The organism is Sphingoaurantiacus capsulatus, from assembly GCF_042648405.1.
GTDB classification, from domain to species: domain Bacteria; phylum Pseudomonadota; class Alphaproteobacteria; order Sphingomonadales; family Sphingomonadaceae; genus Sphingoaurantiacus; species Sphingoaurantiacus capsulatus.
In genome coordinates this window covers 1-45,000 of record NZ_JBHRXV010000001.1, presented here as the reverse complement: position 1 = coordinate 45,000, position 45,000 = coordinate 1, and the positions used below count along the sequence as shown (strand labels likewise).

The 45,000-nt window shown below is 68.5% G+C and carries 44 protein-coding genes (1 of these 44 only partly in view); 24 read left to right on the top strand and 20 right to left on the bottom strand.

All coding sequences use genetic code 11. The annotated features are described in order from the left end of the window. The 5 genes from ACFOMD_RS00220 to ACFOMD_RS00200 form a co-directional block, all read right to left on the bottom strand. Positions 1-315, bottom strand: the start of a protein-coding gene (locus ACFOMD_RS00220) for a ferredoxin--NADP reductase (protein WP_380855010.1). 498 nt of this gene lie to the left of the window's left edge; the window shows 315 of its 813 coding nt (coding positions 1-315); its start codon is at positions 313-315; the stop codon falls past the left edge of the window. Continuing rightward, positions 312-806 (bottom strand): hypothetical protein, encoded by a 495-nt coding sequence (locus tag ACFOMD_RS00215; protein ID WP_380855007.1) that lies wholly within the window; start codon positions 804-806, stop codon positions 312-314. The genes ACFOMD_RS00220 and ACFOMD_RS00215 overlap by 4 nt, the downstream gene beginning before the upstream one ends. A 135-nt stretch (positions 807-941) precedes the next feature. Beyond that, positions 942-1,934, bottom strand: a complete 993-nt coding sequence (locus tag ACFOMD_RS00210; protein WP_380855004.1) for a tetratricopeptide repeat protein — start codon at positions 1,932-1,934, stop codon at positions 942-944. Further along, on the bottom strand, positions 1,934-3,523 hold the full coding sequence (gene amaB / locus ACFOMD_RS00205) for an L-piperidine-6-carboxylate dehydrogenase (RefSeq protein ID WP_380855001.1): 1,590 nt from the start codon (positions 3,521-3,523) through the stop codon (positions 1,934-1,936). Before amaB ends, ACFOMD_RS00210 begins: the two co-directional genes overlap by 1 nt. Continuing rightward, positions 3,520-3,738: a hypothetical protein gene (locus tag ACFOMD_RS00200; RefSeq protein ID WP_380854998.1), complete on the bottom strand. Its 219-nt coding sequence runs from the start codon at positions 3,736-3,738 to the stop codon at positions 3,520-3,522. The genes amaB and ACFOMD_RS00200 overlap by 4 nt, the downstream gene beginning before the upstream one ends. Positions 3,739-3,836: 98 nt before the next feature. Between ACFOMD_RS00200 and ACFOMD_RS00195 the strand changes: the two genes are divergently transcribed. From ACFOMD_RS00195 to ACFOMD_RS00180, 4 genes are all read left to right on the top strand, one after another. Then, the gene (locus ACFOMD_RS00195) at positions 3,837-6,302 is read left to right on the top strand and encodes a TonB-dependent receptor plug domain-containing protein (protein WP_380854995.1); all 2,466 of its coding nucleotides are present in this window, start codon (positions 3,837-3,839) and stop codon (positions 6,300-6,302) included. 168 nt (positions 6,303-6,470) lie between these two features. After that, complete coding sequence (locus tag ACFOMD_RS00190; RefSeq protein ID WP_380854992.1) at positions 6,471-7,100, top strand: helix-turn-helix domain-containing protein; 630 nt, start codon at positions 6,471-6,473, stop codon at positions 7,098-7,100. A 79-nt stretch (positions 7,101-7,179) separates the two neighbouring features. Next, complete coding sequence (locus tag ACFOMD_RS00185; protein WP_380854989.1) at positions 7,180-8,235, top strand: dipeptidase; 1,056 nt, start codon at positions 7,180-7,182, stop codon at positions 8,233-8,235. Continuing rightward, positions 8,232-9,194: a tetratricopeptide repeat protein gene (locus ACFOMD_RS00180; RefSeq protein ID WP_380854986.1), complete on the top strand. Its 963-nt coding sequence runs from the start codon at positions 8,232-8,234 to the stop codon at positions 9,192-9,194. The genes ACFOMD_RS00185 and ACFOMD_RS00180 overlap by 4 nt, the downstream gene beginning before the upstream one ends. Here the strand turns inward: ACFOMD_RS00180 and ACFOMD_RS00175 are convergent. From ACFOMD_RS00175 to ACFOMD_RS00165, 3 genes are all read right to left on the bottom strand, one after another. Continuing rightward, positions 9,191-9,589: a MerC domain-containing protein gene (locus ACFOMD_RS00175; protein ID WP_380854983.1), complete on the bottom strand. Its 399-nt coding sequence runs from the start codon at positions 9,587-9,589 to the stop codon at positions 9,191-9,193. The two genes, ACFOMD_RS00180 and ACFOMD_RS00175, sit on opposite strands and share 4 nt — an antisense overlap. Positions 9,590-9,665: 76 nt before the next feature. Then, a complete protein-coding gene (locus tag ACFOMD_RS00170) occupies positions 9,666-10,184 on the bottom strand; it encodes a DUF1254 domain-containing protein (RefSeq protein WP_380854980.1) in 519 nt (172 codons plus the stop codon). Next, entirely contained in the window at positions 10,181-10,756 is a 576-nt protein-coding gene (locus tag ACFOMD_RS00165) for a DUF1214 domain-containing protein (RefSeq protein ID WP_380854977.1), read from the bottom strand. Before ACFOMD_RS00165 ends, ACFOMD_RS00170 begins: the two co-directional genes overlap by 4 nt. A 118-nt stretch (positions 10,757-10,874) precedes the next feature. Here ACFOMD_RS00165 and ACFOMD_RS00160 point away from each other — a divergent pair, with 118 nt between their 5' ends. Together ACFOMD_RS00160 and ACFOMD_RS00155 are read left to right on the top strand one after the other, a co-directional pair. After that, on the top strand, positions 10,875-11,327 hold the full coding sequence (locus ACFOMD_RS00160) for a MarR family winged helix-turn-helix transcriptional regulator (protein ID WP_380854974.1): 453 nt from the start codon (positions 10,875-10,877) through the stop codon (positions 11,325-11,327). A 7-nt stretch (positions 11,328-11,334) separates the two neighbouring features. Beyond that, the gene (locus ACFOMD_RS00155; RefSeq protein ID WP_380854971.1) at positions 11,335-11,736 is read left to right on the top strand and encodes a DUF1398 domain-containing protein; all 402 of its coding nucleotides are present in this window, start codon (positions 11,335-11,337) and stop codon (positions 11,734-11,736) included. On the opposite strand, the gene ACFOMD_RS00150 is transcribed toward ACFOMD_RS00155, so the two are convergent. Further along, positions 11,733-12,620: a LysR family transcriptional regulator gene (locus ACFOMD_RS00150; protein WP_380854968.1), complete on the bottom strand. Its 888-nt coding sequence runs from the start codon at positions 12,618-12,620 to the stop codon at positions 11,733-11,735. The two genes, ACFOMD_RS00155 and ACFOMD_RS00150, sit on opposite strands and share 4 nt — an antisense overlap. A gap of 110 nt (positions 12,621-12,730) precedes the next feature. On the opposite strand from ACFOMD_RS00150, the gene ACFOMD_RS00145 reads away from it, so the two are divergent. Both ACFOMD_RS00145 and mmsB read left to right on the top strand, forming a co-directional pair. Next, the gene (locus tag ACFOMD_RS00145; RefSeq protein ID WP_380854965.1) at positions 12,731-14,233 is read left to right on the top strand and encodes a CoA-acylating methylmalonate-semialdehyde dehydrogenase; all 1,503 of its coding nucleotides are present in this window, start codon (positions 12,731-12,733) and stop codon (positions 14,231-14,233) included. Between the two features lie 111 nt (positions 14,234-14,344). After that, entirely contained in the window at positions 14,345-15,238 is an 894-nt protein-coding gene (gene mmsB, locus ACFOMD_RS00140; RefSeq protein WP_380854962.1) for a 3-hydroxyisobutyrate dehydrogenase, read from the top strand. A 101-nt stretch (positions 15,239-15,339) separates the two neighbouring features. On the opposite strand, the gene ACFOMD_RS00135 is transcribed toward mmsB, so the two are convergent. The 6 genes from ACFOMD_RS00135 to ACFOMD_RS00110 are packed head-to-tail and all read right to left on the bottom strand — an operon-like array spanning position 15,340 to position 22,632. Continuing rightward, positions 15,340-16,521 carry a lytic murein transglycosylase gene (locus tag ACFOMD_RS00135; RefSeq protein ID WP_380854959.1) on the bottom strand — a complete coding sequence of 394 codons (1,182 nt, stop codon included), beginning with the start codon at positions 16,519-16,521 and terminating at the stop codon, positions 15,340-15,342. 58 nt (positions 16,522-16,579) lie between these two features. After that, positions 16,580-17,302, bottom strand: coding sequence for a histidine utilization repressor (gene hutC / locus ACFOMD_RS00130; protein WP_380854956.1), 723 nt, complete (start codon positions 17,300-17,302; stop codon positions 16,580-16,582). After that, positions 17,299-18,087 carry an N-formylglutamate deformylase gene (gene hutG, locus ACFOMD_RS00125; protein ID WP_380854953.1) on the bottom strand — a complete coding sequence of 263 codons (789 nt, stop codon included), beginning with the start codon at positions 18,085-18,087 and terminating at the stop codon, positions 17,299-17,301. Before hutG ends, hutC begins: the two co-directional genes overlap by 4 nt. Continuing rightward, positions 18,084-19,622, bottom strand: coding sequence for a histidine ammonia-lyase (hutH, locus tag ACFOMD_RS00120; protein ID WP_380854951.1), 1,539 nt, complete (start codon positions 19,620-19,622; stop codon positions 18,084-18,086). Before hutH ends, hutG begins: the two co-directional genes overlap by 4 nt. Further along, a complete protein-coding gene (gene hutU, locus ACFOMD_RS00115) occupies positions 19,619-21,283 on the bottom strand; it encodes a urocanate hydratase (protein WP_380854948.1) in 1,665 nt (554 codons plus the stop codon). The genes hutH and hutU overlap by 4 nt, the downstream gene beginning before the upstream one ends. 11 nt (positions 21,284-21,294) lie before the next feature. Next, positions 21,295-22,632, bottom strand: coding sequence for a formimidoylglutamate deiminase (locus tag ACFOMD_RS00110; protein ID WP_380854945.1), 1,338 nt, complete (start codon positions 22,630-22,632; stop codon positions 21,295-21,297). Between the two features lie 57 nt (positions 22,633-22,689). On the opposite strand from ACFOMD_RS00110, the gene hutI reads away from it, so the two are divergent. Next, complete coding sequence (hutI, locus tag ACFOMD_RS00105; RefSeq protein ID WP_380854942.1) at positions 22,690-23,898, top strand: imidazolonepropionase; 1,209 nt, start codon at positions 22,690-22,692, stop codon at positions 23,896-23,898. A gap of 104 nt (positions 23,899-24,002) precedes the next feature. Here hutI and ACFOMD_RS00100 read toward each other — a convergent pair whose 3' ends face one another. From ACFOMD_RS00100 to ACFOMD_RS00085, 4 genes are read right to left on the bottom strand one after another with little or no spacing between them, the layout of a single operon-like run. Further along, positions 24,003-25,346 (bottom strand): amidohydrolase, encoded by a 1,344-nt coding sequence (locus tag ACFOMD_RS00100; protein WP_380854939.1) that lies wholly within the window; start codon positions 25,344-25,346, stop codon positions 24,003-24,005. 55 nt (positions 25,347-25,401) lie between these two features. Further along, positions 25,402-26,865, bottom strand: a complete 1,464-nt coding sequence (locus ACFOMD_RS00095) for an efflux transporter outer membrane subunit (protein WP_380854936.1) — start codon at positions 26,863-26,865, stop codon at positions 25,402-25,404. After that, positions 26,858-29,992 (bottom strand): multidrug efflux RND transporter permease subunit, encoded by a 3,135-nt coding sequence (locus tag ACFOMD_RS00090; protein ID WP_380854933.1) that lies wholly within the window; start codon positions 29,990-29,992, stop codon positions 26,858-26,860. Before ACFOMD_RS00090 ends, ACFOMD_RS00095 begins: the two co-directional genes overlap by 8 nt. Before the next feature lie 3 nt (positions 29,993-29,995). After that, positions 29,996-31,153, bottom strand: coding sequence for an efflux RND transporter periplasmic adaptor subunit (locus tag ACFOMD_RS00085; RefSeq protein ID WP_380854930.1), 1,158 nt, complete (start codon positions 31,151-31,153; stop codon positions 29,996-29,998). Positions 31,154-31,325: 172 nt separating this feature from the next. Here ACFOMD_RS00085 and ACFOMD_RS00080 point away from each other — a divergent pair, with 172 nt between their 5' ends. After that, on the top strand, positions 31,326-31,922 hold the full coding sequence (locus tag ACFOMD_RS00080; protein ID WP_380854927.1) for a TetR/AcrR family transcriptional regulator: 597 nt from the start codon (positions 31,326-31,328) through the stop codon (positions 31,920-31,922). Positions 31,923-32,148: 226 nt separating this feature from the next. Then, complete coding sequence (gene dinB, locus ACFOMD_RS00075; protein WP_380854924.1) at positions 32,149-33,240, top strand: DNA polymerase IV; 1,092 nt, start codon at positions 32,149-32,151, stop codon at positions 33,238-33,240. Here dinB and ACFOMD_RS00070 read toward each other — a convergent pair. Beyond that, positions 33,233-33,358: an entericidin A/B family lipoprotein gene (locus tag ACFOMD_RS00070; protein WP_380854921.1), complete on the bottom strand. Its 126-nt coding sequence runs from the start codon at positions 33,356-33,358 to the stop codon at positions 33,233-33,235. The genes dinB and ACFOMD_RS00070 overlap by 8 nt on opposite strands. Positions 33,359-33,438: 80 nt before the next feature. On the opposite strand from ACFOMD_RS00070, the gene ACFOMD_RS00065 reads away from it, so the two are divergent. The 13 genes from ACFOMD_RS00065 to gspN all read left to right on the top strand — a co-directional run bounded on the left by ACFOMD_RS00065 (position 33,439) and on the right by gspN (position 44,943). Beyond that, positions 33,439-34,197: a prepilin peptidase gene (locus tag ACFOMD_RS00065; protein ID WP_380854918.1), complete on the top strand. Its 759-nt coding sequence runs from the start codon at positions 33,439-33,441 to the stop codon at positions 34,195-34,197. A gap of 69 nt (positions 34,198-34,266) precedes the next feature. Next, the gene (locus tag ACFOMD_RS00060; RefSeq protein ID WP_380854915.1) at positions 34,267-34,878 is read left to right on the top strand and encodes a type II secretion system protein N; all 612 of its coding nucleotides are present in this window, start codon (positions 34,267-34,269) and stop codon (positions 34,876-34,878) included. Further along, a complete protein-coding gene (gspD, locus tag ACFOMD_RS00055; protein WP_380854912.1) occupies positions 34,875-37,079 on the top strand; it encodes a type II secretion system secretin GspD in 2,205 nt (734 codons plus the stop codon). Before ACFOMD_RS00060 ends, gspD begins: the two co-directional genes overlap by 4 nt. Then, positions 37,076-38,551 carry a GspE/PulE family protein gene (locus tag ACFOMD_RS00050; protein ID WP_380854909.1) on the top strand — a complete coding sequence of 492 codons (1,476 nt, stop codon included), beginning with the start codon at positions 37,076-37,078 and terminating at the stop codon, positions 38,549-38,551. Before gspD ends, ACFOMD_RS00050 begins: the two co-directional genes overlap by 4 nt. Continuing rightward, complete coding sequence (gene gspF / locus ACFOMD_RS00045; protein WP_380854906.1) at positions 38,544-39,764, top strand: type II secretion system inner membrane protein GspF; 1,221 nt, start codon at positions 38,544-38,546, stop codon at positions 39,762-39,764. Before ACFOMD_RS00050 ends, gspF begins: the two co-directional genes overlap by 8 nt. Positions 39,765-39,772: 8 nt before the next feature. After that, positions 39,773-40,201, top strand: coding sequence for a type II secretion system major pseudopilin GspG (gene gspG, locus ACFOMD_RS00040; RefSeq protein WP_380854903.1), 429 nt, complete (start codon positions 39,773-39,775; stop codon positions 40,199-40,201). Next, positions 40,202-40,777, top strand: a complete 576-nt coding sequence (locus ACFOMD_RS00035) for a GspH/FimT family pseudopilin (protein WP_380854900.1) — start codon at positions 40,202-40,204, stop codon at positions 40,775-40,777. It abuts the gene before it with no gap. Then, a complete protein-coding gene (gene gspI / locus ACFOMD_RS00030) occupies positions 40,767-41,129 on the top strand; it encodes a type II secretion system minor pseudopilin GspI (RefSeq protein WP_380854897.1) in 363 nt (120 codons plus the stop codon). The genes ACFOMD_RS00035 and gspI overlap by 11 nt, the downstream gene beginning before the upstream one ends. Further along, positions 41,126-41,707, top strand: coding sequence for a type II secretion system minor pseudopilin GspJ (gene gspJ / locus ACFOMD_RS00025; protein WP_380854894.1), 582 nt, complete (start codon positions 41,126-41,128; stop codon positions 41,705-41,707). Before gspI ends, gspJ begins: the two co-directional genes overlap by 4 nt. Next, a complete protein-coding gene (gene gspK / locus ACFOMD_RS00020; protein ID WP_380854891.1) occupies positions 41,704-42,681 on the top strand; it encodes a type II secretion system minor pseudopilin GspK in 978 nt (325 codons plus the stop codon). The genes gspJ and gspK overlap by 4 nt, the downstream gene beginning before the upstream one ends. Continuing rightward, on the top strand, positions 42,678-43,760 hold the full coding sequence (gene gspL / locus ACFOMD_RS00015) for a type II secretion system protein GspL (protein ID WP_380854888.1): 1,083 nt from the start codon (positions 42,678-42,680) through the stop codon (positions 43,758-43,760). The genes gspK and gspL overlap by 4 nt, the downstream gene beginning before the upstream one ends. Beyond that, entirely contained in the window at positions 43,757-44,239 is a 483-nt protein-coding gene (locus tag ACFOMD_RS00010; protein WP_380854885.1) for a type II secretion system protein M, read from the top strand. Before gspL ends, ACFOMD_RS00010 begins: the two co-directional genes overlap by 4 nt. Next, positions 44,239-44,943 carry a type II secretion system protein N gene (gene gspN / locus ACFOMD_RS00005; RefSeq protein WP_380854882.1) on the top strand — a complete coding sequence of 235 codons (705 nt, stop codon included), beginning with the start codon at positions 44,239-44,241 and terminating at the stop codon, positions 44,941-44,943. Before ACFOMD_RS00010 ends, gspN begins: the two co-directional genes overlap by 1 nt. Positions 44,944-45,000 lie beyond the last annotated feature (57 nt).

Here is a 45,000-nt window from a genome sequence, read left to right as displayed (position 1 = left end):
GCCGAGGAACAGCTGGTCGCCCGGCTTGATCCGCTGGAGCCGCGAGGTGAGGGGGCCGTCGGCGATCTTGATCGACAGGATCTCGATCTCGTCCGACCAGGCCGGGCTGGCGATCGAATAGGCGCGCAGCAGCGGCCGGCCCTCGCCGGGCAGCCCGAGCATGATGAACTCGCCCGAGCGGAAGCGCAGGCTCGGCGGGCGGGTCAGGGTGAAGCTGAACAGATGCGCGTTCCAATGCCTCACCGACCGCACCGTCTCGACGGTGAGCGCGGCGGAAGGGGCAAGGGTCGTCATCGCGGCAATCCGGTCGCTCACGCACGTTCATCCGTCGTCTGGGTTGCGGAAAGGCCGAGCGGCGCGAAGCCGGCAACCGTCATCTTGGCCGCATGCTCGCCGACGGCCGTCAGCAGCGGCCCGACCGAGCTTTTGTCGACGCAAGCTTCAAGCGTGGCCTTTGCCCGCGCGTCCTCGCCGGCCGCCACATCGCGCCACAGGTTGATCAGCAGCGCCTCGTCCTCCGCCACACGGCAGGCGCGCAACGGCGCGAGCATGAACTTGGTGCGGCCGTTGCTGTTGAGCAGCGCGGCGGCCATGTTGAGGTCGTTCACCGCGGGCAGCATGTCGTGCATCGCATAGGCGGGGGCGAGTGCGGCCGGCGGGCAGGTCTTGCGCGCCAGCGCATCGGCCCAGGCGCGCAGCGACCAGAGCAGCAGCCGGCTGCCGGGGGAAAGCTTCACCACAGGCTGGTCGAGGAAGTCGTAAACGCCGTTCATCCGCCCATCCTTTGCGCCGATATTGATATCCATTATCAATAAAGACCTAGGCGCTGTGGATGGCCGGCGTCAACCGATTCATTGGTTGTGGGGCGGTTCGCGCCGCGACAAAAGAAAGCGGCGGAAGCTGAAGCTCCCGCCGCCCTGTCCGTACCGCTGAGGGGTCGGTTACGGCTTCTCGCCGGGGAACAGCGCCACCCAGTCGGCCTCGGCCTGGATGCGCGCGAAGAAGCTCCACGCGTCGACCGACATCGCGCGCTTCAGCCACTGCTTGGCCTCGTCGCGGTTGCCCATCAGCAGGTGATAATTGGCAAGGCTGTACGACGTCGAAGCCGCGGTGGCGTCGGCGGTCGCAAAGGCGCGGCCGCTGTCGGTGTTGCTGAAGAAGGTGTTTGCCGCGCGGTTGCCCTTGAACAGCTGGATCGCGTCGAAATAGACATCCGATCCGCCGGTCGGGTGCAGGTGGAACAGCCGCACATCGTAGCCGTCGATCAGCTTCTGCGCCTCGATCATGTTGCCGCCGCGCGCCAGCGACAGGTAGCGCCAGTAGGTGCTGGCCGTCTCGTTCGACAGGTCGCGGTCGAACATCGAGGTTTCGCCCGACTTGGTGAAATATTTGGCGGCGTTGGCGTAATCGCGCTTGGCGAAATACGCCTGGCCGAGGTGGTAGTAGAGGTAGAACTGGACGATGTCCGGATCGCCCTTGAAATAGTCGGGGCCGGGCTTTTCGCGCTCGAGCGGCTGGCCCTGATACAGCTTGTCCGCCTTCAGGCCCGCCTCGATCGAGGCGTCGAACTGGCGGAGCGAGAACAGCCGGTGCGCGCGGTGGCGCAGCAGCTTCGCCGAATTGGGGAAGCGCTTCAGCGCGGCGTCGTACACCGCCAGCGATTCCTTGGTGTAGCCCTGGTAGAACAGGATGCGGCCGTACCAGGTGGCATTGTCGGCGGTCATGCCGGCGTCGAACGCCGCCTTGGCGTCACGCGCGGCGCGCGCCAAGGTCTCGACCGGCGCGACGTTGGCGTTGCGGTTGGCATAGGTGATGAGCGGCTGGCCGAGCAGCGAGGTGCCCTGCGGGCTGTCGCCGGTCGGCTGCGCGGCGGCGGGGGCGGCGATGGCGAGCGCGCTCGCCAGCAGCGCCGCGGTCAGGCTGGTCTTCAGCATCAATTCCCTCCCTTGTTATCGTCTTCCACCACATCGAAGCGCACGCCCTGCGCCAGCGTCAATGTGCTCGAATAATTCACCGTGGCGGTCGCCCGGCGCATATAGTTCTTCCAGCTGTCGGAGCCGGAGACGCGGCCGCCGCCGGTCTGCTTCTCGCCGCCGAACGCCCCACCGATCTCGGCGCCGCTGGTGCCGATGTTGACGTTGACGATGCCGCAGTCGCTGCCCAGCGCCGACTGGAAATATTCGGCCTCGCGCATGTCCATGGTGAACACCGCCGAAGACAGGCCCTGCGGCACGCCGTTCTGCAGCGTGATCGCTTGCGTGAACTCGCGATAGATGATGACGTAGAGGATCGGCGCGAAGGTTTCCTCGCAGACGATGGCGCTCTGGCCCGGCATCTCGACGATGGCGGGGCGGACATAATAGCCGGTCGCCGGCACGCCGTCGGTGATCCGCTCGCCGCCGTGGACGGTGCCGCCTTCAGCGCGCGCGCGCTCCAGCGCCGCCTGCATGCGGTCGAACGCGGCGCCGTCGATCAGCGGGCCAACCTGCACGCCCTCGGCGAGCGGGTTGCCCGTCGACAGCTTGCCGATCACCGGCATCAGCCTCGCCAGCAGCTCGGCCTTGCGGTCCTCATGGACGATCAGGCGGCGCAAGGTGGTGCAGCGCTGGCCGGCGGTGCCGGCGGCGGCGAAGGTGATGGCGGGGATGGCGAGGTCGAGATCGGCGCTCGGCGTCACGATCATCGCGTTGTTGCCGCCGAGTTCGAGGATCGAGCGGGCGAAACGCTGCGCGGTGCGCACGGCGACGTCGCGGCCCATGCGCGTGCTGCCGGTCGCGCTCAGCATGTCGATGCCGGGATGGTCGGCCAGGCGCGCGCCGATGTCGGCGCCGCCGATTGCCACCTGGACGAGGTTCGCCGGCGCCGCCTCGAAGTCGCGCATCGCGCGCTGCAGCAGCCCGACGAAGGCGAGCGCGGTGGTCGGCGTCTTTTCGGACGGCTTCCAGATGCCGGCGTTGCCGCAGACCAGCGCCACCGTCGTCCCCCACGCCCAGACGGCGGCGGGGAAGTTGAAGGCGGAGATAAGGCCGAGCACGCCGACCGGGTGCCAATATTCGGTGAGCCGGTGCTGCGGGCGCTCCGACGCGATGGTCAGGCCATAGAGCTGGCGCGACAGGCCGACCGCGAATTCGCAGATGTCGACGACCTCCTGCACCTCGCCGCGCGCTTCCTCGAGGATCTTGCCGTTCTCCGCCGACAGCAGCGCCGACAGCGGGTCGAGATTGTCGCGCACCAAGGTGCCGAAGCGGCGGACCAACTCGCCGCGATGCGGGGCGGGGACCTGCCGCCAGTCAAGAAACGCAGTCCGCGCGCGGGCGACCATCGCGTCGATGTCGGCGGCATCATGCGTGCCCAGAGTGGCGAGCAGCGCACCGTCGATCGGCGAACGGACGGGCAAGTCATCGCCGCGATGCGAATCGAGCGACAGGCCGAGCGCCTTCAGCGCGTCGGCATGGGTACGCGCAGGGTCGGCGTCGGAAGCAACGGCAAACGGCGCGAGGCCGGCGGACGACATCATGTTCATAGGCCGGTGTTCAACACCAAAGCCGTTTTTCGTGCAAGCTGATCGGAAAAATATTTCCAATCGTGGATCATGTGATTTTCGCGATTTAACCAGTTAGGCGGCTGACGTAGCCCGTTCAGCGTGGCATTTTTGCCATAGATAAAGGAGGAATTGGCTGTTTTCAGGCGCGAACCGCGTAGTTTCCCTATGTCGGCCCCGAAATAAAGCATCTTCACGATCGGAAATTTTATGATAGGAAAATGACATTCGCGGTCGGCGCTGTAGGAGGCGGTCTGCCGCGGGCCATGGGTCCTGAGCGACAAGGGGGAGAGACATGAAGAGCTGGATTTCGCGAGTGGTGCTGCCGTCGGTGCTGACGGTCGTCGGCGTCGCCGAGGCGCACGCGCAGACGGCGGCCGACGCTGCCGCGCCGACGCAGGTTGCGATGAACGATTCGGACGCGGAGGACATCATCGTCCTCGGTTCGCGCCGCCGCGACCGCACCATCGCCGACAGCCCCGTCGCGATCGACGTCATCCAGCCGGAAGTGGTGACCACCACCGGCTACACCGACGTCAACGACGCGCTGCGCACCCTCGTCCCCGCGTTCAACGCACAGCGCCTGCCCTTGAACGACGGTTCGTCGTTCGTCCGCCCGATCACGCTCCGCGCGTCGCCGTCGGATCACGTGCTGCTGCTGCTCAACAAAAAGCGCCGGCATCGTTCGGCGATTGTGCAGATCGGTACCGGCCACGCGACGACCTCGGGCTCGCAGGGCCAGGACTTCAACGTCATCCCGACGATCGCGCTCTCGCGCATCGAGGTGCTGCGTGACGGCGCCTCGGCGCAGTACGGCTCGGACGCCATCGCCGGCGTCATCAACCTCGAGCTGAAGGAAGACACCGAGGGCGGCTCGATCATCGCCCACATGGGTCAATATTATAAGGGCGACGGCGACACCTACGACGTGCAGGGCAACTTCGGCCTGCCGCTGTGGGACTCGGGCTTCATGAACATCAGCGCCCAGTATACCGACCAGAAGAAGACCTTCCGCGGCGGCCAGCCGAACGGCGCCGCCGCGCTGCGCGCCTCGGGCCAGGCCGGCGTGCCGAAGTTCCCGGCGGAGCTCGGCGAGCCCGACTACACCTCGTTCAAGACCGTGCTCAACGCCGGTCTCGACCTTGGGGGCGACGCGGAGGCCTATTTCTTCGCCAACTACATGACGACCGATTCGACGGTGGGCTTCTCCTACCGCCAGTCGCGCGCCGCCGGCGGCTTCCCGGCGCACGCCACCTTCGGCAACTCGGCGTTCGACGGCACCGCCGCGCACCCCGAGATCTTCGACCTGACGCGCATCTATCCGGGCGGCTTCGTGCCGCAGTTCACCGGCGACCTGACCGATCTCGGCCTCGTCGGCGGCTTCCGCGACACCAACGGCCCGCTGACCTGGGACGTGTCGGCCCGCCTCGGCAAAAGCAAGGTCGACTACACCATCGCGAACACCATCAACCCGTCACTTGGCGTGCGCTCGCCGACGGTATTCAAGCCGGGTTCGCTCGAGCAGAAGGAAGTGCAGCTCGACGGTGAGGTCGGCTACACGAGCGACGTGGGCTTCGCCAGCGACCTGCTGGTCTTCGGCGGCGTCAGCTACCGCAAGGAAACCTACACGATCGGCGCGGGCGACCTCGCGTCCTACACCGCCGGCCCGCTGCGCGACCTGCCGGTCGGCTCGAACGGCTTCCAGGGCTTCAGCCCGAACATCGCCGGCGCGTTCGACAGCAGCAGCTATGCGATCTTCGCCGAGGCCGACACCGATCCGGTCGAAGGCTGGAACATCGCCCTCGCCGCCCGCTACGAGGATTATAAGGAGTTCGGCGACAACCTCAGTGCCAAGGCGGCGACCCGCTTCGAGCTGAGCGACATGTTCGCGATCCGCGGCTCGGTCAGCACCGGCTTCCGAGCCCCGGCCGCCGGCCAGGTGTTCGGCACCAGCCAGACCTCGCAGATCGACCGCATCACCAACAACTTCATCCTCGATGCGGTGCTGATCCCGGGTTCGCCGGCCGCGCAGATCTTCGGGTCGGCGCCGCTGAAGCCGGAGACGTCGTTCAACAAGTCGGCGGGCCTGGTCTTCCAGCCGGGCAACGGCCTCCTCGCCACGCTCGATTTCTACCAGATCGACGTCGACGATCGTCTGCTGCTCACCCCGTCGGTCACCACCACCCCGGCGCAGCGCGCGGCGCTGGCGGCGCTCGGCTTCCCGAACGGCGCGTCGGTGCAGCAGGTCCGCTACTTCCAGAACAAGCTCGACACCCGCGTCCGCGGCTTCGACTTCGTGACGACCTACGGGTTCGAATGGGGCGGCGGCAACAAGACCGACCTCAGCCTCGCGCTGAATTACAATGAGCAGCATCTGAAGAGCAATCCGCAGGGTTTCTACACCGTCGCCCAGGTCATCGAGTTCGAAGAGGGCACGCCGAACTGGCGCGGCAACGCGTCGGTCACCAACAAGATCGGCGACTTCAACCTGATGGTCCGCGGCACCTACTACGGCTCGTGGAAGCGCCTCGACGGCGCGGCGAACTTCCTGCCGCGCAAGGCCGTGGTGATCTGGGATGCCGAGATCGGCTACGATGTCAGCGAGCAGTTCGGCCTCGCGGTCGGCGCCCGCAACGTCTTCGACAAATACCCGCCGGGCCGCGGCCCTGGCCTGGCTGCCAACGGTATCGTCCTCGACAACCACAGCGTCTTCGGTCTCAGCGGCGGCTACTACTACCTCTCCGGTAAGCTCCGCTTCTAGTGTCCCCCTCCGGTGGCGGCGTCCCTTTCGGGGCGCCGCCATCGCTTTTGGCGCAAGGGACTGGCCCGAAGCGCATCAAGCCCGTGGCGTATCGGAAAAGGCGGTTCTATTGTTTCACCCGACCGGGTGGGCGAGGGGCCGCTGCCGGGCACGAGTGGAGACAGCCGAGTGGCACGACCCAAAGCCGGGGCGAAGGCCGAAGCGCCGGAGATATTGAAGGCGATGCGCAGCCGGTCGTCGGGGACGATGATCCGCCCTGGCGAGCGCCTGCGCCAGCTCCGCCACGATCGCGGCCTCACGCTCGAGGAAGCCGGCAAGCTCACCGGCCTCGCGCCCTCGACGCTCTCGAAGATCGAGAACGACCAGATGTCGCCGACCTTCGACGTCGTGCAGAAGCTGGCCTCGGGTTTCGACATCGACATCACCGAATTGTTCGCCAGCAACCGCGGCGAGACGGCGAGCGGCCGCCGCAGCATCACGCTCGCCAACGCCGGGCGGCTGATGGAGACGCCGGTCTATGCGCACCGCCTCCTCGCGGTCGAACTGACCCACAAGAAGATCCTGCCCTTCGTCACGCGCATCAAGGCGCGCGACCTCGAAAGCTTCACCAGCTGGTCGAAGCATGGCGGCGAGGAATTCCTCTACGTGCTCGAGGGCAAGCTCTGCTTCCACACCGAGCATTACGAGCCCGCCGTGCTGGGGCCGGGCGACAGCGTCTACATCGACAGCACGATGCGCCACGCCTGCTACAGCGTGAGCGAGGAGGACGCCGTCGTCCTCTGGATCAACACCGGCTGATACAGCCGGCGCTTTCCCGCTTTACATTCCATGCCGATCCGACAATATTTTCTTATAGGAAAATATTGGGGAGGGCAGGATGCATCGTCGTCAATTCATGATGGGCGCAGCCGCAATGGCAGCACTGATGGCCGGTGGCGCGCGTGGCGCGAAGAGCCGCCCGCTGACCTTCGACGCGATGGGCGAAGTTCGCTTCGAATATTCCGAAGAGGTGATCCGCGCGATGAAAGCGAGCGGGATGGATGCGATTACCATCACGCTCTGCGACCCCAAATCCTACGAGGAAGCCGCCTACAAGGAGGCCGTAACCGCGGTGCGCGAGCATGACGCCTATTTCGCCAAACATCCGCAGCATTATCTGAAAGCGACGACCGTCGCCGATCTCGACAAGGCCCGCGCCGCCGGCCAGATCGCCATCTATTACCTGTTCCAGAACTCGACGCAGTTCGGCCACGACCTCAACCGCGTCGACGAATTCTACGACATGGGCGTCCGCTCGGCGCAGATCACCTACAACCACCAGAATTGGGCGGGGTCGGGCTGCAAGGAGCTCGGCGCCAACGGCCTGACCGAGTTCGGCCAGCAACTCATCGAGCGCATGAACGCCAAGCGCATGCTGATCGACCTGTCGCACGCCAATATGAAGACGATGGCGGACAGCATCGCCGCCTCGAAGGCGCCGGTCGTCATCTCGCACACCGCCTGCGCCGCGCTGTTCAAGAACGTCCGCAACACGACCGACGAGAACCTCAAGGCGCTCGCCGACAAGGGCGGCGTCGTCGGCATGTGTCAGATGCGCCCGTTCATGACGACGCTGCGCAAGGGCGCGCTCCCCGTCTATTTCCAGCATATCGCGCATGCGGTGAAGGTCGCCGGCGCCGACCATGTCGCGATCGGCAGCGACCGCGACCATCGCGTCATCCAGCTGACGCCCGAGTACATGGCCGAGGTGAAGCGCGAGGAGGGGCCGAACTTCAACCCGGACCAGTGGCCGCTGTTCATCGACGAGCTCAATGGCCCGCGCCGCATGGAAGTGGTGTGGGACGGCGTCCGCAAGCTCGGCCTGCCGTCGGCGGATGTCGAGAAGATCATGGGCGGCAACCTGCGCCGCCTCTACACCGAGGTGATCGGATGAAGACGTTCGTCTTCGCGCTGTTGCTCGCGACGGCAGCGCCGGTGGCGGCGGCCGAAATCCCCGCCAGCACCGTCAAGGCCGGCTATTGCGACAAGACGCTGATCGGCACGCCGCTGCGTCTCCCCGAATTCTCGGCGGCGACGCAGAAGCGGCTCGATCAGGATCTGGAGGCGGCGCGCGCCACCCTGCGCATCGCCCCCGACCGGCCGGAGTCGCATTTCTGGGTGGCGCGGCGCCTGTCCTACTTGGGGCGCTTCTGTGAATCGGTTGACGTGCTGACCGCCGCCATCGCGCAATTCCCGCAGGCCTATGAGCTGCGCCGCTACCGCGCCCGCAAGCTCGCGCGTTCGCGGCAGTTCGAGTCGGCGCTGGCCGACTATCGCGAGGGCCTGCGGCTGATGGAGGGCAAGCCCGATTATTTCGAGCCCGACGGCCTGCCCAACCGGATCGGCCTCACCATCGGCACCTATCGCGGCAACATGATCTACTATCATGCGCAGACCAGTTTTGCGGTCGGCGACTATCGCACGATGCTCGCCGGGCTGCAGACCGCGTTCGACATGACCTGGCCGTTCGCGAAGAACGACATGGTGCCGCCGATCGCCTACTGGAAATATCTCGCGCACCGGAAGCTCGGCGAGCATGACAAGGCGCGCGCCGTCATTAACGCGGTGCCCGACAAGATCGATCTCATCGAGAACCACGCCTATCATAAGGCGACGATGGTGATGAACGGCCGCTTCCCCCTTGCGGAAGCCGCCAAGTCCAAGGACCCCAACATCAAGTTCGCTGCCGCGATGGAATATCGCTTCGCCGGCAAGGAGGCCGAGGCGAAGCGGCTGCTGCGCGAGGTCGTCGTCGAAAATGCGCAGGGCCATTGGCCCGCCGAGGTCGAGCTGGTCTCGCCCGACCGCCGCGTGCCCCAGGCCCCGCCGCTGCCGGGAACGTCGAACCCTTAGACTGGGCAGGAAGACCGGCGGTGCCGCAAGGCCCGCCAGTTGAGCCCGTGGCCGGCGCCGAGCAGCAGTGCGCCGGCGAGGCTCAGCAAAGTCTCGGCGGTGCCATCGGACCCCAGCGCGCCCATCCCGAGCAGGGCCAGCCCGACGCCGGCGACCAGCACCGGACGGACGCGCTGGTGGCGGCGCCAGCCGAGCCACAGCGCGACGGCGCTGGTCGGCACCGCGAAGGCGAACGCCATCAGGTGGAATTCGTGCGGCAGCAGCTCAAGCCCGGCGAGCGTCGGCACGGCGACGAGCAGCATCGGCACGGCGAGGCAATGGGCAAGGCACAAGGCCGCGCCGGTGATGGCCGCAACGTCCAGCCAGCGCTGCGTCTGCGTTGCTCCGTCCGCCATGCTCGTCTCCTTAAGCTGAGCGGGCTATGTGATAATGTAACATTGAAAGTCAATGACAGCGGCGGCCGAAAATCGTTCAGCCGAGGCGGCAGCTCGCTTTCTGGCGGGCGGCGTCGATCGCCGGGAAGGTGGCGCGATCCTCGACGAGGATGCGCACCAGCGCGATGCCGCGCGGCGAATTGACGACGACGCGCTCATAACCCGCCGGCGTCGGCACCGCCGGCAGCGCGATGGCCAGCTTTATGGTGCCGCCCCGGCTGTCTGCATTATTCTTCACGAAGGCGACATTGGTCTCGGCGTCGAACACCGACAGCGACCAATAGGCCGATGGCACCGGCGGCACCTCGACCAGCAGCGGCTTGTCGCTCACGTCGAACGGGCAGCTCGCATAGGCGAGGTCGGGGCTCGGCCGCACGATGGCGCGCGACTGGTCGGTCGCGAGCGACGGGAAGGCGAAGGCGTTGGCGCCGTCGGTCGCCACCCGGTTCCAGGCCGAGCGCATCAGCAACTGCGGCGTCAGCGCCAGGGTCGCGTAATAGCCCACGGCCGCGACAAGTACGGCGGCGATCAGCGGCCCCATCCAGCGCCCGATCATGCGCAGTCTCCCTTGGCGATGCGCGGAAGGGCGTCACGCGGGGGACTGCTCCGCCCCTCGTCTGCCGGCCGGTAAGTGCGCAGGGTCAGCTGGAAGCGTTCGGCACCGCCGCTCGGCAGCCAATGACCGTCGGTGCGCGTCGGCGACACCTTGATCGTCCAGCCCTTCCGCTCGGCCGGCGCGAGCGCGGCGCTGGCGACCGAGAAACGGTTGGCGTCGTTCGCCACCAGATAGCCCTCGCCGTCATACAGCGTCAGGCTCCACCAGCGCCCCGGCAGTTCGCCGCCGCTGACCGTGTAGCTGCAGTTGCCGTCGAGCGGCGCGCCCGCGTCATCGGCCACCGCCGTGTAATAGCGCGCCTCGCGGGCGGGGAGGGCGAGCAGGCCCGACAGCGCGACGATGGCGCGGGTCCGCGCGCTCGCCTCGGCGGTGCCATAGTCGGTGCCGGTGCGCCACGGCCCGATCTGCTGTCCCGATCCGAAGGCGCCGCTGCGCACCGCATAGGCGGCGCTGCCGACCCCGACCACAAGGCCGACGACGACGGCCAGTCCATAGCGAAGCCAGCTCTTCATGCGCCCTCCTGCCGCACCGCACTCTAGGCCACCGCCTGCGGCCGGCAACCTGCGCAATCCACGAGCAGTTGACTAGGAAACTTCATATATATAGTTTCCTAGTCAACATGGAGTGTGGATGACCGACCCCGCCGCTCTGACCGCGCATCTCGGCTATTGGCTTCGCGCCGTGTCGAACCAGGTGTCGCACGCCTTCGCGCTGAAGCTGGAGGGCGAGGGGGTGACCGTCGCCGAATGGGTCGTACTGCGCGAGCTTTACGGTCAGCCGCCCGCCAACCCCAGCCGCCTCGCCGAACGCCTCGCCCTGACGCGCGGGGCGATCAGCAAGCTCGCCGAGCGGCTGATCGACAAGGGGCTGCTCGCGCGCACCGAGAGCGACGCCGACCGGCGCGCCCACACCCTGGCGCTGACCCGCGCCGGCGCGGCGAAGGTGCCGGCGCTCGCCGCCCTCGCCGACGCCAATGAAGCGCAGTTCTTCGGCGGGCTCGGCGCCGCCGATCATGCCGCGCTCGACCGTATCCTGAAGACGCTTGCCGACCGCCATGGCCTGCAGTCGCCACCAATGAGCTGAGGGACAAATGAACCAACGACAGCAGGCCGTCGCCCGCCAGTGTCTGGGGGCGGCGGAGGACAACAGCCTGACCTTTCCCGAGATCGTCGGGCGGCTGATCGAGGCCGGCTTCGACAGCTATTGGGTCGATTTCCGGCGCGGCACGGCGACCTATTATCTACCCGACGGCGCGGCGCTCGATCTGCCTGCGCATCGCAGCGAGGTCGCCGTGGCCGCTGCCTTCGACACCCCCGCGCTACAGGCCGCCGTCCGCGATGCACAGGCGCTGGCGCCCGGCTACACCTATCGCGGCTTCTGCGACCGGGCGAAGGCGGCGGGCTGCGCGGGCTATCTGGTGTCGTTCGGCGGCCGGCGGGCGCTCTACCTCGGCCGGGATGGCGCGACGCACACCGAATATTTCCCCGGCTAACCGAGCAGCAGCTCGCGCTGCTCGGTGACCAGCGCGTCGAGCCAGTCGGTGAAGGCGCGCACGCGGGCCAGCCGTGCCACGTCGCGGTGGACAACGCGCCAGAAGCTGCGCGTTACCGCCACCTCGGCATCGAGCACGCGCACCAGTTCGGCATCCTGTTCTCCGATGAAGCAGGGGAGGATGCCGAGCCCGGCGCCGCTGCGCACCAGTTCGTGCTGCACGTTGATGCTGCTGCTGGCCAGCGCGGGCTCGAGCCCGTCGGCGACCTCGTCGAGATAACGCAGCTCCTCGGCATAGATGAAGTCGGGGATGTAGCCGACCAGCGCATGATCGTTCAAGTCGCGGGCGCGGGCCGGCAGGCCGTGGCGCTCGGCATAGGTGCGCGCGGCGTAGAGCTTCAGTCGATAGTCGGCGAGCTTCTTCGCGATCAGCGGGCCCCGCGCGGGCCGCGCCAGCATGATCGCCAGATCGGCCTCGCGCTTCGAGGGATTGAGGAAGCCGTTGGTGGCGACCAGTTCGACGCGGATCGCCGGGTTCGCCGCGTGAAAATCACCGAGGTGGCGCGCGATCAGCCAGGTCCCCAAGCCTTCGGCGATGCTGACGCGGATCGTGCCCGCCAGCAGCCCGCGTTCGCCCGCCAGCTCGCTCTTCGCCTGTGTCGCCGCCTGCTCGGCGCCTTCGGCATAGACCAGCAGCCGTCGCCCCGCCTCGGTGAGCGTCTGCCCGCCCGCGCCGGGCTCGAACAGCGCGGCGTCGAGATTGGCCTCCAGCCGCCGCAGCCGCCGCCCGACGGTGGTCGCGTCGATGCCCAGTTTCACCGCCGCCGTCGCCAGGGTCGGCGCACGGGCGAGCGCGAGGAAGACGCGCAGATCGTCCCAGTTCAAAGGCGCGCCTGAGGCGCTGCATTTTCGCAGTTCATGGCTGCACCGTTAGGCGATTGCCTGCACAAGCGCCAGCCGCCAAGGTCCGCGCCAACACAGCTATGGGACGAACCATGACCCGCACCATCCATCACTTCATTTCCGGCTCTGCCGTCGAGTCCGCGTCGGGCCGCTTCGGCGACGTGTTCGACCCCAACACGGGTCAGGTGCAGGCGCGGGTGGGTCTGGGCACTGTCGAGGAGCTGGACCGCGCCGTTGCCGTGGCCGTGGAAGCTCAGAAGGGCTGGGCGGCGACCAACCCGCAGCGTCGCGCGCGGGTGATGTTCGAGTTCAAGCGGCTGCTTGAGGCCAACATGGACGAGCTGGCGCACCTGCTGTCGAGCGAGCACGGCAAGGTGATCGCGGACTCCAAGGGGGACATCCAGCGCGGGCTCGAGGTCATCGAGTTCGCCTGCGGCATCCCGCATCTGTTGAAGGGCGAGTATACGCAAGGAGCGGGTCCCGGCATCGACGTCTACTCGATGCGCCAGCCGCTCGGCGTGGTCGCCGGCATCACCCCGTTCAACTTCCCGGCGATGATCCCGATGTGGATGTTCGGGGTGGCGATTGCGTGCGGCAACGCCTTCATCCTGAAGCCGAGCGAGCGTGATCCGAGCGTGCCGGTGCGCCTCGCCGAGCTGATGATGGAAGCGGGGCTGCCCGAGGGTGTCCTCAACGTCGTGCAGGGCGACAAGACGGTGGTCGACGCCATCCTCGACCACGCCGACATCAAGGCGGTGAGCTTCGTCGGCAGCAGCGACATCGCCCACTATGTCTACCAGCGCGGCGTTGCCGCCGGAAAGCGCGTGCAGGCGATGGGCGGGGCCAAGAACCATGGCATCGTGCTGCCCGACGCCGACCTCGACCAGACGGTGGCCGACCTCGTCGGCGCTGCCTTCGGCTCGGCGGGCGAGCGCTGCATGGCGTTGCCGGTGGTGGTGCCGGTGGGTGACCAGACCGCGCAGGCGCTGAAGGATCGTCTCCTCCCCGAGATCGAGAAGCTGCGCCTCGGCGTCAGCACCGATGCGGATGCGCACTACGGCCCGGTGATCAACGCGGCGCACAAGGCGAAGGTGGAGAGCTATATCGAGATGGGGGTGCGCGAGGGCGCCGAGCTCGTCGTCGACGGCCGCGGCTTCAAGCTGCAGGGGCATGAGGACGGCTTCTTCGTCGGGCCGACCTTCTTCGACAAGGTCACCCCCGACATGCAGAGCTACAAGGAAGAGATCTTCGGCCCTGTCCTGCAGATGGTGCGCGCGCAGAGCTTCGAGGCGGCGCTGGCGCTGCCGACCAACCACCAGTACGGCAACGGCGTTGCCATCTTCACGCGCAACGGTGCTGCGGCGCGCGAATTTGCCGCCAATGTCGAGGTCGGCATGGTCGGCATCAACGTGCCGATCCCGGTGCCGGTGGCCTACCACACCTTCGGCGGCTGGAAGCGCTCGGCGTTCGGCGACACCAACCAGCATGGCCCCGAAGGCATCCGCTTCTTCACCAAGGTCAAGACCATCACCCAGCGCTGGCCCGCCGGCGGACCCGTCACCGACAGCAGCTTCATCATCCCAACAATGCGCTGATTTACAGCTTCCGGGCATCGACTCCCCAAGGTTAGCCCGGATAACCTCGCTGCCCGGCCCCCACGCCGGGCAGCGAATTTCTTTTGAAGACATGCAGGAAAGGACGGCGCCATGGCCGGTCACATCGCCTTTATCGGACTCGGCAACATGGGCTCCGGCATGGCCGCCAACCTGGTGAAGGCCGGGCACGGCGTTTCGGCGTTCGACCTGTCCGAAGCGGCGCTGGCCGCCGCCGTCGCCTCGGGATCGCAGCGCGCCGCCTCGGTCAGCGAAGCGGTGAAGGGCGCCGCCGTCGTGGTGACGATGCTGCCGGCCGGCAAGCATGTGCGCGGCGTCTATGCCGAGGAGGTATTCGCCGCCGCCGACAGCAACCCGATACTCATCGACTGCTCGACGATCGACGTCGCCTCGGCGCGCGCGGTGGCAGCGCAGGCGGAGGGGCATGGCCTCGCCATGGTCGACGCGCCGGTGTCGGGCGGCATCGCCGCGGCGTCGGGCGGCACGCTGACCTTCATGGTCGGCGGCCCCGCCGAAGCCTTCGCGCGGGCCGAGCCGATCCTCGCCAAGATGGGCAAGGCGGTGATTCACGCCGGCGACGCGGGCGCGGGGCAGGCGGCGAAGATCTGCAACAACATGCTGCTCGGCGCCTCGATGGTCGCGACCTGCGAGGCGTTCGTGATGGCGCAGAAGCTCGGGCTCGACCCGCAGACCTTCTTCGACATCTCCTCGAAGGCGAGCGGCCAGAGCTGGTCGATGACCAGCTATTGCCCGGTCCCCGGCCCGGTCCCGACCGCGCCGTCGAACCGCGACTATGAAGGCGGCTTCGCGGCGGCGCTGATGCTGAAGGACATGAAGCTGGCGATGGAGGCCGCGGCCGCCGTCGACGCCAGCGTGCCGATGGGCGCGGCGGCGGAAAGCCTCTACCAAGCGTTCGCCAACCTGGGCGGCGCCGGCAAGGATTTCTCGGCGATCATCAAGCTGCTGGACGGGAGTTGGCGTTCGTAAAGAACCCAAGGTTCGTCATACCGGCGAAAGCCGGTATCCAGTCGGACGCTCGGTCTGGATACCGGCTTTCGCCGGTATGACGGGGTGAATGTGAGAACGCCCTACTTCCCCACCAGTGTCGTCTTCGGCAACCGCCCGACCCCAATCGCATCGGCCATCTGCCCAACCGTCAGCGCATAATAGTTGCTGCAATTATACCGCATGATCGGCCGGTAGTTGGCGAAGGTCAGGAACGCCGGCCCCTGCGGCCCATCCGGCTCGATCAGGGTCGCCAGCTTGTCGTCCGCCGGCAGCGCGGCGCCGTTGCCGGCGACCCCCATCGCCTTCCATTCGGCGACGCTCAGCCAGCGGCTGTGCCGCCAGCCGAGGCCCGCGCATTCGGTGACTGGCGTCAGCTCGCGGATGCGCTCGCGGTCGAAACCGGCAGGGACGGAAACCGACACCGCCCACGGCTCGCCGGTCTGCCAGCCTTTGCCGACGAAATAGCTGGCGATCGAGGCGAGCACGTCGGCGCGGCTGCCCCAGATGTCGGCGCGGCCGTCGCCGTCGCCGTCGGCGGCATGCGCGAAATAGCTGCTCGGCATGAACTGCGACTGACCGGTGGCGCCCGCCCATGAACCGACGAGCGTGGCGCGATCGGCCTTGCCGTCGTCGATCAGCTTCAAGGCGGCGATCAGCTCGGCGGTGAAGAACTCGCGCCGCCGTCCCTCATAGGCCAAGGTCGCCAGCGAGCGCACCAGATCGAAGTTGCCCGTCACCGCGCCATAGCTGGTCTCGATGCCCCAGATGGCGAGCAGGATTTCGTGCGGCACGCCATATTGCTTCTCGACCGACGACAGCGTCGCCGACAAATCCGAGGCGAGGCGGCGGCCGTTGTTGATGCGGCTGCGGCTGAACTGCTTGGCGTGATATTTGGCGAAGGTCATCGGCGACACCGCCGTGCGATCCGGCTGCTTCTGGTCGAGCGCGATGGCACTGGGGTCTTCGGTCAGCCCGTCCAGCTCGCGGTCGAGCGTCGCCTCGCTGACCCCCGCCTTCTTTGCATCGGCGCGCACGCTCTGCAGCCAGCCGTCGAAAGTGGAGAGATCGTAGACCGGCTCGGGCGGCGGCGGTGGGGCGCGCTTGACCGGCTTGGGCGCCGGCACGGGAACCGCCGCGACGACCGGCGCCGGCTTGTGGATGGTTTTCGCCCGATCGCCGGCATCGACGATGACGGCAACGAGGATGGCCACCGCACTGGTGGCAAGGAATCGATGAACAAGAACCGCGGTACGACGCGTCATGGAATACTCCCCCGACGTGGCCGGCAAACCGGCATCGCCGAGCCTATACCCGAACCCGTTAACCGAGGCTGACCGGCGGCGCGAAACTGTCCGAAAACTCGAAACGCGAGGCGGGATGGGAAAGTGCCGCGTGCGAGACGATCCGCCCGCCGCTCCAGGTTCGCCGGATCAGCAGCAGGCAGGGTTCGCCCGACGGCATGCTGAGCAGCCGGCGGGTGGTGGCATCGGGCAGGGTGGCGCGCACCCGATGCTCGACGCGCTCCAGCGGCGCGGCGCGCATCAGCACTTCGTTTGGCGTCGTCGCGGTGAAGTCGATGGCGTCATAGCCGGGCGCCGCCTCGGCGAGCACCAGCCGGTCCTCCAACTGGATCGCCAACCCGTTCTCGCGGTGGACGATCAGCGAATGGAAGATCGGCGTGCCGACCTCGACATCGAGACAGGCGGCGGCTTCTGCGCCGGCGGCCAGCGCGCGATTGTCGATCACCGTCGCCGCATAGGCATGGCCGCGCCCGCGCACTTCCTCGGCGATGTTGCGCACCTCGATCAGGTGCCCCTCGGGCCGCGGCTCGGCGACGAAGGAGCCGACGCCTGCAACGCCGACCAGCACGCCGCCCTGCTTCAACTCGCGCAGCGCGCGGTTGACGGTCATGCGTGACACGCCAAACTGTGTGACCAGCTCATGCTCCGACGGCAGCCGGTCGCCGGGCTTCAGCCTGCCGGCCGCGATGCCGTCCATCACATGCGCCTTGATCGCCGCATAGCGCGGCTCGGGATTGCTCATCCCCGCGCGGCGTCGAGCGCGGCGGCCAGCACATCCTTCAACGCCTCGCGCAGCGGCTGCGCCCGCGCCGGGTTGAAGGCGCGCGGGTTGGCCTCGTCCATGTATGCGTCCTGCGCCAGCTCGATCTGCAGCGCCTGAACGCCGTCGTCAGGCCGGCCATAGTGGCGCGTGATCCAGCCGCCCTTGAAGCGGCCGTTCACCACTTGCGTGAACGGATGATGCGCCATCGCCGCGCTGGCCGCGTCGATCACTTCGGGCGAGCAGGAAGCGCCCGAATTGGTGCCGAAATTGACGTCGGGCAGGCGGCCGTCGAACAGGCCGGGACATTCGCTGGTGATCGAATGCGCGTCGAGCAGCAGCGCAAAGCCATGGCGGGCCACCGCCGCATCGAGCGCCGCGCGCAACTGCGCATGATAGGGCCGCCAGTAGGCGTCGAGCCGCCGTGCGACCTCGGCATCGTCGGGCGCATGGCCGTCGGCGTAGATCGGCGCCTTGGCAAAGCTCTGCGTCGGGCACAGGCCGGTCTCGAACGACCCCGGATACAGCGCCGCGCCTTCGGGATCGCGGTTGAGGTCGATCACCCAGCGCGACCAGCGCGCCGCGATCACGCTCGCGTCCATCGCCGGCAGGAAGTCGTAGAGCCGGTCGATATGCCAGTCGGTGTCGCACACCGTCTGACCGAGCGCATTGTAGCGCGCCGTCAGCTCGGCCGGCAGTTCGGTGCCGACATGCGGCATGCTCACCACCAGCGGCGAAGCGCCGGCGCGATAGCGGAAATCGCTCATGCGTCGTCCGACGGCAGGATGCCGCCCATCATGCGCCGGAACGGGCCGTCCTTGGCAAAGGCGGCGGCGGCGGCGATGTCGGGCGCGAAGAAGCGGTCTTTGTCATAGGCCGGCACCTTGGCCCGCAGGCCCGACAGCGCCTCTTCCAAGGTCGCCGAGGTCGCGAGCGGGCGATGGAACTCGATGCCCTGCGCGGCGGCCAGCAGCTCGATCGCCAGCGTTCCCATCGTGTTGTCCGCCATGTCGAGCAGGCGGCGCGCGCCATGCGTCGCCATCGACACATGATCCTCCTGATTGGCCGAGGTCGGGATCGAATCGACGCTTGCCGGATGTGCGAGCTGCTTGTTCTCCGACACCAGCGCCGCCGCCGACACCTGCGCGATCATGAAGCCCGAGTTGAGCCCGCTGTCCTTCACCAGGAAGGCGGGCAGTCCGCTCATCTTCGGATCGACGAGCAGCGCGGTGCGCCGCTCGGAGATCGAGCCGATCTCGCACAGCGCCAGCGCGATCTGGTCGGCGGCGAAGGCGACGGGCTCGGCGTGGAAGTTGCCGCCCGACAGAATCTCGCCATCCTCGACGAACACCAAAGGATTGTCGGTGACGGCATTGGCCTCGATCACCAGCGTCTTCGCGGCGGCGCGCAGCACGTCGAGACAGGCGCCCATCACCTGCGGCTGGCAGCGCAGCGAATAGGGGTCCTGCACCTTGGTATCGCCTTCGAGGTGCGAGGCGCGGATCGCGCTGCCGGCGAGCAGGTCGCGCAGCACCGCGGCGGTGGCGATCTGCCCCGGCTGGCCGCGCAGCTCATGGATGCGCGCATCGAACGGCGCGTCGGAGCCCTTCATGGCATCGACCGACAGCGCCCCGGCGACCAGCCCGGCGGCAAAGGCTTCCTCCGCCGCGAACAGCCCGGCGAGCGCCAGCGCGGTCGAGCATTGCGTGCCGTTGAGCAGCGCCAGACCTTCCTTCGGCCCCAGCACCAGCGGCGTCAGCCCGGCTTTCGCCAGCGCTTCGGTCGCGGGCATAATCGCCCCACCGACCCGCACGTCGCCGACGCCGATCAGCGCCGCCGACATATGCGCCAGCGGCGCAAGATCGCCCGATGCGCCAACCGAGCCCTTGGCGGGAATGCACGGGTAAATGCCATGGGCGAGCAGCGCCTGCAGCGCCTCGACCACCTCGCGCCGCACGCCCGAGGCGCCGCGCGACAGGCTGATCACCTTCAGCGCCATCAGCAGCCGCACCACCTCGTCGCCGAGCAGCGCGCCGACGCCGGCGGCGTGCGACAGCACGAGGTTCTCCTGCAGCTGCGCCAGCTGGTCGGGCGGGATGCGGGTGTTGGCGAGCAGGCCGAAGCCGGTGTTGATGCCGTAGGCGGTGGCGCCGCTGTCGAGCACCCGCTGCACCACCGCCGCGCCGCGGTCGAGTTCAGCGAGGCGGTCAGCGTCGAGCGTCAGCCGCACCGGCTCGCGCAGGATGCGGCGCAGGACGGCGAGCGAAACGGGCTCGGTGCCGATGGCGAGATCGAAGCTCATTTACCCTCCAGCGACGGCAGGTTGAGGCCCTGCGTGCGGGCGCAATCGATGGCGATGTCGTAGCCCGCGTCGGCGTGGCGCATCACGCCGGTGCCGGGGTCGTTCCACAGCACGCGCTCCAGCCGGCGCGCGGCATCCGCGCTGCCATCGGCGACGATGACCATGCCCGAATGCTGCGAGAAGCCCATGCCGACGCCGCCGCCATGGTGCAGCGACACCCAGGTCGCGCCGCTGGCGGTGTTGAGGAGGGCGTTCAGCAGCGGCCAGTCGGAGACGGCGTCGCTGCCGTCCCTCATTGCCTCGGTCTCGCGGTTGGGGGAGGCGACCGAGCCGGAATCGAGGTGATCGCGGCCGATCACCACCGGCGCCTTCAGCTCGCCGCTCGCCACCATCTCGTTGAACTTCAGGCCGATACGGTGCCGGTCGCCGAGGCCCACCCAGCAGATGCGTGCCGGCAGCCCCTGAAAGGCGATGCGCTCCCGCGCGCTGTCGAGCCAGCGGTGGAGTGGCGTATTGTCGGGCAGCAGTTCCTTCACCGCCTGATCAGTCTTGTAGATGTCCTCCGGATCGCCCGACAGCGCCACCCAGCGGAACGGGCCAACGCCGCGGCAGAACAGCGGGCGGATATAGGCGGGGACGAAGCCCGGGAAGGCGAAGGCGTCCTCGAGGCCTTCTTCCTTGGCGACCTGGCGGATGTTGTTGCCATAGTCGAGCACCGGCACGCCCGCCTTCCAGAAGTCGAGCATCGCCTGCACATGGGTGACGATCGAGGCGCGCGCGGCTTTCTCGACCGCCTTCGGGTCGCTGACCCTTTTGTCTTCCCATTCGGCGACGGTCCAGCCGGCGGGCAGATAGCCGTTGAACACGTCATGCGCCGAGGTCTGGTCGGTGACGAAGTCGGGGCGGACGCCACGGCGCACCAGCTCGGGCAGGATTTCAGCGGCATTGCCGAGCAGGCCGATCGAGGTGGCGCGCTTCGCCGCCACCGCCTCGTCGATCAGCTTCAGCGCCTCGTCGAGGTCCTCGACCGCAACGTCGAGATAGCGCGTCTGCAGCCGCTTCTCGATGCGCGAGCGCTGGCATTCGATGTTGAGCGAGGCGGCGCCGGCAAGGCTGGCGGCGAGCGGCTGCGCGCCGCCCATGCCGCCGAGGCCCGCGGTCAGCATCCAGCGGCCCCCCAGATCGCCGGCGAAATGCTGGCGGCCGACCTCGACGAAGGTCTCGTAGGTGCCCTGAACGATGCCCTGCGTGCCGATGTAGATCCACGAGCCCGCGGTCATCTGGCCGTACATCATCAGCCCGGCGCGATCGAGGGTGTTGAAATGCTCCCACGTCGCCCAGCGCGGCACGAGATTGGAGTTGGCGAGCAGCACGCGCGGCGCGTCGGCATGGGTGCGGAACACGCCGACCGGCTTGCCCGACTGGACGAGCAGGGTTTCATCGTCGCGCAGCTCCTTCAGGCTGGCGACGATGTGGTCGAACGCCTCCCAGTTGCGCGCCGCCTTGCCGATGCCGCCGTAGACGACGAGGTCCTCGGGCCGTTCCGCCACCTCGGGGTCGAGGTTGTTCATCAGCATGCGCAGCGGCGCCTCGGTCAGCCACGACCTGGCGCTGATCTCGGTGCCGCGCGGGGCGCGGACGATGCGGCTGTTGCTGGTCATGCGGTCCTCTTTCAGATCGCCGCGCGCAGGCGGGCGACGGTTTGCGCGAATTCGCGGGCGGATGTTTCTTCGTGGGGGTGGCGCGCTTCGGCGACGATGCGCTCGCCACCAACCCACAACTCGCGCACCGGCGCGGCGCCGGCGTTGACGAACACCAGCGCGTCGAGGCGGGCGTCGCCGCTCATGGCGGCGATCTGCGGATTGCGCTCGTCGAGCACGATGAAGTCGGCGCGGGCGCCCGGCGCGATGCGGCCGGTGTCGACACCGGTCGGGGCGGTGGCGGACGCGGCCTCGGTCCACAGCCAGGCGCCCACGTTGGGCAGCGCCTCGGTGGCGCTCAGCGCGCGGCGCTGCAGGCGCAAGCGGCGGCCATATTCGAGCAGCCGCAGTTCCTCGCGCGGATCGAGGCTGACATGGCTGTCCGAGCCGATGCCCCAGCGTCCGCCGTGCGCGAAATAGCTCTCGGTGTCGAAGAAGCCGTCACCGAGATTGGCCTCGGTGGTCGGGCAGATCGCCACCGTCGCGCCCGACGCGGCGAGATCGCGCGTCTCGGCATCGGTCAGGTGGGTGGCGTGGACGAGGCACCAGCGTTCGTCGACCGGGAAATGGCGCAACAGCCATTCGACCGGCCGCGCGCCGCTCCACGTCAGGCAGTCGTCCACTTCCTTCACCTGCTCGGCGATGTGGATGTGGACGGGCAGGGCGACATCGATGTCGAGCACCGCGTTCATCGCCTCGGGCGTGACGGCGCGCAGCGAATGGAAGCCGATGCCGAGATCGACGCGTCCGCGTAAGCCTTCGATCAGCGCGGCGTAAGAGTCAGGTATATGCAGAAACCGCCGCTGCGCCGGCTCGGCCGGGCGGTCGCCGAAGCCGCTCGCCATGTAGAGCACCGGCACCAGCGTCAGCCCGATGCCCGCGATGGCCGCCGCCTCGATCAGCGCCTCGGCCATCGCCGCGGGATTGGCGTAGGGGCGGCCGTCGGCGTCGTGGTGCAGATAGTGAAACTCGCAGACCCGCGCGTACCCGGCCTTCGCCATCTCGATGTAGAGCTGCGTCGCGATTACCCGCACGTCATCGGGGGTCAGCCGGTCGAGCGAGCCGTACATCGCCTGCCGCCACGTCCAGAAGTCGCCGCCGCTGGGGGATCGCACCTCGGTGATGCCGGCGATCGCGCGCTGGAAGGCGTGGCTGTGCAGGTTGGGCATCGCCGGGATGACCGCGCCGGGCAGCGGGGAGCCGCCCGCGCCGCCGATCTCGACGAATTTCCCGTTGGTGATTTGCAGGCGCGCGTTTTCGGTCCAGCCTTGCGCTGTCCGGACGGCCGGTGCGAGGAGGTCGACGGTCATGGGGCTCACCTGTATATACAGGTTGTAGGCCGAACGGCCCGATGGAGACAAGCCGCGATGCGTTTCGACCTGCTGCTCACCGACTGCCACGCCGCGACGATGCAAGGCGATGCGCCCTATGGCGTCATCGAGAATGCCGCCATCGGCGTTGCGGGTGGTCGCATCGCGTGGATCGGCGCCGCCGCCGACCTGCCGGCGCACGAAGCGACGGAAACCGAGTCGCTCGGCGGGCGCTGGGTGACGCCGGGCCTGATCGATTGCCATACCCATCTGGTGTTCGGCGGCAACCGCTCCGCCGAGTTCGAGGCGCGGCTGAAGGGCGCGACCTATCAGGAGATCGCGGCGGCAGGCGGTGGCATCCTCTCCAGCGTGCGGATGACGCGCGAGGCGTCAGAGGAAGCGTTGATCGCCGCGACGTCGAAGCGGCTGCGCGCGCTGAAGCGCGACGGCGTCACCACCGTCGAGATCAAGAGCGGCTACGGCCTCGACGCCGATACCGAGACCAAGATGCTGCGCGCCGCGCGGGCGGCGGGGACAAGCGAGGGCGTGGCAGTCGTCACCACCTACCTGGGTCTCCACGCGCTGCCCGCCGCGTACAAGGAGCGGCCGGACGCCTACGTCGATCACGTCATCGACACCATCCTGCCGCGCGTTGCCGCCGAGCGGCTTGCCAACGCTGTCGACGCCTATGTCGAGCCCATCGCCTTCAGCGCCGAACAGGCCGACCGCTTCTTCGCCGCGGCCGAAGCGCTCGGCTTGAAGACCAAGCTCCACGCCGAGCAATTCTCCGATTCCGGCGGCGCGCAACTGGCGGCGCGGCGGCAGTCGCTATCGGCGGATCACCTCGAATATGTTGGCGAGGAGGGACTGGCCGCACTTGCGAAATCCGGCACCGTCGCCGTCCTTCTCCCCGGCGCCTTCCTCGCGCTGCGCGAAACGCAGCTGCCGCCGATCGACCGCCTGCGCGCGCTCGGCATCCCGATGGCGCTCGCCACCGACTGCAACCCCGGCACCTCGCCCGTCACGTCGATGCTGGCGGTACTCAACCTCGCCTGTGTTCTGTTCCGCATGACGCCCGAGGAGGCGCTGGCGGGCGCTACGGTCAACGGCGCCCGTGCGCTCGGCCTCACCGATCGCGGCACCCTCGCGGTCGGCCAGCGCGCTGACCTTGCCGCCTGGGATGTCGAACGCCCCGCCGAACTCACCTACTGGCTCGGCGCGCCGCTGCTGCATCGCAGCTACGCGGGCGGAAAGGCGCTCATCTAATCCTCATCAAAACACGTCATCCCGGCGAAGGCCGGGATCCATACCGATCGCGGCGTGGATCCCGGCCTTCGCCGGGATGACGGATTGGTTTGGGCTAGTGTTGTTTAGTTCGTCGCCGGCCCGCCGTGCAGATAGTCCACCGTCAGGTGCGTCAGCGCGCGGACGCCCTGAATGAGCCCCTTCTCATCGACGAAGAAGAACGGCGAATGGTTCGCCGCCGCGGTCTTTTCCTCGCCCGGCTTCGAGATGCCGAGGAACAGGAACAGCGACGGGGCGACCTTGCCGAGTTCCGAGAAATCCTCGGCGCCGGTCGACTTCTGGACATTGTCGGTCCACGGCCACTCGCCGGCGACGCGCACCAGCGTCGGGCGCATCTTCGCCGTCAGCTCGGGGTCGTTGGCGGTGACGTCGTAAATCTTCGTCACCTTGGTCTCGGCCTTGGCGCCCGAGGCGGCGGCGATCGAGGTGGCGGTGTGCGCGACGCGCTTGTGGATGTCCTCGCGCATCGCCTCGTCGAAGGCGCGCAACGTGCCTTCGAACACCACTTCGTCGGGGATGATGTTGTAGCGGACGCCGCCATGGATCTGGCCGACCGAGACGATCGCCGGTTCCTTGGTGATATCGAGCTGGCGGCTGACGATGGTCTGCAGACCCGTCACCACCTGTGCCGCCGCGACCACCGGGTCGACGCCGCGCCACGGCAGCGCACCGTGCGTCTGCTTGCCGGTGACGGTCACCGAATAGCTGTCCGCCGACGCCATCAGCGGGCCCGATCGCCAGGCGAGCGTGCCCGTCTCCATGCCCGAAAACACGTGCAAGCCGAACACCGCGTCGACCTTCGGGTCGCTCATCGCGCCCTGCTCGACCATCGCCTTGGCGCCCCAGGTCTTGCCGGTGCCGGCTTCGAAGTCCGACGGGCCTTCCTCGGCCGGCTGGAACAGGAACACCACCTTGCCGGGCAGGTCCTTTTTCATGCCGGCGAGGATTTCGGCCGTCGCCATCAGGATCGCCATATGGGTGTCGTGGCCGCAGGCATGCATCACGGGCACTGTCTGGCCACGGTAGGTGCCGGTCGCCTTGCTCTCGAACGGCAGGCCCGAATTCTCCTTCACCGGCAGGCCGTCCATGTCGGCGCGCAGCGCCACCGTCGGCCCGGGCTTGCCGCCTTCGAGCACGGCGACGACGCCGGTCTTGGCGACGCCGGTCTTCACCTTCAGCCCAAGCTTCTTCAGATGGTCGGCGATGATCTTCGAGCTGCGCACCTCGGCATTGCCGAGTTCGGGGTGCTGGTGGAAGTCGCGGCGCCACTCGATCATCTTGGCTTCGATCGCCTTGGCGGCGGTGTCGGCGGCGGCGGTAGTGGCGGCCGGCGTCGCGGCCTGCGCGGCGGTGCTGAGCGCGACAGCCAGCGTGAGCAGACCCGCGCGAGCAAGCTTCTGGTGCATCATAACCCCCGACTCCCTTTGATCTTTCAAACGGATTGGCACGGGGGCGGCGAGCGGGTCAACGTTCGCCGAGGCCCCCGCCCAGTGCGACATAAAGGTCGACGGCGTTCGACAGCTGCTGTCGCCGCGTCTGCACGACCACCTGCTCGGCAGCGAACAGCTCACGCTCGGCATCGAGCACTTCGATGTAGCCGGCCACGCCGTTGCGATAACGCAAGGTCGCCAGTTCGGCCCGGTCGCGCTGCGCTGCCAGCGCGCGCTGCTGCGCGGTGAGCTGGTCGGCGAGATAGCGCCGTGCGGCGAGGCCGTCGGCGACCTCGCGGAACGCGGTCTGTACGGTGCGCTCATAGTTGGCGACCTGGATGTCCTTGCGCACCTTCGCAAGATCGAGGTTGCCGGCGTTGCGCCCGAAGTCGAACAGCGGGACGGAGGCGGTGCCACCGACCGTCCAGGTGAAGCTGTCATTCTCGAACAACCCCGACAGCGCGGTGCTGGCGAAACCGAGCAGCCCGGTCAGGCTGATCCGCGGGAAGAACGCCGCGCGCGCCGCGCCGATGTTGACGCCGGCGGCGCGCAACTGGTCTTCCGCCGCGAGGATGTCGGGGCGGTTGGTCAGCAGCTCGGACGGCAGGCCCGGCGCGATATTCTCGACGATGCCCTGCTCGGTCAGCGGCAGCGCGGCGGGCAGGGGGGCCGCGACGGGTCCGCCGACCAGCACGTCCAAGGCATTGCGCGTCTGCGCCTGCTGCAGATGCAGCGCCGCCAGCTCGGTCTGCGCCTGCGTCAGCAGGGTTTCGGTCTGGCGAAAGTCGAGCGCCGAGGTGACGCCGGCGTCGAGCCGCAGCCGCGCGATCTCCAGCCCGCGCTCGCGCGCGGTGACAGTGCGCTCGGCGAGCGCGATCCGCTCCTCGATCTCGCGAAGCTGCAGATAGGTGTCGGCAACATCGGCGATCAGGCTGATGCGGAAGGCGCGCTGCGCTTCGACCGTCGCGAGATAGGTGTAGCGCGCGGCGTCGGACAGCGATTTTACCCGGCCCCAGAAGTCGACTTCGAACGAGGCGACGCCGAGGTTGGCTTCGTAGCGCTCGATAGTCGTCGATCCGGTGGTGACGATCGGCGTTCCGGTCCCCGTCCCGCCGCCCGTTCCGGGTCCCGTGCCGCCCGAGGTCACACCGCTCGCCCCGATGCGCGTGCGGGTATAGCCGCCGCTCGCATCGATGGTCGGCAGGCGGTCGGCGCGCGTGATGCGATACTGCGCGCGCGCCTCCTCGATGCGCAGCACCGAGGTGCGCAGGTCGCGGTTGTTCTGGAGCGCCGCGCCGATCAGCGCGTCGAGACGCGGGTCGGCGAAGAAGTCCTGCCAGGCGATATCGGTGGCGCGCGGCCCCGCGTCGGCGATGGGTGCGCCATCCGCCGGATAGGCCGGGGCGGTCGGCATCGCCGGGCGCTTGTGGTCGGGCGCCATCGAACAGGCCGACAGCAAGAGCGCGGCGGCCAGGGGGAGAGCGAACGGCTTAACCATGGGTCGCCTCCGTGGCGGCCGCTTCGTCGCGGCGCTGCTTGCGGCGCAGCAGCAGGCTGCGCACCACGATGAAGAACACCGGCACGAAGAACAGGCCGAGCACGGTGGCGGTGATCATCCCGCCCATCACGCCGGTGCCGATCGCGCGCCGGCCCGCCGCACCTGCGCCGGTGCTGATCGCCAGCGGCAGCACGCCGAGGATGAAGGCGAGCGAGGTCATGATAATCGGGCGGAAGCGCAGGCGCACCGCTTCCAGCGTCGCTTCGTAGATATCGCGGCCTTCGGCCTCGATGTCCTTGGCGAACTCGACGATCAGGATGGCGTTCTTTGCCGACAGTCCGATGATGGTGATGATGCCGATGTTGAAGAACACGTCGCTCGGCATGCCGCGCAGGTAGGCGGAGCCCAGCGAGCCGAGCACGCCCAGCGGAACGATCAGCAGCACCGCGACCGGGATCGACCAGCTCTCGTAGAGCGCCGCCAGCAGCAGGAAGACGATGAGCATCGACAGGCTCAGCAGCAGCGGCACCTGACCGCCGGCCTGCTGCTCCTCATAGGAGATGCCGGTCCATTCATAGCCGAAGCCGTCGGGCAGCTGGTCGACCAGCGCCGCCATCGCCGTCATCGCCTCGCCGGTCGAATAGCCCTCGGCCGCCATGCCCGACAGGCTCATCGACGGATAGCCGTTGTAGCGCTGGAGCTGCGGCGGGCCCGCCGTCCATTCCGCGGTGGTGAAGGCGGAGAAGGGCACCATCTGATCGTCGGTATTGCGCACGCGCAGCCGCAATATGTCCTCGGGCGTCATGCGCTGCGCGGCGTCGGCCTGCAGCAGCACGCGCAGTACGCGGCCCTCGCGGTTGAAGTCGTTGGCGTAGGCCGAGCCAAAGGCGATCGACAGCGTGTTGTTGATGTCGGTGATGGACAGGCCGAGCGCCCGCGCCTTGATGCGGTCGATATGGACGCGCACCTGCGGCGCATCCTCCATGCCTTCCGGCCGGACGCCGACCACCGCCTTGTTCTGCGCGGCCATGCCGAGCAGCTGGTTGCGGGCATTGAGCAGCGCGGGATAGCCCTGGCCGCTGCGGTCCTGCAGGCGCAGCGCGAAGCCGCTCGACGTGCCGAGTTCGGGCATCGACGGCGGGCTCAGCGCGAACACCATCGCGTCCTTGAACTGCATGAACGCGCCCATCGCCCGGCCGGCGAGCGAGCTGGCGCTGTTCTCGACGCCCTTGCGATCTTCCCACGGCTTCAGGTTGACGAACATGATCGCCGCGTTCTGGCCGCTGCCGAAGAAGCTGAAGCCGAGCACCGAGACGACGCGCTCGACCTGCGGCTGCTCGAGCCAGAATTTCTCGGCGCGCTCGACCACCTCCTTGGTGCGCGCCTGCGTGGCGCCGGCGGGCGCCTGCACGACGGCCACGGCATAGCCCTGGTCCTCCTCGGGGAGGAAGGCGGTCGGGATCGAGGTGAACATCAGCGCGACGACGCCGACGACGAGGCCGTAGATCACCATCCAGCGTGCCGGCTTGTGGATCATCCGGCCGACCCGGCCCGAATAGCTGTCGGTCGTGCGGCCGAACCAGGTGTTGAACTTGCCGAAGAAGCCGCGGCGAACATGCCCGCTGTGCGGCTTCAGCAGCGCGGCGCACAGCGCCGGCGTCAGGGTCAGCGCCAGCAGCGCCGAGAAGGCGATCGAGAGCGCCAGCGTCACCGAGAACTGACGGTAGATGCCGCCGGTCGAGCCTGGGAAGAACGCCATCGGCACGAACACCGCGATCAGGACGAGGGTGATGCCGATGATCGCATTCACGATCTGGCCCATCGCCTTGTAGGTCGCGTCGCGCGGATTGAGCCCTTCCTCGGTCATCAGCCGCTCGACGTTCTCGATGACGACGATAGCGTCGTCGACGAGGATGCCGATGGCGAGCACCATGCCGAACAGGGTCAGCACATTGATCGAGAAGCCGAACAGCCACAGGCCGACACAGGCGCCGAGCAGCGCCACCGGCACCACGATCGTCGGGATGATCGTCGCGCGGAAGCTCTGCAGGAACAGGAACATCACCACGAACACCAGCACCATCGCCTCGGCGAGGGTGATCATCACTTCCTTGATCGAGATCTCGACGAAGGGCGTGGTGTCGTAGGGGATCGTCCATTCCATGTCGGATGGGAAATCCTTCGACAGCTCGGCGAGCCGCTCGCGGACGCCGTCGCCGGTGGCGAGCGCGTTGGCGCCGGGCGCCAGCTGGATCGCCATGCCCGCCATCGGCTTGCCGTTGAGGCGCGCCTGCGAGTCATAGGTGGCGGCACCCAGTTCGACGCGCGCGACATCGCCCAGCCGCACCGTCGACCCGTCGGGGTTTGCGCGCAGGATGATCGCGGCGAATTGCTCGGGCGTTGTGAAGCGGCTCTGCGTGACGACAGTGGCATTGAGCTGCTGGTCGGGCGTCGTCGGCAGCGCGCCGATCTGGCCGCCGGTGGTCTGGCTGTTCTGCTCGCGCACCGCCGCCAGCGCTTCCGCCGACGACATGTTGAAGCTGGCCAGTCGCTCGGGGTCGAGCCAGATGCGCATGGCATAGTCGGAGCCGAACAGCTGCACGTTGCCGACGCCCGGCACGCGGCGAAGCTGATCGGCGATCCGCGAGTTGGCATAGTTGCCGAGTTCGAGCGGCTCACGCGTGCCGTTGGGCGAGGTCAGGCCGACGATCAGCAGGAAATTCTCGTTCCGCTGGCTGACCATGATGCCTTGGCGGCGCACTTCCTCGGGCAGCCGCGCCTCGATCTGCGACAGCCGGTTCTGCACGTCGACCTGCGCGATATCGATGTCGGTACCGCTCTGGAAAGTGACGCTGATCGCCGCCGCGCCGTTCGAGTCAGACGACGAGGACATGTAGAGGAAGCCCTCGACCCCGTTCATCTCCTGCTCGATGATCGAGGTGACGTTCTGCTCGACCGTCGCCGCGTCGGCGCCGGGGTAGGCGACGTTGATGTTGACCGACGGCGGCGCGACCGACGGGTACTGCTCGATCGGCAGGCCGCGCAGCGCCAGGACGCCGGCGAGCGCGATGCCGATGGCGATCACCCAGGCGAAGACCGGGCGGTCGATGAAGAAACGGGCGAACATGACTTACTGGCCTTGTGCGGGGGCAGCGGCAGGCTTTGCAGCGGCGGGCGGCTTGGCGCCCGCCACGGTGACGGGCGCACCCGGCTGGACCTTCTGAAGGCCCTCGGTGATGACCCGGTCGCCAGCCTTCAGGCCCTCGCGGATCACCCACAGGCCGCCGCGCAGCTCGCCGACCTTCACCGGGCGCGGCGTCGCCATGCCCTTGGCGTCAATCGTCATCACGCTGGCGCCGTTAGTCGAAAGCTGCACCGCCTTCTGCGGGATCAGGATGCCGTCGGGGCGGACGCCCGCCTCGATGCGGGCACGGACGAACTCGCCTGGCAGCAGGATGCGGCGCGGGTTGGGGAATTCGGCGCGGAGCGACACGGTGCCGGTCGACGGATCGACCGACTGGTCGGCGAAATCGAGCACGCCCGAGCGCTCGTAGACGCTGTTGTCCTCGAGGATCAGCGTCACGCGCGTCTGGCCGATCGCGTTCATCTTCAGCCGGCCGGCCTGCATATCGCGGCGCAGGCGCAGCACCTCGGTCGAGGATTGCGAGAAGTTGACGTACATCGGGTCGAGCTGCTCGACCGTCGCCATCAACGTGCCCTGCGACGCGCTGACCAGCGCACCCTCGGTGATCTCGGCGCGGCCGGCGCGGCCGGCGATCGGCGCGGTAACGGTAGCATAGCCGAGGTTGAGGCGCGCCTGCTCGAGCTGCGCGCGCGCCGAGCCGACGTCGGCTTCGGCCTGTGCGGCGCGGGCGACGGCGGCGTCGAACTCCTGCTCCGAAATGGCGTTGCGCTCGACCAGCGGGCGGAAGCGCTCGACGTCGCGGCGGGCGTTGGTCTGCTCGGCCTGCGCGCGGCGCAGCGCCGCCGACGCCGCGTCCTGCGCGGCGCGCAGCGGGCGCGAATCGATGCGAAACAGTGGCGTGCCGGCGCGAACGTCGGTGCCTTCCTCATAGACGCGGCGCTCGACGATGCCGTCGACGCGGGCGCGCACCTCGGCGGTGCGCACCGCCTGCACACGGCCCGGCAGCTCGATGAGGTTGGTGATCGGCTGGATGGAGACGGTGATTGCCTCGACCTCGACCGGCGGCATCGCCGGGGGAGCTTCGGGTTCGCCGCCGCAGGCCGCCAGAAGGGCAGCCGACAGAAGGGGGAGGGCGCGACGCATAGAGAATCAATCCTTGGGAGAGCGAGGGACGACCGTCGTCATCCGGGGGGAGGGCTCGCTCTTGGCGGCGGGCTGTAATGTATGTTACACTACGGGTCAATAACCATTAAGGATGAGCCCTGGGGTGATCTGCGACGCAACCGCTACCCGCCGAGACAAACGCCGACAGGCGATGCTGGATGCAGCCGGCGAGGTTTTTTCCGAGAAGGGTTTCGAGGCCGCTACGCTCGCCGAGGTGGTCGCGCGTTCGGGCGGCTCGCTGTCGACGCTCTACGAGCTGTTCGGCAACAAGTCCGGCCTGCTCGCCGCGACGGTCGGCGAGCGGTGCGAGCGCTTCTCAAATGTCATCGAAGGCGCGACCTTCTCGCGCGACGATCCGCGCACCATCCTCTGCGAGGTCGGCCGCTATTTGCTCGATCAGATGACGCAGCCCGACGGCATCGCGCTGATGCGCATCATCATCGCCGAATCGCCGCGCCACCCCGAACTCGGCCGCCAATTCTATGAAAGCGGGCCCGAAACCGGTCGGCGCACCATGGCGCGCTTCCTCTCTCGCCTGACCGAGCGCGGGCTGCTCGATGTCGATCATCCCGAGACGGCAGCGGTGCATTTCTTCCACATGCTGGTCGGCGAATTGCAGATTCGCCTGCTCTGCGCGCTGGCGATCGACGGCTACGCCACCCAGGAGCATCTCGACCGCACCGTCGATGCTTTCCTGCGCCTCTACGCCCCTCGCGCAAATGATGTTGCGCCCAGCAGCCTTTCGTGATGTAGTTCGTTACAGAACGATTAAGAGATTCCCTGGGGAGGGAGGATCGATGACGAAGCTTGAGGCGCTCGTCGACACGATTTGCGGGACTGGCGTGCTGCTCACGCCGATCTGGCTGATCTATAAAGTGTCGGTGTTTATCTTCAGTTAGGTTCACGTGAGGGCGTGAACGTAACGAGAACATAAGTCTTGGTGCGTCCACCGTGACGCGCTAGTCAGTTCCATTATGGAAGCCGAGTCGCCCCCGCCCGAGGTGCGCAAGATCATCCATGTCGACATGGATGCCTTTTTCGCGTCGGTCGAACAGCGCGACGCGCCCGAGCTTCGCGGCAAGCCGGTCGCGGTCGGCGGATCGTCGATGCGCGGCGTGGTCGCCGCCGCCAGCTATGAAGCGCGAAAGTTCGGGGTGCGATCGGCGATGCCGTCGGTCACCGCCAAGCGGCTCTGCCCCGACCTGATCTTCGTCAAGCATCGCTTCGACGTCTATAAATCGGTCTCCCGCCAGATCCGCGACATCTTCGAAAGCTACACCCCGCTGGTCGAGCCGCTGTCGCTCGACGAGGCCTATCTCGATGTCACCGAGAATCTGAAGGGCATCGCCTCGGCCACCGAGATCGCGCGCGAGATCAAGGACCGGATCAAGGCCGAAACGGGCCTCACCGCTTCGGCGGGCGTCTCCTACAACAAGTTCCTGGCCAAACTGGCGTCGGACTATCGCAAGCCCGACGGGCTTTACGTCATCCGCCCCGAGGCCGGGCCGGGGTTCGTCGAGGAGCTGAAGATCGGCCGCTTCCACGGCATCGGGCCGAAGACGGCGGAGAAGTTCAACAAGCTCGGCATCTTCACCGGCGCCGACCTGAAGCGGCAGGACGCCGCCTTCCTGCAGAAGCATTTCGGCCGCGCCGGCCTCTATTACCACTCGATCGCGCGCGGCATCGACCATCGCAGCGTCAAGCCGCACCGCGAGCGCAAGTCGGTCGGTTCGGAAACCACCTTCTTCGTCGACATCGGTGAGCATGATGCGCTCGCCGAAGCGGTGAAGCCGCAGGCGGAATCGGTGTGGCGGCATTGCGAGCGGGTGGGGCTCACCGGCCGCACCGTCACCCTCAAGATCAAATATGCCGACTTTCAGATCATCACGCGCAGCAAGAGCGGCGGCAACGTCGCCGACTATGCCGAGCTTGAGCGGATCAGCCTGCAGCTGGTCGCCGAGCTGATGCCGCTGCCGAAGTCGGTGCGCCTCGTCGGCGTCACCCTGTCCAACCTCGCCCCAACCGCGGCAGTCGAAGCGGCGCCGCAGCTCAGCCTGGCTATTTAGCGGCGTCGGATACGGTCTTGCCCGCCGATTCGAGGTCTTTGCCGAATCCCTGCATTGTGTTGCAGGCGGCGAGCAGCATCGTGGCAGCGAGGATTAGGATAGCGCGAGTCTTGGTCATGGCTTCCCCCATATTGGTGTTTCGGCGCACATAGCGGCCGCTGGCTGAAGGTGAACTGAACGCATGTCGCAGGCGAAACGATGACGGGAGTGCTGGTGGCGGCCGGCGCGGGGCTCGGCCTGCTGGTCGGCAGCTACCTCGCGACGCTCACCCTGCGCTGGCCGCAGGGGCGGACGACGAGCAGCGGCCGTTCGGCGTGCGACGGATGCGCCCGGCCGCTTGCCTTCTATGAACTGGTGCCGCTGCTCAGCTTCGCGGTGCTGCGCGGTCGCTGCCGCACCTGCGCCGCGGCGATCGACCAGCGCCACCCGCTCATCGAGATCGCCGCCGCGCTGATCGGCGGCGCCGCGCTCTGGGCCAGCCCCGACATGCACGGCTTCCTCGGTGCGATCTTCGGCTGGGCGCTGCTGACGCTCGCCATCCTCGACCTTGAGCATTTCTGGCTACCCGATGCGCTGACCCTGCCGCTGATCCTTGTCGGCCTGGCGCTCGGAGTCGGCTTCGCGCCGTCGCTCACCGACCGGCTGATCGGCGCGGCGGTCGGCTGGTCGCTGCTCGCCGGTATTGCCTTCCTCTATCAGTACTTGAGGGGCCGGCAGGGCCTCGGCGGCGGTGACCCCAAGCTGTTCGCCGCGATCGGCGCCTGGCTTGGCTGGGTGGCCTTGCCGCTCGTGCTCACCACCGCCGCCTTGATCGGCCTGCTGGCGGTAGCGGTGGCGCGCCTGCGCGGTCGCGAGATTACCGGGGCGACGCGCCTGCCGTTCGGGGCGCCGCTCGCTATCGCCGGATGGCTGATTTGGTTGGCCGATTCCGTGGCGCGGCCTGTAATCTTGCAGTAACGTTGCTGTCACAGAAGCGACAGGCCACGCCGGTATCGGCAGGCTCTTCCGGGGAAAGCATCCGACCAGATGTTGTTGCGATTCGACGAGCGTGCGCGCCGCCTGCTGAAGGAGCTGCCGCACCGCTACGCCTATACCGGCGCCGAGCTACTGCTGCTGACCTTCGTGGCGCTGCAGCTGGCGCGCCTTGTCTGGACGGTGGCGACCCCGGTCGAGCCGCTGGGCAACTGGCGCGCGCCCGCGCCGACCGCCGCCCCCGCCGAAGCGCCGGTACTGCGCGAGTTCGACCCCTTCTTCCGCACCGCGTCGGACAGCGGCCCGGTCGCGGTCACCAGCCTCAACCTCAGCCTGCTCGGCACCCGCGTCGACACCGTCTCCGGCCGCGGCTCGGCGATCCTCGATGTCGGCGGCACGCAGCAGAGCTTCCTCGTCAACGAGGAGGTCATGCCCGGCGTGAAGCTTCAGGCCGTCGACTTCGACAGCGTCACCATCGCGCGCGGCGACACGCGCGAGAAACTCTATCTCGACCAGTCGGCCGTCCCCTCGACGCCGCCGGTCACGCCCGGAAACATGATCATGCCCGACATCGCCACCCAAGGCGCCGCCGTTCAGGTGCCGCCGCCCTCCATGAGCGCGCCGCCCCCGGTGTCGCCGACCCCGCAGCCGGTGCCCGCCCAATGAACCGTCGACTGACCCTTTTCACCGCCATGGCGCTGGCGCTCGCCGTTCCCGGCGCGGCGCAGCAGACCGTCAACCTGCGCGACGCCGATGTGCGCGCCTATATCCAGGACGTGTCGCGCGCCACGGGCCGCACCTTCATCATCGACCCGCGCGTCACCGGCAAGGTGACGGTGGTTAGCGAACGCCCGCTGGGGCGCACCGAATATTTCGAGCTGTTCCTCGCCACCCTGCGCGCCAACGGCTTCGTCGTGGTGCCGGCGACCGGTGGCGCCTACCGCGTCCAGCCGGCGTTCACCGCGGCGTCGAGCCCGACGGTGCGCGGCGGCGGCGACGACCGCTTCGTCACCGAGGTGATCCGCCTCGACGCCATCGACGCCGCCTCGGTTATCGAGACGGTGCGGCCGCTGGTCAGCAAGGACGGGCAGGTGACGGCGAACCGCAGCGGCAACGCCATCGTCGTCGCCGACTTCGCCGACAATGTCCGCCGCGTCCGCGCGCTGCTCGGCCAGCTCGACCGCGATCGCGCCTCGACCCGCGTGCTGCCGCTGAAGAATGCCGGCGCGCGCGAGATCGCGCAGTCGCTGACCCAGCTGGTCGGCCCGCGCGGCGAAGGCAATACCGGCGTGTCGATCGTCGCCATCGACAGCTCCAACTCGCTGGCCCTGCGCGGCGACCCGGCGGCGGTGGCGCGCCTCGCGCAGATCGTCGACGACCTCGACAAGCGCGCCGCGGCGGGCACCGACGTGCGCGTGCTGTTCCTCGAACATGCCGACGCCGAAAAGCTGCTGCCGGTGCTGCAGCAGCTGGTCGGGCAGGCAGTGACGATGTCGTCCTCCTCATCGACCCCGGGCGGCGCGACCGCCAGCAGCGCTTCGGCGCCGGCAACCACCACCTCGATGGCGTCGTCGGGCGGCGCTGCCGTTGTCGGCGGGCCGGGCGGCACCGCCCGCGCCGTCGTCGCGCGCTATGAAGGCGCCAACGCGCTGATCATCGCCGCGCCCAGCGACATGCAGCGCACACTCGGCGAAGTGGTGCGGCAGCTCGACACCCGCCGCGAGCAGGTGCTGGTCGAGGCGATCATCGTCGAGATTTCCGATCAGGCGGCGCGCCGCCTCGGCGTGCAGTTCCTGCTCGCGGGCGAGCCGGGCAGCAACATCCCGTTCGCCGCCACCAACTATTCCAACGCCGCGCCCAACATCCTGACGGTTGGTGCAGCGATCGCCGCGCGTGAGCTCAACACTTCCACGACGACGATCGATTCCGGCACGGTGACGACCACCACCAGCGGCGGAGTCAGCGACCAGCTTGCGCAGGCGGCGATCAACTCGATCATCGCGGCGGGCGGCGGCTTCGGCGGCATCGCGACCAACGTCGGCCGCAACGGCGTGTTCGGCGCGATCATCAACGCGGTGCGATCGGATACCGAAAGCAACATTCTGTCGACGCCGTCGGTGATGACGCTCGACAATCAGGAAGCCAAGCTGCTCGTCGGCCAGGAGATCCCGATCACCACGGGGCAGGCGCTCGGCGACAATTTCGACAACGCCTTCCGCACCGTGCAGCGCCAGAATGTCGGCATCCAGCTCGAGGTGAAGCCGCAGATCAACGCCGGCGGCGCGATCAAGCTGTTCCTCCGCCAGGAAGTCAGCTCGATCGCCGGGCCGGTGTCGAACGACAACAGCGAGCTGATCCTCAACAAGCGCGAGATCGAAACGACGGTCACCGTCGACGATGGCGAGATCATCGCACTCGGCGGCCTGCTCGACGACAACGAGCGCAAGACCATCGAGCGCATCCCGATCCTGTCGAGCATCCCGGGCCTCGGCGAGCTGTTCAAGTCGCGGGCGCGCTCGCGAACCAAGACCAATCTCATGGTGTTCATCCGCCCGACCATCCTGCGCTCGAAGGCCGATGCGCAGCGGCTCGCCGCCCAGCGCTATGGCTATGTGCGCGATCAGCAGGTGCAGCAGAACCCGAAGCTGGAGCCGACGCTCGAAGAGCTGGTGCGCGATTACATGGGTACCACCGCCCCCGTCGCGCCGCCGCCCGCTCCGACGCCGACCGCCGCGCCGCCGACCGTGCGTCCGGCGCCGGTGCCCGGCACGACGAGCAGCACCACGACGACCACGCAGCCGGCGATCATCATCCCCGAGGTGAAGACCACCACAACGATCATCCAGACGCCGGTCCCGCCGAAATGACCGAGCTGCTGCCGACGCTGCCCTATGGCTTTGCCAAGCGCTTCGGCGTCGTCGTCATCGACCGCGGCGAGGACAAGGTGCAGGTGGGCCTCCGCGCCGGCGAGGACCCGCGCGTGCTGGCCGAAGTGCGCCGCGTGCTCGGCGCGCCGCTCACCGTCGCCGTCGTCGAGCCGGCGCGGTTCGACCGGCTGCTCTCCGACCGCTACGCGACCAGTGGTCTCGCCGCCGACGCCGCCGCCTCGATCGGCGGTGACGAACTCGGCCTGCTGGTCGACGGCATCCCGTCGGCGGAGGACCTGCTCGACACGCAGGACGACGCGCCGATCATCCGCCTGATCAACGGGCTGATCGCCGAGGCCGCGCGGCAGGGCGTGTCGGACATTCATATCGAACCCTATGAGACGGGCCTCGTCGTGCGCATGCGCGAGGATGGTGCGCTCGCCGAGCGGCACCGGCTGCCGGCGAACGTCGCGTCGATGGTGGTCAGCCGCATCAAGGTGATGGCGCGCCTCGACATCGCCGAGCGGCGCGTGCCGCAGGACGGGCGCATCGGGCTGACGCTCGGCGGCAAGAGCCTCGACGTGCGCGTCTCCACCCTGCCGTCGCGCGCCGGCGAGCGGGTGGTGATGCGCCTGCTCGACAAGGACAATGCCGGCATCGATCTCGACGCGCTCGGCATGCCGGCAACGATCAACCGCCATTTCCGCGCCGCGCTCGCCGAACCCAACGGCATCGTGCTGGTCACCGGCCCGACCGGCTCGGGCAAGACCACCACGCTCTACGCCGGCTTGCGCCTGCTCAACGACGGCTCGCGCAACATCCTCACCGTCGAAGACCCGGTCGAATATGCCGTCGAGGGGGTCGGCCAGACGCAGGTCAATCCGAAGGTGGGGTTGAGCTTCGCCGCCGGCCTGCGCGCCATCCTGCGCCAGGACCCCGACGTCGTCATGGTCGGCGAAATCCGCGACCGCGAGACCGCCGAGATCGCCATCCAGGCGTCGCTCACCGGCCACCTCGTGCTGTCGACCGTCCACACCAACGACGCGCCGGGCGCCATCACCCGGCTGCGCGACATGGGCATCGAGCCCTTCCTGCTCGCCTCGACCCTGCGCGCCGTCGTCGCGCAGCGGCTGGTGCGGCGGCTGTGCCCGTCGTGCCGGGTGGCCGTCCCCGCCGATGCGGCAGTGGCGGCGCTGCTCGGCGTCAAGGAAGGCACCACTGTCTATCGCCCCGGCGGCTGCAGCGAGTGCGGCGGCACCGGATTCAAAGGCCGGATGGGCGTGTTCGAAGTGGTGCGCGTCACCGACGAGATCCGCAAATATGTGCTGGCGGGCGACGAGGCCGGGATGGCTGCCGCCGCCTTCCGCGAGAACCCCGCGCTCGAAGGCGCGGCGCGGCAGCTCGTCCTTGAGGGCCTGACCGTCGCAGAGGAGGCGATCCGCGTGTCGCGCGGGCAGGCCGTCGATGCCTGAGTTCAGCTACGCCGCGATCGACACCGCCGGGCGCGAGCGGCGCGGCCGTGTCGCCGCGCCCGATGTCGAGGCGGCGCGCGCGCAACTGCTCGACCGCAAGCTGTTCCCGGTAAAGATCGAGGATGCGCGCACCGCCGAGGCCGCGCCGCTGCTCCAGCGCAGCATCAGCTTCCGCCGCCGCCTGTCGGCCAAGCAACTCACCCTGTTCACCCGCCAGATCGCGACGCTGTCGCAGGTGACGCCGCTCGAAGAGGCGCTGCGCACGATCACCAAACAGTCGGAGCAGGAGCATGTCCGCCGCGTGCTGGCGCGCGTCCATGCCGGCGTCGTCGAAGGCCGGCGGCTGTCGGAGGCGATGGGGCTGGAGGCGTCGAGCTTCCCGCCGCTCTACCGCGCGATGGTGTCCGCCGGCGAAAGCTCGGGCACCTTGCCCGACATCCTCGAACGCCTCGCCGATCTGCAGGAGCGGCAGGCGGTGGTCCGCGGCAAGGTGCTCGCCGCCATCGCCTATCCCGCCTCGCTCGCGGTGGTGGCGACGCTCGTCGTCATCTCGCTGATGATCTTCGTGGTGCCGAAGGTGGTCGAACAGTTCGACGACATGGGCCAGCAACTGCCGCTGCTCACCCGCATCGTCATCGCCATCTCCGAATTCCTGTCCGGCTATTGGTGGCTGCTGCTCGGCGTCATCGGCCTGTCGGGCTTCCTGCTGTGGCGCGCGCTGAAGAATGAGGAGTTCCGCCTGCGCTTCGACCGTCGGCTTTTGACTCTGCCTTTGCTCGGCCGGCTCATCCGCGACCTCCACGCCGCGCGCATGGCGCGAACCCTCTCGACGATGGTCGCCTCCAAGTTGCCGTTGATCGAGGGCCTCGCGCTCACCACGCGAACCGTCAACAACCGCGCGCTACGCCTCGCCTCCGAAGAGATCGTCGAATCGATCCGCGAAGGCGGCAGCCTCTCGGCGGCGATGCGGCGTAGCGCGGTGTTCCCGCCTTTGCTCGTTTACATGGCGGCGGGCGGCGAGAGCAGCGGCCGGCTCGACCTGATGCTCGAGCGCGCCGCCGACTATCTCGAACGCGAATTCGACAGCTTCACCGCGACGGCGCTCTCGCTGCTCGAACCCGGTGTCATCATCGTGATGGGCGGGGTCGTGGCGATGATCGTGCTGTCGATCCTGCTCCCCATTCTCCAGCTCGACACGCTGGCCGCCACATGAGGAAGAGTATGTCCCAGAACCGTGACGAAGAGGGCTTCACCCTCGTCGAGCTGATGGTGGTGATCGTCATCATCGGGCTTCTCGCCACCGTCGTCATCGTCAACGTCCTGCCCAGCCAGGACCGCGCGATGACCGAGAAGACCAAGGCCGATATCGCGCTGATCGAGCAGAGCCTCGACCGCTACCGGCTCGACCATTTCACCTACCCCAAGACCGAGGAGGGTTTGCAGTCGCTGATGACCGCGCCGGCCTCGGTCGCGCAGACCGGCCGTTACCCGAACGGCGGCTATCTGCGCCGCCTGCCCAACGATCCGTGGGGCCGGCCCTACCAGTATCGCGCGCCGGGCCGGCAGGGGCCGTTCGACGTGTTCTCCTTCGGTGCCGATGGCCAGGAAGGCGGGGATGAAGAGAACGCCGACATCGGCAACTGGGGATAGGTGAGCGCCGCGGCGAGCCCCCTCCACCCTGCTCCGCAGGGTCCCCCTCCCCGTTCCGGGGAGGATGAGCGCGCATGCCCTGCTCATCCTCCCCGGAACGGGGAGGGGGACCGCCGCAGGCGGTGGAGGGGTAACCCCGGCGAACAAGGCTTCACGCTCGTCGAGCTGATGGTGACCATCGTCATCCTCGGCCTCGCGAGCGCGGCGGTCGCCCTGGCGCTTCCCGACGGCAGCAGCGAGCTGCGCGGCGAGGGCGAGCGGCTGGCCGCGCGCCTGTCCGCCGCGCGTGACGCCGCCATCGTCGGCGGCCGCGACATGGCGGTGAAGATCGATGGCGGCGGCTACCGGTTCGAGGTGCGGCGCGGCGGCGTCTGGCTGCCCGCGCAGGGCGGCGCCTTCGGCACGCGCCGCTGGCCCGCCGGCACCATGGTGACCGGCAGCGGGGTCAGCGAAGGGCGCGTGGTGTTCGACGTGACCGGCCTCGCGACCCCCGCCGTGGTGCGGCTGTCGCGCGACGGCGCGGCCTCGCGGGTGACCGTCGAGGCGGCGGGGGCAGTGCGCGTCGATGCGGGATGACGGCTTCACCCTTGTCGAGGTGCTGGTGGCGCTGGCGATCTTCAGCCTTGCTGCGCTCGCGTTGCTGCGCCTGCAGGGCGCGGCGTTCGGTACCGTCGCGCATCTCGACGAGAAAGCGATCGGCGGGATCGTCGCGCGCAACGTCGCGGTCGAGGTGCTGACCGATGTGTCGCCGCCGGCCGTCGGCAAGGAAAGTGGCGTCGAGCGCAACGCGGGCCGCGACTGGGCCTGGGTGCGCGAGGTCAAGAGCACCGCCGACACGCGGCTGCAGCGCATCGACATCGCGGTGATGAACAGCGCCGGCACCAATGTCGCGGCGGTCACCGTCGTGCGGCGGGCGGTGATGCTGTGAAACGCAACGGCTTCACCCTCGTCGAGCTGATGGTCGCGCTGCTGATCTTCGGGCTGCTGTCGGCGAGCGGCGTCGCCTTGCTGGCGTTCAGCGTCGACAGCCGCGAGCAATCGACCGCGCGTGTCGAGGCGCTGTCGGCGGCGCTGCGCACCCGCTCGCTGCTCACCTCCGATCTCGCCCAGGCCGCGGTGCGCCTGTACCGGCGCGAGGACGGCAGCCTGTCGCCGGCTTTCCGCGCCGGCGAGGGCGAGCTGCTGATGGCCTTCGTGCGCCGCGGCTGGGCCAATGAGGATGCCGCCCCGCGCGCCTCGCTGCAGCGCGTCGAATATCGCCTGCGCGAAGGGCGGCTGGAGCGTGTCGCCTTCGCGCACGTCGACGGCGGCAAGCCGGGCCCGACCGCGGTGCTGCTGTCGGGCGTGCGCTCGATCACCGTGCGCTACCGCATCGACGGCGAATGGCGCGATCGCTGGGACGCGGTGCGGCCCGAGCTGCTGCCGCAGGCGATCGAGACGGTGGTGGTGCTGGAGAATGCGCCCGAGCTGCGCCAGCTCTTCCTCGTCGGCGCGGGCCTGTCATGAAGCGAGGGCAGGAAGGCGCGGCGCTTTTGTCGGTGCTGCTGCTGGTCGCCGTGCTTGGCGGCATTGCGGCGGCGTCGTTCGACCGCATGCGCCTTGCCACCAACCTCGAATTCAACGCCGCCGCGCTCGAACAGGCACGCAACTTCGCTGTGGCGGGCGAACTGCTGGCCACCACCCGCATCGACGACCTCATGCAACGTGACCCCGGCCGTACCACACTGGCAGGGGACTGGAACGGCCGCACCACCGTGCTGCCGCTGCCCGTCGGCGAAGCGCGGGTCACGGTGCGCGACGGCGGCAACTGCTTCAATCTGAACTCGGTGGTGATGAACGACCCGCCGTCGCCGCGCGTCATCCGCCCGCGCGGCGTCCAGCAGTTCGAGGCGCTGATGGTCAGCCTCGGCCTGCTCGGCGGTGATGCGCGGCGCGTCGCCATGGCCACCGTCGACTGGATCGACACCGACACTGTGCCGGTGCCCGGCGGCGTCGAGGACGAAGGCTATGATGGCGGCGAGGATCCCTATCGCACCGGCAATACCTTGCTCGCCGAGGTGAGCGAGCTGCGCGCCATTGCCGGCGTCACGCCGGAAATCTACGAGCTGCTGCGTCCCTGGGTCTGCGCGCTGCCGACCACGGCCTTGTCGCCGATCAACATCAACACGCTGGCCCCCGAACAGGCGCGACTGATCGCCATGATGATGCCCAATGACCTCGACCAGAATCGCGCGCAGGGCATGCTGGCGCAGCGGCCCGAAGCCGGCTGGAACGGCAGCTACGATTTCTGGCGCCTGCCGGCGCTGCAGGGGCTGGTGCCGATGGCCGATGTGCTGGAGCAGCCGCAGGTGCGCACGCGCTGGTATCAACTCGACATGCAGCTTCGCGTCGGCGAAGCGGAGCTTCACGAAACGGCGCTGATCGACGCCTCGCGCCCGCCGGCGCGGGTGGTCGCGCGGCGATGGACGGCGGACGAATGAGCCAATTGCTGGTCTTTTTGCGCGGCGAGGATGATCTCGCCTGGGTACGCCTCGACGACGACGGCGCGATCGTCGCGCGCGGCGCGTCGGCGCCGGTCGCCGAGCCCGACGACAAGGTCGTCGCGGTGGCGCCGGGCGAGGCGGTGACGCTGCATTGGGTGGAGATGCCCGATCTCGCGCCCGCACAGGCGATGGCGGCCGGGCGGTTGGCCGCGGTCGACGTGTGCGCCGCGCCGCTGGGCTCGGCGCATGTCGCGGTCGGGTCGCGCGATGACGAGGGCTATTACCCGCTCGCCGTCACCGACGCGGGCGTGGTCGCCGGCTGGCTGGCGCGCTGTGCGCTCGCGGGCCTCGACCCCGACCGGATCGTCGCCGCGCCACTGCTGCTCCTGCCGCCCGAAGACGGCGTCGCCGCCGCCGAGGCGGGTGACCTGCTGCTGGTGCGCGGCGCACGACTGGCCTTCGCCGCCGAGCCCGAACTCGCCGCGATGATGATCGGCGAGGCGGTGCCGGCGAAGGTCGACGCCGATGCGTTCGAAGCCGGATTGGCCGCTGCGCTCGACGCACTGCCGGTCAATCTGCGGCAGGGCGCGTTCGCCAAGACGAAGCCGTGGCAGGTCGACGGCAAGCGCCTGCGCCGCGTCGCCGGCTTCGCCGCGCTGGCGGTGCTGCTCATGCTGCTCGTCAGTCTCGCGCAGCTGTTCCGCTACAACATCGCCGCCGACATCGCCGAGACGACGGTGGCAACCGAGGCGAGGGCGCTGCTGCCGCGCGACGCCGATGTCTACGACCCGGTGACGCAGGTGCGCGCGCACATGGCGGCGCAGGGCGGGGCGGGGGGCTTCTCGGCCACCGCCGCCGCGCTGTTCGCCGTGCTTCGCGATACGCCCGGCGCCGAGGTGACCAGCCTGCGCTACGATCCGGCGGGCGGCCTGTCGGTCGCCGTCGCCACCGCGCAGGGCGGCGATCTCCAGACCCTTCAGGACCGGCTGCGCGCCGCCGGCTACGAACCCACCACCGGCGCCATCCGCAACGAGGCGGAGCGCGCAGTCACCGATATCAGCGTGAGGCCGCGATGATGGCAATGTTCAACAGCTGGTGGCGCGAACGCAGCGACCGCGAGCAGCGCATGCTCGCCGGGCTCGGCGTGCTGCTGGTGATCGTCGTCGGCTGGCTCGGCATCATCCGCCCGCTCGATACCGCCACCTCGGCAGCGCGCGAGCGCCACGCCCGCGCCGTCGTCGCCTTGGCCGATCTGCAGGAACTGCGCGACCGCGCGGCGCGGGCGACCAACCGCCCGCAGCTGCCGCTCGACGAGACGCTCGCGCCGTTCGTGACGCGCAGCGCCGCCGACGCCGGCATGACCGTCGAGCGGCTGGAGGCGGAAGGGTCGCATCAGGTCAAGGTCAACATCGCCGCCGTCCGTCCCGCCGCCTTCTTCGGCTGGGCGCAGCGGCTGGAGGTGCAGCATGGGCTGATCGTCCACCAGATCGCGGCGTTCCGCAACGCCGACACCACGATCGCGGTGCAACTGACGGTGCGGAGGCCGGCCCGCTGATGCGTATCCGTCTCCCCTTGGGCCGCTGGCTGTTCCTGTTCGTCGCCTTCCTGGTGATGCTGCTGCTGACGGTGCCGCTGCGCATCGCGCTCGACAAACTGGGCTTTGACGAGCGCGGCCTTGGCGCGCGCAGCATTACCGGCACCTTGTGGTCGGGCACGCTCACCGAGGCGCGGCTGCGCAGCGTGGCGCTCGGCGATCTCGACGCCGGCCTGTCGATCCTGCCTTTGTTCATCGGGCAGGCGCGCATGTCGCTCGAAACCCCGGCCTGGTCGGGGACGCTGGTCCAGTCGGGCAACAGCGGCGGCGTATCAAATCTCAACGGCAAGCTCGGGCCGGAGGCGCTGGCCTCGGGCCTGCCGGTCAACGCCGTCGAGTTCGAAGGCGTCAACGTCACCTTCCGCGACGGCGTCTGTGCCGAGGCGGCCGGCACCCTGCGCATCGAGCCGCGCGCCACCAATCCGGCGGTCGCCCGCCTCGGTCAGCTCGCCGGGCCGCTGCGCTGCGACGGCGATGCGGTGCTGGCGCCGTTGGTATCGGGGTCGGGGCAGGAGCGGATCGACTTCCGCGTGTTCGGCGACGGCCGCTATCGCCTGTCCTTGATGGTGCCACCGGGGGACCCGGCCACCACCGCCGCGCTCACCGCCGCCGGCTTCGCCGCGACCGCCGACGGCCTGACGATGACCAGCGAAGGGTCCTTCTAGAGCGGGATGACGCTACACGGAAGCATACCCTGAGTTGGCGAGATAGTTGGCGCACTC

Bases quoted from the DNA above. Each gene is read 5' to 3' on its own strand.
- ACFOMD_RS00185 (WP_380854989.1), top strand. From the start codon at position 7,180: ATGCATCGTCGTCAATTCATGATGGGCGCAGCCGCAATGGCAGCACTG.
- hutI (WP_380854942.1), top strand. From the start codon at position 22,690: ATGCGTTTCGACCTGCTGCTCACCGACTGCCACGCCGCGACGATGCAA.
- ACFOMD_RS00170 (WP_380854980.1), bottom strand. From the start codon at position 10,184: ATGATCGGGCGCTGGATGGGGCCGCTGATCGCCGCCGTACTTGTCGCG.
- ACFOMD_RS00060 (WP_380854915.1), top strand. From the start codon at position 34,267: ATGTTGTTGCGATTCGACGAGCGTGCGCGCCGCCTGCTGAAGGAGCTG.
- hutH (WP_380854951.1), bottom strand. From the start codon at position 19,622: ATGAGCTTCGATCTCGCCATCGGCACCGAGCCCGTTTCGCTCGCCGTC.
- gspL (WP_380854888.1), top strand. From the start codon at position 42,678: ATGAGCCAATTGCTGGTCTTTTTGCGCGGCGAGGATGATCTCGCCTGG.
- amaB (WP_380855001.1), bottom strand. From the start codon at position 3,523: ATGAACATGATGTCGTCCGCCGGCCTCGCGCCGTTTGCCGTTGCTTCC.
- gspD (WP_380854912.1), top strand. From the start codon at position 34,875: ATGAACCGTCGACTGACCCTTTTCACCGCCATGGCGCTGGCGCTCGCC.
- gspN (WP_380854882.1), top strand. From the start codon at position 44,239: ATGCGTATCCGTCTCCCCTTGGGCCGCTGGCTGTTCCTGTTCGTCGCC.
- ACFOMD_RS00175 (WP_380854983.1), bottom strand. From the start codon at position 9,589: ATGGCGGACGGAGCAACGCAGACGCAGCGCTGGCTGGACGTTGCGGCC.
- ACFOMD_RS00065 (WP_380854918.1), top strand. From the start codon at position 33,439: ATGACGGGAGTGCTGGTGGCGGCCGGCGCGGGGCTCGGCCTGCTGGTC.
- ACFOMD_RS00090 (WP_380854933.1), bottom strand. From the start codon at position 29,992: ATGTTCGCCCGTTTCTTCATCGACCGCCCGGTCTTCGCCTGGGTGATC.
- ACFOMD_RS00110 (WP_380854945.1), bottom strand. From the start codon at position 22,632: ATGACCGTCGACCTCCTCGCACCGGCCGTCCGGACAGCGCAAGGCTGG.
- ACFOMD_RS00195 (WP_380854995.1), top strand. From the start codon at position 3,837: ATGAAGAGCTGGATTTCGCGAGTGGTGCTGCCGTCGGTGCTGACGGTC.
- gspK (WP_380854891.1), top strand. From the start codon at position 41,704: ATGAAGCGAGGGCAGGAAGGCGCGGCGCTTTTGTCGGTGCTGCTGCTG.
- ACFOMD_RS00180 (WP_380854986.1), top strand. From the start codon at position 8,232: ATGAAGACGTTCGTCTTCGCGCTGTTGCTCGCGACGGCAGCGCCGGTG.
- ACFOMD_RS00070 (WP_380854921.1), bottom strand. From the start codon at position 33,358: ATGACCAAGACTCGCGCTATCCTAATCCTCGCTGCCACGATGCTGCTC.
- hutU (WP_380854948.1), bottom strand. From the start codon at position 21,283: ATGACCAGCAACAGCCGCATCGTCCGCGCCCCGCGCGGCACCGAGATC.
- ACFOMD_RS00160 (WP_380854974.1), top strand. From the start codon at position 10,875: ATGACCGACCCCGCCGCTCTGACCGCGCATCTCGGCTATTGGCTTCGC.
- mmsB (WP_380854962.1), top strand. From the start codon at position 14,345: ATGGCCGGTCACATCGCCTTTATCGGACTCGGCAACATGGGCTCCGGC.
- ACFOMD_RS00100 (WP_380854939.1), bottom strand. From the start codon at position 25,346: ATGATGCACCAGAAGCTTGCTCGCGCGGGTCTGCTCACGCTGGCTGTC.
- gspG (WP_380854903.1), top strand. From the start codon at position 39,773: ATGTCCCAGAACCGTGACGAAGAGGGCTTCACCCTCGTCGAGCTGATG.
- dinB (WP_380854924.1), top strand. From the start codon at position 32,149: ATGGAAGCCGAGTCGCCCCCGCCCGAGGTGCGCAAGATCATCCATGTC.
- ACFOMD_RS00215 (WP_380855007.1), bottom strand. From the start codon at position 806: ATGGATATCAATATCGGCGCAAAGGATGGGCGGATGAACGGCGTTTAC.
- gspI (WP_380854897.1), top strand. From the start codon at position 40,767: ATGCGGGATGACGGCTTCACCCTTGTCGAGGTGCTGGTGGCGCTGGCG.
- ACFOMD_RS00080 (WP_380854927.1), top strand. From the start codon at position 31,326: ATGCTGGATGCAGCCGGCGAGGTTTTTTCCGAGAAGGGTTTCGAGGCC.
- hutC (WP_380854956.1), bottom strand. From the start codon at position 17,302: ATGAGCAATCCCGAGCCGCGCTATGCGGCGATCAAGGCGCATGTGATG.
- ACFOMD_RS00085 (WP_380854930.1), bottom strand. From the start codon at position 31,153: ATGCGTCGCGCCCTCCCCCTTCTGTCGGCTGCCCTTCTGGCGGCCTGC.
- ACFOMD_RS00165 (WP_380854977.1), bottom strand. From the start codon at position 10,756: ATGAAGAGCTGGCTTCGCTATGGACTGGCCGTCGTCGTCGGCCTTGTG.
- gspF (WP_380854906.1), top strand. From the start codon at position 38,544: ATGCCTGAGTTCAGCTACGCCGCGATCGACACCGCCGGGCGCGAGCGG.
- ACFOMD_RS00095 (WP_380854936.1), bottom strand. From the start codon at position 26,865: ATGGTTAAGCCGTTCGCTCTCCCCCTGGCCGCCGCGCTCTTGCTGTCG.
- ACFOMD_RS00135 (WP_380854959.1), bottom strand. From the start codon at position 16,521: ATGACGCGTCGTACCGCGGTTCTTGTTCATCGATTCCTTGCCACCAGT.
- ACFOMD_RS00010 (WP_380854885.1), top strand. From the start codon at position 43,757: ATGATGGCAATGTTCAACAGCTGGTGGCGCGAACGCAGCGACCGCGAG.
- hutG (WP_380854953.1), bottom strand. From the start codon at position 18,087: ATGAGCGATTTCCGCTATCGCGCCGGCGCTTCGCCGCTGGTGGTGAGC.
- ACFOMD_RS00050 (WP_380854909.1), top strand. From the start codon at position 37,076: ATGACCGAGCTGCTGCCGACGCTGCCCTATGGCTTTGCCAAGCGCTTC.
- ACFOMD_RS00145 (WP_380854965.1), top strand. From the start codon at position 12,731: ATGACCCGCACCATCCATCACTTCATTTCCGGCTCTGCCGTCGAGTCC.
- ACFOMD_RS00155 (WP_380854971.1), top strand. From the start codon at position 11,335: ATGAACCAACGACAGCAGGCCGTCGCCCGCCAGTGTCTGGGGGCGGCG.
- ACFOMD_RS00210 (WP_380855004.1), bottom strand. From the start codon at position 1,934: ATGCTGAAGACCAGCCTGACCGCGGCGCTGCTGGCGAGCGCGCTCGCC.